We start from the raw sequence: 56,185 nt of genomic DNA on the forward strand, positions 1-56,185 counted from the left end.
GGCCGCCAACCTGACCGGCCAGGTCCGCAACATCGCCGACGTCGTGACCTCGGTCGCGCAAGGCAACCTCAAGCGCAAGCTGACCCTGGACGCCAAGGGCGAGATCGCCTCGCTGGCCGACACCATCAACGGCATGATCGAGACCCTGGCCACCTTCGCCGACCAGGTGACCAACGTGGCCCGCGAAGTGGGTTCGGAAGGCAAGCTGGGCGGCCAGGCCCGGGTCCCCGGGGCCGCCGGCCTGTGGCGCGACCTGACCGACAACGTCAACGAGCTGGCCGCCAACCTGACCACTCAGGTCCGCGCCATCGCCGAGGTGTCGACGGCCGTGACCAAGGGCGACCTGACGCGGTCGATCACCGTGGAAGCCTCGGGCGAAGTGGCCGCGCTGAAGGACAACATCAACGAGATGATCCGCAATCTGAAGGATCAGACTCTGAAGAACACCGAGCAGGACTGGCTGAAGACCAATCTGGCCCGGTTCAGCCGCATGCTGCAGGGCGAGCGCGACCTGTCGACCGTGTCGAACCTGGTCCTCTCCGAGCTGGCCCCGCTGATCAACGCCCAGCACGGGGTCTTCTACGTCTCCGACACCAGCGACACCGGCGAGGCGGTGCTGACCCTGGCCGCCAGCTATGCCGGCAATCGTCGCAAGCCCCCGGCGTCCCAACTGCACCTGCGCGAAGGCCTGATCGGCCAGTGCGCGGCCGAGAAGGAACGGATCCTGCTGACCAACGTCCCCAAGGACTACGTCAAGGTCAGCTCCGGGCTCGGCGAAAGCGCCCCGCGCAGCATCATCGTCCTGCCGGCCCTGTTCGAAGGCGAGCTGAAGGCGGTGATCGAACTGGCCAGCTTCGGCGAGTTCAACGAGACCCAGCAGGCGTTCCTGGACCAGCTGATGGAATCCATCGGCATCGTGCTGTCGACCATCGGCGCCAACATGCGGACCGAAGGCCTGCTGGAACAGTCGCAGCTGCTGACCGCCGAACTGCAGGCCCAGCAGGAAGAGCTGAAGAAGACCAACGACCGCCTGGAACAGCAGGCCGCCTCGCTCCGTCAGTCCGAGGAACTGCTGCGCTCCAAGCAGGACGAACTGCAGACCACCAATGCCGAACTGGAGGACAAGGCCATCCTGCTGTCGGCCCAGAACAAGCAGGTGGAAGCCAAGAACGCCGAGGTCGAGCAGGCCAAGGCGGCGCTGGAGGAGAAGGCCGAGCAACTGGCCCTGACCTCCAAGTACAAGTCCGAGTTCCTGGCCAATATGAGCCACGAACTGCGCACGCCGCTGAACAGCCTGCTGATCCTGTCGAAAATGCTCAGCGAGAACGCGCAAGGGAACTTGAGCGACAAGCAGGTGGAGTTCTCCAAGAACATCCACTCGGCTGGCGCCGACCTCCTGGGCCTGATCAACGACATCCTCGACCTGTCGAAGATCGAGAGCGGCACGGTCACGCTCGACATCGGCCAGATGCCGTTCGCGTCCCTGCGCGACCAGACCCAGCGCACCTTCGCCCAGCTGGCCCAGGACAAGCGGCTGGACTTCGGCATCGCCATCGACCCGGCCCTGCCGCCGGCCATGTACACCGACGACAAGCGCCTGCAGCAGGTGATCAAGAACCTGCTGTCCAACGCCTTCAAGTTCACCCAGGCCGGCTCGGTGAAGCTGTCGGTCCGTCGCGCCGAGTCCGGTTGGGCGCTGGGCAACGACCACCTGAACAAGGCCGGCCAGGTGCTGGCCTTCGAGGTCGCCGACACCGGCATCGGCATCCCGGAAGACAAGCAGCGGATCATCTTCGAGGCCTTCCAGCAGGCCGACGGCACCACCAGCCGCAAGTACGGCGGCACGGGCCTGGGCCTGTCGATCAGCCGCGAGATCACCCGCCTGCTGGGCGGCGAGCTGAAGGTCGTCTCGACCCCGGGCGAAGGCTCGACCTTCACCCTGTACCTGCCGCTGAACTTCAGCCCGACGGCCCAGCCCGCGCCGCTGCTGTCGGCGCGCGCGCCGACGCCCCCGTCCTCGACCTTCACCTTCTCGACCGCCGACGCCCCGTCGTACGAGCCGGTCGAGAGCGTCATCGACGACCGCGACACCGTCACCCCCGAGGACCCGACCGTGCTGATCGTCGAGGACGACCCGCGCTTCGCCTCGATCCTGCTGGCCCTGGCCCGCGACAACGGCTTCAAGGGCGTGGTCACCGCCGAGGGCTCCTCGGTGCCGTCGCTGGCCCGCCGCTTCGCCCCCGAAGCCATCCTGCTGGACGTGGGCCTGCCCGACATGGACGGCCTGGCCCTGCTCGACTTGCTCAAGCGCACCCCCGAGACCCGCCACATCCCGGTGCAGGTGATCTCGGCCGACGACCGCGGCGGTCTCTCGCTGTCGATGGGCGCCCTGGGCTTCACCAGCAAGCCGGTCGAGCAGGAGGCGGTGGTCTCCACCCTGGACCGCGTGCGCCGCTTGGCCGACCAGCCCGAGCGCACCCCGATCCTGGTCGACGGCGACAAGACCACGGCCGAACTGCTGAAGTCGGTGTTCGGCGCGGTTCGCCCCGAAACCGATCTGGCGACCCTGCCGCCCGAGGCCTTCACCGGCGAACAGGGCTGCCTGGTCGTCGCGGTCAGCGGTGGCTCGGTCGGCTCGGCCCTGGACCTGCTCAAGCAGCGCGGCGCGGTGTCGGGCTCGACGGTGCTCTACGCCACCAGCGACCTGGACGCCGAGGACGAGCGCCGTCTGCGCCTGTCGGTCTTCACCGGCGCGGCCCGTATCGCCCGCACGGCCGAGCAGCTGATCGACCACGTGGCCCTGATCCAGCACGCCCCGGTCGAGCGCCTGCCCGACACGGCCCGCGCCATGCTGACCAAGACCAAGCACGCCGACGCGGTCCTGACCGGACGGACGGCGGTGGTCATCGATGACGACATCCGCAACATCTTCTCCCTGGCCAGCGCCCTGGAGGAATACGGCATCGAGCTGCGCTACGCCGAGAGCGGCCGCGCGGGGCTGGAGCTGCTGGACAGCCTGCCGGCCGTCGACATGGTGCTGGTCGACATCATGATGCCCGACATGGACGGCTACGAGACCATGCGCGAGATCCGCGCCCGGTCGCGCTTCGCCGACCTGCCGGTGGTCGCCGTCACCGCCAAGGCCATGAAGGGCGATCGCCAGAAGTGCATGCAGGCCGGGGCCTCGGACTATGTGTCCAAGCCCGTCGACCTGGACCAGCTGATCTCGGTCCTGCGGGTCTCGGTGCAGCGCGCCGACGCCCGCAAGCTGGCCGGCGACAACATCATAAGCTTGGCCAGCGTCGTCCAGTGAACATGATGACCTCCACCCCCGCGGTCCAGTTCCCGCCAGAGCCTGTCCCGGTCGACCGACCGCGGGCCAAGGTGCTGATCGTCGACGACGACGAGCGCAACGCCTTCGCCGCCTCCCAGGCGCTGGAGGCCCTGGGCCAGGAGCTGGTCATCGCCCGCTCGGGCCCGGAAGCGCTGCGCAAGCTGCTGCATGACGACTTCGCCGTCATCCTGCTGGACCTGCACATGCCCGGCATGGACGGCTACGAGACCGCCGCCCTGATCCGCGAGCGGCGTCGGACACGCGATGTGCCGATCGTGTTCCTGACGGCGGTGTTCCGCGACGAAGGCCACATCTTCAAGGCCTACTCCGCCGGCGCCGTCGACGTGGTGTTCAAGCCGGTGGACCCGTTCATCCTGCGCTCCAAGGTGCAGGTGCTGGTCGACCTGCACCTGAAGCGCGTCGAGCTGGCCAACGAGGTCGAGATCCGCCAGCGCCTGCTGGAAGAGAACGCCCGCGTACAGGCCGAGAAGCTGGAGGCCGAGCGCTCGCTGCAGGCCAGCCTGCGCCGTCAACAGGCGATCCAGCGCGCCCTGCCGATCGTGTTCTATTCGCGGATGGCCGATCCTCCGTATGCGGCCATTTCGGTCAGCGACAGCATCAAGGGCCTGACCGGCTATGAGGCCGCCGACTTCACCGAGGACCCGGACTTCGGCTATGGCCAGGTCCATCCTGACGACCAGCACATTGTCGCCCGCGCCCAGGAAGAGGCCCGCCGGGCCGGCTCCTACACCTGCGAATACCGCTGGCTGTGCGCCGACGGGACCTACAAGTCCCTGATCGACCAGGGCATTCTCAGCGAAGACCCCGACACCGGCGCGGATGTGGTGTTCGGCACCCTGCTGGACAATACCGAGCGCCGCGCGCTGGAAGAGGCCCTGGGCCACGCTCGAAAGATGGAGACCGTCGGCCAGCTGACCGGCGGCGTCGCCCACGACTTCAACAACCTGCTGACCGTGATCCTGGGCAATGTCGACCTGATCCAGCGCCGCTGCGGCGAGGGCTTCGCCTTCGACCGCCAGGTGCGGGCCGTGCGCCAGGCCACCGAGCGCGGCGCGGCCCTGACCCGGCAGCTGCTGGCCTTCTCACGCCGCCAGCGGCTGGACCCAGCCGCCGTCGATCTGAACGACCTGGTCCGCGACTTCTCGCCCCTGATCAAGCAGGCGGTCGGCGAGGCGGTGTCGGTGCAGTGGGCCCCGGCCGACGCCCCGGCCTTCGTCCACATCGACCCGGCCCAGATGGAAAGCGCCCTGCTGAACCTGGCCGTCAACGCCCGCGACGCCATGGACGGGACCGGCGGCATCACCATCAGCATCCAGGCCGACCCGGCCGGCCATCACCGCCTGGTCGTGCGCGACACCGGCCCCGGCATGGCCACCGACGTCGCCTCGCGGATCTTCGAGCCGTTCTTCACCACCAAGGACGTCGGCAAGGGCTCGGGGCTAGGCCTGTCGCAGGTTTACGGCTTCGTCCAGCAGTCCGGCGGCGAGGTGACGGTCGTCACCGCTCCGGGCGAAGGCGCGGCCTTCCAGATCACCCTGCCCGCCATCACGCCGCCCGTCCGGGTCGAGGCCGCGCCCAGCGCGCCGTCGGAGGATGCGACGGGTTCGGAACATATCCTGGTGGTCGAGGACGATCCGGCCCTGCTGGCCCTGGCCGTCGATACGCTGGAGTCGCTGGGCTATCGCGTCACCACCGCCAACAACGCCGCCAGCGCCCTGCGCCGGCTGAAGGGCGGAACGGCCTTCGAGATGCTGTTCTCCGACGTCGTCATGCCCGGCGGCGTCAGCGGCCTGGACCTGGCCCGCAAGGCGCGGGTCGGCAATCCGGCGCTCAAGGTGCTGCTGACCTCCGGCTTCATCGGCGAGGAGGCCATCGACTGGGCGGACGAGTATCCGATGCTCGACAAGCCGTATGACTCGCCGTCCCTGGCGGCCAAGGTGCGGTCGGTGCTGGACGCCTAGGGCTACTCCGCCGCCACCGGCGTGCGCAGCGCCTCCAGATCCCGCGCCGGCGGCAGGCCGTACAGGCGGCGGTACTCTCGGCTGAACTGCGAGGGGCTCTGGTAGCCGACGTGGAAGCCGGCGGCCCCGACGTCCAGGCCTTCGACCAGCATCAGCCGGCGGGCCTCATAGAGCCGCAGCTGCTTCTGGTACTGCATCGGCGTCATGCCGGTGACGGCCTTGAAGTGGTGGTGCAGCGAGCTCTCGCTCATGCCCACATGGTCGGCCAGGACCTCGATGCGCAGGGTGGCGGCGAAGTGCTCGCGCAGCCAGGCGACGGCGCGGGTGACGCGGTGCCCATGACCCTCGGCCAGGGTGATGTGCAGCAGCCGCGCGCCGCACGGACCGCTCAGCAGGTGATAGAGGATCTCCTGCTCGATCAGCGGGGCCAGGGCCGCGACGTCCTGGGGACGGTCCAGCAACCGCAGCAGCCGCAGGGTGGCGTCCAGCAACGCCGGCGCGGCCTTGGTGACCGCCACGCCACGGATCCCGTCGATCGGGGCGGCGGTCTCGGGCGGCAGGCGGCCCATCAGCTCGGCCAGCCGGGCCGGATTGATCTCCACGCCCACGCACAGGTGCGGTTCTTCCTCGGTGGCGTGGGTGATGCGCGAGGTCATCGGCATGTCCAGCGCCACCAGCAGGCAGTCGCCGACGCCGTAGTGCAGCTCGTCCTCGCCCAGTTTCACGCACTTGCGGCCCTGGGCCACCAGCCAGAAGGAGGGCCTCTGATGGGCGTGCAGGGGCTGGGTGGGCGAGCTGCGCTTGACGATGAACAAGCCGTCGATCGGCGACTCGATCGCGTCCTCCCTGGCGTAACGGGCGACGATCTGGACGATCTCGGCATAGACGTCTGCGAGGGCGGGAGCGCTCAAGGGCTTGGTTTCCAAGGCTTTCGGACAGGTTCAGCTCTACGCCTCCGCAGGCCCGCCGAAAACCGCTCCGGCGGCCTTTTGCAGGATCGTGCATGAGCTTTGCAGGATCGGCATAACGGCGGCGCTCCGGTGCGTGGCACATCTCGCGGCGTTCGATCCCTCCCCGATCGAACCTCCCACGCTTTCCAAGGAACATCCCGAATGGCCACCGCTAAAGGCTATGCGGCTACCGCCGCCGGCGCGCCCCTGGCGCCGTTCAGCTTCGAACGCCGCGCGCCCAATCCCGACGACGTCGTCATCGCGATCAAGTACTGCGGCGTCTGCCACTCCGACATCCATATGGTCGACAACGGCTGGGGCCAGAGCGTCTATCCAATCGTCCCCGGCCACGAGGTCGCCGGCGTCGTCACCGCCGTCGGCGCGAACGTCACCCGGTTCAAGGAAGGCGATCCTGTCGGCGTCGGCTGCTTCGTCGACAGCTGCGTCACCTGCAAGGAAGCCCGCGACCTGGACCGCGAGCAGTACCAGCCGGGCCTCGTCCTGACCTACAGCGGCTTCGAGCCGGGCTCGGACACCCCGACCTATGGCGGCTATTCCGACCACATGGTCGTCAAGGAAGACTACGTCCTGGCGATCCCGGCCAACCTGCCCCTGGACGCCGCCGCGCCGCTGCTGTGCGCCGGCATCACGCTTTATTCGCCCCTGCGCCACTGGAATGCCGGTCCCGGCAAGAAGGTCGCCATCCTGGGCATGGGGGGTCTTGGCCACATGGGCGTCAAGCTGGCCCACGCCATGGGCGCGGAAGTCACGGTGCTGAGCCAGACGCTGTCCAAGCAGGCCGACGGCCTGGCGATGGGCGCGGACCACTACTACGCCACCAGCGACGCGGCGACCTTCGAGACCCTGGCCGGTGAGTTCGACCTGCTGATCTGCACCGTCTCGGCCGGCATCGACTGGGGCAGCTACCTGAACCTCTTGAAGATCGACGGGACCATGGTCCTGGTCGGCGCGCCGGAAGAGCCCGTGCCGCTGAACGCCTTCGCCCTGATCCCCGGCCGCCGCACCCTGGCCGGCTCGATGATCGGCTCGATCAAGGAGACCCAGGAGATGCTCGACTTCTGCGGCGAGCATAACATCGTCGCCGACATCGAGGTCATCGCCATCGACCAGATCAACGAGGCCTACAAGCGCATGGCCAAGAGCGACGTGCGCTACCGCTTCGTGATCGACATGGCGACGCTGTAAGCGCCTTCCCTACCCGTTGATCAAAAGGACCGCCGTGAGCTCACGCTCGCGGCGGTCTCTTGACGCTCAATATATGCATGTCTATGCATATGCATCATGGCGCAGATTGATCCGTTCGAGACCCTGGCCGACCCGACCCGCCGCCGCATCATCGAGGCGCTGCGCGACGGCGAGCGGCCGGTGAACGACATCGTCGAAGAGGCCGGCATCCACCAGTCCGGCGTCTCGCGCCACCTGCGGATCCTGCACGAGGCGGGGTTCGTCACGATGCGCCCCGACGGCCAGCGCCGCCTCTACGCCCTGAAGCCCGAGCCCTTCCAGGAGCTCGAAGCCTGGCTAGCCGACTACCGCAAGCTGTGGGAGGCCCGCCTCGACCGCTTCGGGGCCGCGCTCGAGAAACGCCAATCCAAGGAACCCAAGGCATGACCGACACCCAGGAACCCCAGGCCATCGTGGTCGTCGAACGCACCTACCGCGCCAATGTCGAGGACCTGTGGGCCCTGTGGGCCACCAAGGACGGTTTCGAGTCGTGGTGGGGCCCGGAGGGCTTCCGCGTCGAGGTCCACGCCCTGGAGCCCCGTGTCGACGGCAAGCTGGCCTACGACATGATCGCCGACTCGGCCGAAGCCATCGCGGCCATGAAGCAGATGGGCCAACCGCTGTCGCACAACACCCACGGCCGCTATTCGGAGTTCAAGCCGATGACGCGCCTGGTGCTGACCCACGCCATCGATTTCGTGCCGGGCATGGCGACCTATGAAAGTGTCATCGAGGTCGACTTCTACCCCAAGGGCGAAGAGGCCCGGATGGTTGTGACCATCCACCCGCACCCTGACCCGCACTGGACCAAGATGTCGGTCATGGGCTTCAACAGCCAGCTCACGAAGCTGGATCGCAAGTACGGGTGGGAAGAGCGGCTGTAGCCGCTACCGCGGCTTCCAGCCCTCGGCGATGACCGCGATCTGCCTGTCCATCACCGCCGACATCTCCGCCGCCGGTAGATTCCCGCCCGCCGCCGCCGCCATGCGGTAGTTCCAGGCATAGGCGGCCTTCAGCGTATCGACGATCAGGGGCAGGTCCGCGTCAGCCTTCACCTCACCCTTGCGCTGGCCCTCTTCGAGGACGTCCAGCAGCATCTGGGTCAGGCGCGGATTGCGGCCATAGGGCGTGACACCCGGGTCGTTGCTGGGATTGTACGAGGCCGCGACGTGGGCCAGGAACAGCTTCACCCGCCGCGTCTCGAACTCGTAGTGGATCGCGAAGATCGAGCACAGCCGATCGGCCGTGCTGCCCCGCAGGAACGGCACCACGCGGTCGAACTCGGCATAGAGCTCGGCCAAACGATGCGTCATGACATGGCTCAGCACCTCGGCCTTGGAGGCGAAGGTGGTGAACACGCTACCGACGGAAACCCCGGCCCGCTCCGCGATGGCGCGGATGGTGGTCTCCTCGTAGCCGACCTCGTTGAAGAGGTCTCTGGCCGCATCGAGAACTTTCTCTCGCGTCGCGGCCTTCTGGTCGTCTCTCACGCCCACGCACGTCCCCCTCGAACACGCTAGCGTCATTGTTCAATCGCAGGTCGCCCCGTTCCCCCGAACGGAGCGACCTCCGGGCTTGGTTAGGCGCGAGCACCCGCGAAGATGACTTTCAGTTGTTCCGAAAGCCGCGCCAGCAGAGCCTCAACCGACCAGCCGTCGTAGACGGCGCGGCGGTAGTTGGCGACATACACGTCCCAGGTGATCTCAGCCAGAAGCTTGGCGTCGATATCTTTCTTCAACTGACCTTCTTCGACGCTGCGCTGCAGGGCGTCGCCGATCAGGCGGAAGATGTGCTTGAGGTCGGTGCGGGCGCGACGCTCGGCGGCTTCCGAACGGGTCCACGACACCGCGATGCTGGCGCGCAGCAGCGGCAGTTGCTCGACGTGGAAGCCGTAGGCGATGCCGAACAGGCCCAGCAGGGCCTCGTCGATCGTCTTGGCGGTGCGCGAGGCCTGGGTCATCTGGGCGTAGATGACTTCGTAGTCGGCGGTCAGGATCTCTTCGAACAGCTCCGACTTGTCGGCGAAGCTGGCGAACACGGCGCCGGTCGACATGCCGGCGGCCTGAGCGATGTCACGGATCGTGGCGCCTTCGTAGCCGCGCTCGCTGAACAGGCGGCGGGCGGCAGCCAGGACGCGCTCACGGGTGCGCTGCTTGGCGAGGGCGCGACGGGTCAGCTTCACCGGCGAGTCGGTGGCGGATTCGATGTTTACGGACACAAAGCTCATGCGGCGGCCTCCAGACGGGCGAGAGCCGCTTCGGCGCGCTTCTCGAATTCAATGCAGTACTCGTCGACGACGTTCTGAAGGACGTCGGCGTAACGGCGGGCCAGCTGGCGACCGTCTTGCGCGGCGTCGCGCAGGTCGGTGATCAGTTGGCGGACTTCGGCCATGGCTTCTTCGCGATCGTTCGCGGAGAGCGCGGCGTTGGTCGAGAGCAGAGCGCTCTGGGCCATTGCGGTTAGCTCCTACCCCCGCTGGGGTGAGTGAAAAGCGTCGAACCGATCCGCGGTGGGGGGAGGTTGATCATGTTCAACGAACGCGCACTGAAAATAGGAAGGCGGCGCAATAACGCCAGGGGAAGCGCATTGCAACCGCGAAAACGAACTCAAATCGCCGAACTTCGGCGTGCGGCATAGATATGGGAGCGCTCTCAAAGCGTCACTGCGACAAATGGGCTCACCGAACAGGTTCGCCGAATTGACTCAACGGACAGTGGTCATCGAACTGAGTCGCTAACCTGAAGGCGCGAAACGCGTGACACTCCTTACGGCTCCGGGTCCTATGGCTAAGCCGAACGTCGCGGCCTATCTTCCGGCGCCATGAGCCAACTCTTCGACTTCCTCGTTCCCGCCGCCCTGTTGGCGGTCCTGATCGCCCTGGGCGTTGGCCTCTACGCCCTGTTTCGCGGCGGCGACTTCGGCCGGTCCTACTCGAACAGGCTGATGCGGCTGCGCGTGCTGCTGCAGTTCATCGCCATCATCGTCCTGGTCGCCGCCGCCTTCTGGTGGCGCAAGGGCGGCGCTTAAAGCGCTTCGCCGAACGGGAGTCTGCGACCCATGGTCACGCTGAACCGCATCTATACCCGCACGGGCGACGGCGGCTCGACGCGCCTGGCCACCGGCGCGCCGGTCAGCAAGGCCTCGCTGCGGGTCGAAGCCTATGGCGGGGTCGACGAGACCAACGCCGCGATCGGCATGGCGCGGCAGCATACCGGCCCTGATGCGGTGCTCGACGCGATCCTGGAGCGCATCCAGAACGACCTCTTCGACCTCGGCGCAGATCTCGCCACGCCGGAGCAGCACGGCAAGCCCGAGTGGGAGCCGCTGCGCATCCTCGACAGCCAGGTCGAGCGCCTGGAGCAGGAGATCGACCTGCTGAACGGCGAGATGAGTCCTCTTACTTCGTTCGTGCTCCCCGCTGGGTCGCCGGCCGCCGCCGCTTTGCACGTGGCGCGCACCGTCTGCCGCCGGGCCGAACGGACCTGCGTGGCGTTGGCGGGGATGGAGGGGGAGATCGTCGGGGCGCCGGCGATCAAGTATCTGAACCGGCTCTCGGACCTGCTGTTCGTCGCGGCGCGGTGGAGCAACGACAAGGGTAGCGCCGACGTGCTGTGGAAGCCGGGGGCGACGCGGTAGTCCCCACATTGCCTCCCTAGGCCTTGTGCCTAGGGTCCATCGTTCCGCTGCCCAGAATGCGAAAAGCGCGCCCCATCGCTGGCGGCGCGCTCTTGGAAATCCCGAACCCAGCTGAGCCACGGGTCCTAGGCACAAGGCCTAGGAAGGCAGATTTGGGTTGGGCGGGTTACTTCTTTTCCGGAGCGGGAGTCGCCGGAGCCGCTTTCGGCTCCGCCTTCTCCCCATTGATCGGCGGCGTGCCCGCCGGACGGCGCGTCATCGTCTCGATCGGGTAGACCGTCGCGCACTTCAGCCACTTGCCGGCCCAGGCGCCGCCACGGGCTTCACACTTCTCTTTCGGCCAGACCCACAGGCCGTGATAGGCCAGCACCCCGGCGCTGCCGAGCAGGAACAGGGCCAGGAAGATGTACTTCAGGCGGTTGATGGTCTTGTTCATGGGCGCCCCTTAGCGCCTTTCCGTCCTTAAGGGAATTGCCGCCGCCAACGCGGGATCACGGCGAAACCGCGAAAATCGTACAACCGTTTGAACGATCCCCTGATTTCCGCATTACGCTTACGCAAAGGGAAACTTGCATTGCGGCGCACAAGCGGTAAGTCGGATGCCAAGCACGGATAAAAACAGCCTGGAGGCGGTGGAAACCGATGAAGGTCCTAGTCCCGGTCAAACGGGTTATCGATTACAACGTCAAGGCCCGCGTGAAGGCGGACCAGACCGGTGTCGACCTTGCGAACGTCAAGATGTCGATGAACCCCTTCTGCGAGATCGCGGTCGAAGAAGCCGTGCGCCTCAAGGAAAAGGGCGTGGCGACCGAGGTCGTCATCGTCAGCATCGGTCCGGCGCAAGCTCAGGAAACGATCCGCACGGCGCTGGCCATGGGCGGCGACCGCGGCATCCTGATCACCTCGGACGCCGATCTCGAGCCGCTGGCCGTCGCCAAGCTGCTGGCGGCCGTCGTGGCCGAGGAAAATCCCAACCTGGTGGTCATGGGCAAGCAGGCGATCGACGGCGACAACAACGCCGTCGGCCAGATGCTGTCGGCCCTGCTGGGCTGGCCGCAAGCCACCTACGCCTCCGCCCTGGAAGTCTCGGGCTCGGCCGCCAAGGTCACCCGTGAAGTCGACGGCGGCCTCCAGACCCTGGATGTCGACCTACCGGCCATCATCACGGCCGACCTGCGCCTGAACGAGCCGCGCTACGCCTCGCTGCCCAACATCATGAAGGCCAAGAAGAAGGAGATCGCCCAGAAGGCGGTCGCCGACTACGGCGTCGATGTCGCGCCGCGCCTCAAGGTCGTGAAGGTCACCGAGCCCGCCAAGCGCTCGGCCGGCATCAAGGTCGAAACCGCCGCTGATCTGGTTTCCAAGCTCAACACCGCGGGGGTGCTGTAATGGCTGTTCTCGTCGTCGCCGATAACGACAACGCCCACCTGCGTGACGGCACCCACAAGACCGTCACCGCCGCCCTGAAGATCTCGGGCGACGTGGACGTGCTGGTCCTGGGCAAGGGCGCCAAGGCCGTGGCCGACACCGCCGCCAAGATCGCCGGCGTCCGCAAGGTGCTGCTGGCCGAAAGTGACTCGCTGGGTCATGGCGTTGCCGAAGCTCAAGCCGACGCGGTTCTCGCGCTCGCGGGCAACTACGATGCGATCCTGGTCCCGGCCACCGCCGGCGGCAAGAACTTCGCCCCGCGCGTCGCCGCCAAGCTGGACGTCGCCCCGATCTCGGAAATCATCGAGGTCGTCTCGGCCGACACCTTCACGCGCCCGATCTATGCCGGCAACGCGCTGGAGACCATCCAGACGTCGGACGCCAAGAAGGTGATCACCGTCCGTCCGACCGCCTTCGCGGCGGCGGGTGAAGGCGGCTCGGCCTCGGTCGAGACCGTCTCGGGCGCCGACGCCGGCAAGACCCGCTTCGTCAGCGAAGAGATGGTCAAGTCCGACCGTCCGGAACTGGCCGCGGCCAAGATCGTCGTCTCGGGCGGTCGCGCCATGGGTTCGGCCGAGGAGTTCCAGCGCGTGATCGAGCCGCTGGCCGACAAGCTGGGCGCCGCCGTCGGCGCCTCGCGCGCGGCCGTCGACGCCGGCTACGCCCCGAACGACTACCAGGTCGGTCAAACGGGCAAGGTCGTGGCGCCGTCACTGTACGTCGCCATCGGCATCTCGGGCGCCATCCAGCATCTGGCCGGCATGAAGGACTCCAAGGTGATCGTCGCGATCAACAAGGACGCCGACGCCCCGATCTTCCAGGTGGCCGACTTCGGCCTGGTCGCCGACTACAAGACGGCCGTCCCGGAACTGATGGACGCCCTGACCGCCGCCGGCAAATAAGCCCGGTCGCTACAGGCTTCTGAATAAGAGAAAGGCCCGGAGGAAACTCCGGGCCTTTCTTGTTGGGCTGGTCATGTGGCGCGCGCTCAGCGCGCCGTGTGGATGATCTTGGCCCATTGCGCATGGGGGTCGTCCAGGGTCGAGGGGGTGCGGACGGCGCCAGTGGCCAGGGCGAGCACCATCGCGCCCGCAAGCAGCAGGGTCTTCATCGTCGTCTTCCTTTGGGTTCGGTTGGGGCGGGGCAGCGCGTCCCCGTGATCAGGACAATGCCAAAGCGCCCGCCCCTTTACGAACGATGCTATCTGTAGGGACTTGTGAGCTGGGCTAACATCCCTAGATCTTGACCATGCGCCTGCCGCCCTTCTCGTCCCTGGTCGCCCTGGAGGCCGCCGCCCGCCACCGCTCCTACAGCCGGGCGGCCGATGAGCTGTTCGTGACCCATGGCGCGGTCAGCCAGCAGGTCCGCAAGCTGGAGGAGGAGCTGGGAGTCCAGCTGTTCACCCGGCGCGGCAACCAGATGGAGCCTACCTCCGTCGGCGCGGCCCTGGCGGCCCGGATCGGCGAGGCGATCGAGTCCCTGCGTCAAGGGGTCGACTCGGCCCGCCGCGCGGCCAGCGGCCCGATCGTCCTCTCCGCCGGCCCGGCCTTCGCCACCAGCTGGCTGTCGCCGCAACTGGCGCGCCTGTCGATCGAGACGGGCGAACTGGACCTGACCATCCGGGTCGAGGACCGGGTCTCAGACCTGGCCACCGACGGTGTGGACGTCGCGCTGCGCTACGGCATCGGCCCCTGGCCCGGCCTGGAGTCCGTCCGGCTGATGGACGAGCGCATCTTCCCGGTCTGCAGCCCGGCGCTGCTGGCCCGCCACCCGATCGAGAAGCCCGAGGACCTGCTGTCGGCCCCGCTGCTGCGGCACACCGACCTGCCGTGGTCGATGTGGTTCCGGGCCATGGGCATCGAGCCGCCGGAACTGCGGCCAGCGCTGGGCTTCGACGGCTCGGCCATGATGCTGGACGCCGCGGCCCAGAGCCTGGGCTTCGCCCTGGCCCGAGGCGGCTACGCCAAGCGCGACATCGACGAGGGCCGCCTGGTCCGTCCCCTGCCCGGCGAGATCGACGTCGAGACCGGCCACAACTTCGTCTGGCGGCAGAATAACCCCAAGCTGCCCAGGATCCTGAAACTGCGCGACTGGTTCCTGGCCAAGACGGAAGGCGAGCGGGCGTGACCAGCCGCCTCTTCCGGTTGCCCAGCGCCGCCCGCCGCGATCCCGAGGTCGAGGCCTGGCTCACCGCGCCCGATCCGTTGCGCCAGCTGACCCGGCCCTGGTTCGAGACGATCCGAGCTCTCGGCCCTGACGTCCGCGAACTGCTCCACGATGGCCATCCCACCGCCTGCGTCGACGACGCCGCCTTCGCCTATGTCGCCGCCTTCAAGGCCCACGTGAACGTCGGCTTCTTCCACGGGGCGGAGCTGGAGGATCCAGCGGGGCTGCTGGAGGGCTCGGGCAGGCTGATGCGGCATGTGAAGGTGGTCTGGGGCCAACCAACGGACGAGGCGGCGCTGACCGCGCTGATCGCGGCGGCGTACCAGGACATCCAGGAGCGCCTCGCCTAGGCTCGCGCTATGTCGCGTGAGGATTCGAAAATGGCGGGCAACGGTCGCGAGCGGTTCATCCCCCGGCGAACGGCGGAATCGGCGGCGATGACCGCCAACGTCAAGCGCGCGGCGGCCTTGGTTCCAGCCCTCAACCGCCTGACCTTCAACGACGCCGATGAGATCCGGCAGTTGTTCAGCGACCTGACCGGAAAGGCGATCGACGAGACCTTCCTGCTGCTGCCGCCGTTCTTCACGACCGGCGGGCCCGACATCCGCGTCGGCCGCAACGTCTTCATCAACCAGAACTGCACGATCTACGACCTGGGCGGGGTCGACATCGGCGACGACGTGATGATCGGGCCCAATGTCAGCCTGATCACCTCGGGCCATCCGATCGAGCCGTCCCGCCGGCGCGACGGCGTGACCGCCGCGCCCATCGTGATAGCGCGCAATGTCTGGATCGCGGCGAGCGTGACGATCATCGGCGGCGTGACCGTGGGCGAGAATTCCGTCGTCGCGGCGGGCTCGGTGGTCACCACGGACGTACCGCCGAACACGCTGGTCGGCGGCAATCCCGCCCGGGTCATCCGCTCGATCGCCGAGGCCCCTTAAGCCGCCCGCGCCAGCCGCAGGGTCGGCGCGCTTTCCGCCACCGGCACGTCCAGCCCGCGCAGGGTCGCCGTCACCGCGACGTCCAGCGGCGTGCGGGGCTCCTCGCCGAGGAAGGCGACCAGGCGGCGGTTCTCCAGCCGCACCGGGTGACGCCAGAACGGCTGCATCTCGGAGAGTTCGCGCAGGGTCTCGTTGAACAGGCCGGCGATCGGCAGCAGGCCCCAGGGCAGACGGCGAGCGTTCGGGCGTCTTTGGCCGGCGGCGCGGGCGATGGCGCGGATCAGGGCCGCACCGTCGGCGTCCCAGTGGCCGTCGAAGTGGAAGCGGGCGAAGGCCGGCAACTCGGCCTCGCGATCGGCCAGGCGGGCGAAGGTCTCGCCGACGTCGGGCAGGTAGGCCCAGGCGTGGCCGACGCCCTTGTCGCCGGGATAGAGGATGGTCTTCACCGGCTGGCCGGGCTTGACCAGGCCCGAGGCGAACCAGCTGTTGGCCGTCGAGCGCGGGCCGAAATAGTCGCCGGCGCGCAGGATCAGCGAGCGCACGCCGCTGGCGGACGCAGCCTCGAGCCGGACCTCCATCTCGATACGGATCTTGCCCTTGCGGGTGAAGGCGCGCTGGGGCGTGGTCTCGTCGATCACCGCGTGGGCGGCGGGGTCGTAGTTGTAGATCGTGCCCGGCAGCAGGATCCGCGCGCCGCTGCCGCGGGCGGCGGCGATGGTGCTCTCCAGCATCGGCACCACGCGCTTCTTCCAGCCCTGGTAGCCGGGCGGGTTGACGGCGTGAACGATGATCGCGGCGCCCTGCGCGGCGGCGACCACGGCGGCGCGGTCCATCACGTCGCCTTGCAGGTAGGTCACGCCCGCCAAGTGGGCGCTGAGGCGGGCCTTGCCGGGATCGCGCACCAGGGCGCGGACGGTCCAGCCGTGGCGGACCAGGGCGGCGGCGGTCTCGCCGCCCACGCCGCCATGGGCGCCGAGGACGAGAGCGATGCGGGGGTTGGCGATGGTCATGGCGGGCTCCTCAAGATCCGATGACCGGAAGATGCCGCGCGACCGCTTCGACAGAAATTGCCAGGAATGATCTATCAGCCTATCAAAAATGTATGAGCCAAGACTCCATCCCCGTGGACTGGGAACGCCAGCGCGCCTTCCTGGCCGTGATCGACACCGGCAGCCTGTCGGCGGCCGCCCGCCACCTGGGCGCGGCCCAGCCCACGGTGCGCCGGCGGATCGAGGACCTGGAGACCCAGCTGGGGGTGGCCCTGTTCACCCGCTCGCCCTCGGGCCTGACGCCGACGCCGCTGGCGCGCGAGCTGGCCCAGCACGCCCGGGCCATGGCCATCGCGGCCGCCTCCCTGGCCCGCGCGGCCTCGGCCGAGGCCGGGGCGGCCTCGGGCGTGGTGCGGATCACCGCCAGCGAAGTCGTCGGCATGGAGGTGCTGCCGGCGATCCTGGCCCAGCTGCGCGAGGCGCATCCGGGCCTCGTCCTGGAACTGGCCCTGACCAACCGCAGCGAAGACCTGCTGCGCCGCGAGGCCGACATCGCCGTGCGCATGGTCCGTCCCACCCAGGAGGCCCTGGTCGCCAAGCGGGTCGGAAACATCACGCTGGGCATGCACGCCCACAAGCGGGTGCTGGACGCCTGGGGCCGGCCGACCAATCTGGAGGAGGCGCGCCGCCTGCCGCTGATCGGCTATGAGAGCGAGACCATCGGGGTGCGAGCGGTGAAGGCCATGGGCCTGGATCTGCGCATCGACGAATTCGCCTTCCGCACCGACAACGACGTGGCCCAGCTGGCGGCGATCCGCGCGGGACTGGGCCTGGGCGTCTGCCAGGTCGGGCTGGCCGCGCGCGACCCGCTGCTGGAGCGCGTCCTGCCCGAGGTGTTCAACTTCGACCTGGAGACCTTCGTCGTCACGCACGAGGACCTGAAGGATGTTCGGCGCGTGCGGCTGGTGTTCGATGCCCTGGTGTCAGGCTTGACCATGTATGCCAAGATAGGAAATACAGTTTGAACTAAACATATTTCCACCTAGAGTGGAGACTGCAGAATCGCCGCCCGGAAGTTGGCGGCCCATTCGCCATGCGCCCTCGAAGGGGATCGCGCGGCGGCTTTCGAGTTCGGTGTGCGCATGGTGGCCATCAATTCCGATATGCCGGCCCTCTCCAGCCTGTCGGCCAGCAAGATCGCCACGCTGAGCGCGGCCGACATCGCCAATGCCCCGCCGTCGGAATTCGCCAAGCTGACCCGCGTCCAGGTGGCCGCCATCTCGGTCACCGCGATCGGCAGCCTGACGCCCGAGCAGTTCGCCAAGTTCAACCAGAACCAGCTGCCGGGCCTGACCGCCGCCCAGTTGCCGCGCCTGTCGACCTCGATCAGCTTCAGCCCCACCCAGCTGAGCCTGCTGAACCAGGGCCAGGTGCAGTCCCTGTCGACCACCCAGTTCCAGGGCCTGAGCATCGAGGCGCTGGACGCCATGGCCACTACCCAGCTGTCGGCGCTGAGCGCGACCAGCTTCTCGGCCCTGTCGCAGGACCAGGTGCGCAGCCTGAACCTGGCCCAGGTCCGCGCCCTGTCGCCGTCGCAGCTGCGCGCCCTGCCGCTCAGCGACCTGGCCGAGTTCACGCCAGAACAGGTCGGCGGCCTGACGCTCAACCAGATCAGCGCCCTGAGCATCACCCAGGTCCAGAACCTGTCGGACGACCAGCTGGGCGCGGTGACCGCGACGCAGTTTTCCGGCCTGAGCGTCCAGGTCCTGCGCAGCTTCACGGCCGAGGACATCGCCCGGACCACGCCGGATCAATGGTCGAAGATCACCAACCTGCAGCTGTCGGCGCTGAACGGCGACCAGCTGAAGGCCCTGGCCGGCAGCCGCTCGGCCGCCCTGCTGCCGACCCAGATCCGCGCCCTGTCGCCCACCGAGCTGGGCAAGGCCGGCTCGGTGTTCCTGGACGCCCTGACCCCGACCCAGATCTCGGGCCTGGCCAACAACCAGACCGCCGCCCTGTCGGTCACCGCGATCACGGGCCTTAGCGCCGAACAGATCGCCGCCCTGGCCCCCGGCGCGATCGGCGGCCTGCCGCCCACCGGCTTCGCGGCCCTGGACGCCACCCAGGTCGGAGCGCTCAGCGCCGCCCAGGTCGCCGGCCTGCGCGCCGAGCAGCTGAAGGCGCTGGACGGCGACGACCTCAACGAGTTCACCCGCGGCCAGCTGAGGGCCTTCAGCGCGGCCCAGCTCTCCTCGCTCGCGCCCGAGCGGCTGGCGGCCCTGTCCGACGAGCAGTTCGCGACGTTCAGCCCTACCCAGCTGCGCGGCCTGACGACGCTGCAGCTGAAAGCGCTGTCCAGCAGCGATATCGCGGCGATGACGCCCGAGCAGACCACCGCCTTCAACGCCGCCCAGATCGGCGCGCTAACGGGCACGCAGCTGTCGGCGCTGCGCGGGGTCGCCGAGTTGACCCGCACCCAGTGGACCGGCGTGACGGCGGCCCAGCTGAAGACCCTGTCGGCCACCGACGTCGCCAAGCTCAGCGTCACCGAGCTGAGCGGCATCAGCCCGGGCCAAATCAGCGGCCTGACGCCCGAGGCGCTGTCGGCCCTGGACGAGACACAGGTCGCGAAACTGACGACCCAGCAGGTCAAGGGCCTGTCCACGACCCAGCTGAAGGGCCTGTCGGACACCGACGTCGCCCAGCTCACCGTCGGCCAGATCGGCGCGCTGGACGGCGCCCAGGTCGGGGCGATGGTCTCGCACATGACGACCACCGCGATCGGCAAGCTGGGCGGGACGCAGATCGGCAAGCTGCCGCTGGCGGCCCTGGGGGCCCTGTCGGAGAGCCAGATCGCCGTCCTGAGCTCGCAGCAGCTGCGGTCGCTGTCGAACGAGCAGATCGCCAACCTGCCCTCGACCATGATCGACGCGCTGAGCGCCACGCAGATCGGCGCCCTCTACCCGACCCAGATCGCGGCCATGACCACCACCACCCTGGGCCGGCTGCCAACCGAGAGCTTCGAGCAGCTGAGCGCCGCCCAGGTCCGCGCCCTGACCATCACCCAGATCAAGAGCTTCTCGGCCACCACCTTCGGCCTGTTCGGCGCCACCCAGGTCGCGGCCATGAGCGCCGGCCAGATCGGCGCGCTGTCGGCGACGCTGATCGCTGATCTCAGCCCCACCCAGTGGGCGGGCCTGACCACCAGCCAGGTCCAAGGCCTGTCCACGACCCAGATCGCGGGCCTCGACTCCGACGACCTGGACAATCTCAGCACGTCGCAGTGGATCGCCCTGCGCTCGACCCAGATCGCCGGCCTGTCGCTGACCGCCGTGACCGCGCTGGAGCCCGAGCGCCTGGCCATGCTGTCGTCCACCCAGCTGGGCGGCCTGTCGCCGACCGCCTTCTCGGCCCTGGACGCCGAGCATGTGGGCGCGCTGTCGACCCAGCAGATCAAGGGCCTGACCACCACCCAGCTGCTGGGCCTCAGGCCCGAGGACATGGCCGACTTCACCGCGACCCAGATCGGCGCGATCGGAGCCTCGCAACTGGCCGCCCTGCCGGCGACCGACATCGCGGCCCTGAGCGCCGACCAGCTGGGCGCGCTGAGCACGACCCAGGTCAAGGCGCTGGCCGCGGCCCAGATCACCGCCCTGCGCCCCACGCAGATGCAAGGCCTGTCGCCCGCCCAGCTGGCGGCGCTGAGCTCAGCCCAGCTGAGCGTCCTGGCCGCCGACGTCCTGCCGGCGATGACCGAGACCCAGGTGGCCAGCCTGACCTCGGGCCAGCTGGCCGGCCTGTCGGCCACCCAGGCTGGGACCCTGACCGCCACCCAGCTGGCGGCCCTGGCCGAGACCCAGGTCGGCGGCCTGAACACCACCTTCCTGTCGTCGCTGTCGACCACCGCCCTGTCTGCTCTGACCACGACCCAGGTCGCGCGCCTGTCGGCCACCCAGGTCCAGGGCCTGTCGACCACCCAGGTCGGCAGCCTGTCGAGCACCGACTTCGCCGAGCTGTCGCCGACCCAGGTCGGCTATCTGACCGCCTCGCAGCTGGGCGCGCTGTCGGGGACCAACCTCGGCAGCCTGTCGACCACCGCCATCGCCAGCCTGACGGCGACGCAGTTCTCGGGCCTGTCCCCGACCCAGCTGAGCGGCCTGTCCGACAGCCTGATCCGCAGTCGCCTGGGCCAGCTCAGCGCCACCCAGATGGCCGGGCTCTCGACGTCCCTGATCGCCAGCCTGAACGACACCGAGGTCGCGAGCCTGGGCGCCAGCCAGATCGGCGCCCTGTCGGCCACGGCCTTCGCGGCCCTGGGGACCTCGCGCCTGACAGCCATGACCACCACCCAGGTCGGCGGCCTGTCGACGACCCAGGTGGCCAGCCTGGACGCCTCCAGCTTCGGCCTGCTGTCGTCCAGCCAGGTGCAGGTGCTGTCCTCGGCCCAGATCGGCGCGGTGCGCGGCGAGATCCTGTCGGCCCTGGACGCCACCCAGTTCGCCCGCCTGACCACCAGCCAGGTGCGCGGCCTGACGACGACCCAGATCGAGGCGTTCACCGCCGAGGACATCGGCGACTTCACCGCCTCACAGGTCGGCGCGCTGGGCGCGGCGCAGCTTGAGGGCTTCTCGGCGGCCGACATCTCGGCCCTGAGCGTGACCCAGGTCGGCGCCCTGTCGCCCGCCCAGATCCAGGCCCTGACGCCGATCCAGGTGCGCGGCCTGTCGGCGACCGACATGGGCGAGTTCAACAAGACCCAGCTCGGCGCCTTCTCCGCCGCCCAGATCAGCGGCCTGTCGATGACGGCGCTGAACGGCATGAGCGAGGATTATTTCAGCAGCCTGTCGGCGACCCAGGTGCGGGGCTTCTCGGGCGAGCAGCTGGCGGCGTTCGGGGCCGACGGCCTGGCGCGGCTGTCGGGCGCCCAGCTGGGGGCCCTGACCACCACCCAGGTCGGCCAGCTGCCGACCGTGGCGATCCAGAGCCTGACCTCCACCCAGATGGGCCAGATCATGCCCAGCCAGGTCTCCGGCTTCACCAGCACGCAGATCGCCGCCTTCTCCCCCGGCCAGCTCAGCGGCCTGTCGCGCGCCCAGGTCAACAAGCTGACCGCGTCGCAGCTGGACGCCATGACCCGCGCCCAGCTGGAGGCCATCGGCCTCTAGCCCCCCATCTGTCTTGGAAGACTGTGGCTTCGGCGCCACTGTAACGGGAGCGTCGTGTTTCTGTCGCGGGTCCGTCTTGGGCTCGACCTATCCCCGCCTTCGGGAATTCGCATTTGCGAAAAGGGATGGGTACGAGATGCAATTCGACAAGACGACCAGCCGGCAAGCCGCCCTGTGGTGCAGCGCCGCGCTGCTGGCCCTGATGGGCGCTGGCGCGCACGCCGCCGAGACCGCGGCGGCTGCGCCGGCCGCCGACGCCGATTCGACCAGCGTCGAGCAGGTCATCATCACCAGCCAGCGCGAGACCCGCTCGGCGGTGACCATGCAGGCCCAGCAGATCCAGAACGTGCTGCCGGGCGCCAGCCCGCTGAAGGCCATCCAGTTCCTGCCAGGCGTCGTCTATCGGACCGCCGACCCGTGGGGCAACAACGAGCAGAACCTGTCGCTGTTCGTCCACGGCTTCTCGACCCAGCAGCTGGGCTTCACCATGGACGGCGTGCCGCTGGGCGACCAGCAGTACGGCAACTACAACGGCCTGTCGGTGTCGCGCGCCGTCACCTCGGAAAACGTCTCGCGCGTCACCCTGTCGTCGGGCGCCGGCGCCCTGGGCGTGGCCTCGACCAGCAACCTGGGCGGCGCCATCGAGACCTTCAGCCGTGACCCGTCGGCCGAGCGCGGCCTGAACGTCCGCCAGACGGTCGGCAGCCACGAGACCAGCCGCACCTTCGTGCGCCTCGACAGCGGCGAGATGGCCGGCGGCTGGAAGGGCTACGTCTCGTACCTGCGCCAGGACGCCAAGGCCTGGGACTTCGAAGGCCACCAGCGCGGCCATCAGGTGAACCTGAAGCTGGTCCACGAAGGCGAGAAGGGCGTGCTGACCTTCTATGCCGACTGGCAGATGAAGGTGGAGCCGAACGAAGACGCCACCGCCATGGGCAACCAGCAGACCGCCGCGGCGGCCGGCTTCACGCCCTATACGCGTCCGTTCCTCTATCCGAACCTGGCGGCCTGCACGAGCAGCCTGACGGGCGGCCCTGGCACCCCGCCGCCGGCCCAGGGCAACAACTTCTCGAACTGCTTCAGCGCCGCCCAGCGCGAGGACATCCTGTCGTACCTGAAGTACGCCTGGACCCCGGTCGAAGGCCTGACTTGGACCAACCAGGTCTATTTCCACTACAACTACGGTCGCGGCATCGTCGCCGGCCCGGTCAACAACGCCGGCCTGCCCGCGCTGTTCGCCACCTACTATCCGGAGCTGATCGTCGGCGGCTCGCCCACCAGCGCCGGCAGCCTGGCGAACCTGGTCGCCCTGTTCGGCGGCACGGGCAACGAGGTGCGCACCACCGAGTACCACATCAACCGTCCGGGCGCGTTGTCGACGGTCGACTGGACCCTGGGCGATCACCAGATCAAGGCCGGCTTCTGGTTCGAGCACAACGAACCGACCCAGCAACGCGCCTGGTACCCCTTCTCGGCCGCCAACAACAACCTGACGCCCTACGACGTGCCGCGCGGCAAGAAGGCCCTGGTGCAGTACGCCGCCGAGTTCTTCACCAACGACGTCCAGCTGCACTTCCAGGACCAGTGGCGGATCATCCCGCAGCTGCTGGTGCAGGTCGGCTTCAAGTCCAGCCTGCAGGACGCCACCGGCAAGTTCCCGGTCAACCAGAAGAACCTGCCGACCGTCGCGGTGCCGGTGCAGTATCCGACCGGCAGCATCGTCTCGAACAAGTGGTTCCTGCCGCAGGCCGGCCTGCTGTGGGACATCAGCGACGAGGATCAGCTGTTCGTGAACGCGCAGCAGAACATGCGCCAGTTCATCCCGTACGGCGCGGGCAGCAACTTCTACGGCTTCTCGCCGTGGAGCCTGGGCACCCAGGCCGCGTTCGAGCTGTTCAAGACGACCGTGAAGCCGGAAACCGCCTGGACCTACGAGGCGGGCCTGCGCTCGCGTCGTGAGGTCGCCCTGGGCCCGATCACCGGCATCGAAGGCCAGGTCAACGTCTACAATGTGAAGTTCAAGAACCGCCTGCTGAACATCGCGCCCTACAACTTCATCAACCCGGCGCCGGCCATCCTGGCCAATGTCGGCGGCGTGACCACCAAGGGCGTCGACGTGGCCGGCACGCTGAAGTTCGGCGACCACTTCCAGCTCTACAACGCGCTGTCGTACAACGAGTCCAAGTACGACAACGACTACCAGTCGGGCACCACGCTCGTGGGCGGCGTCGCGACCCCGGTCACCGTGGCCACCGGCGGCAAGTACGTGCCGCTGACCCCGAAGTGGATGAACAAGACCATCGCCCGCGTGACCTTCGGCGCCTTCGACGCCCAGATCAGCGGCGACTATGTCGGCAAGCGCTTCGTGACCTACCTCAACGACCTGTCGGTCAAGTCGATGATGCTGGTCGACCTGAACGCCGGCTACACCTTCGACATGTCCGACAAGGGCTTCGTGAAGGGCCTGCGCGTGTCGGCCAACGTGACGAACCTGTTCGACAAGAAGGGCGTCTCGACGGCCGGCGTCACCAGCAACTCGGGCGGCTACACGGCCTTCCCGCAGGCTCCGCGCATGGGCTTCGTGACCCTGTCGGCGGACTTCTAGTCTGCCCACAGGCGCAAAGAAAAAGGCCCGGCGGATCGCTCCGCCGGGCCTTCGTCTTTCAGAACACTTCGGACCTTAGTCCTTGGCGCGTTCCTGATACGAGTTGTCTTCCGTCAGGATGATCACCCGGGTGCCGACGGCGATGTACGGCGGGACGGTGGTGCGCACGCCATTGCTGAGGATGGCCGGCTTGTACGACGACGAGGCGGTCTGGCCCTTCACCGACGGTTCGGTCTCGACGATCTCGAGGATCACGGTGCGGGGCAGTTCGATGGCGATCGGCACGTCGTTGTGCGTCGACAGCTGCACCGTCATGTTTTCCTGCAGGTACGGCGCGGCGTCGCCGATCACTTCTTCCGTCGCAACGAGCTGATCGAAGGTTTCCGGGTTCATGAAGTGGAAGCCGTCGCCGTCCTGGTACAGGAAGGTGTGGTTGCGCTGGTCGACGAAGGCGCGCTCGACCTGTTCGGTGGTGCGGTACCGCTCCGAAACCTTCACGCCGTCCGAGATGCGGCGCATGTTCAGCTGGGTCACCGGGGTGCCCTTGCCGGGGTGGATGTTGTCGACCGTCAGGACGACGTAGAGCTTGCCGTCCATGTCGACGACGGCGCCTTTGCGGAGCGAGCTGGCTGCGACCTTCACGTAGTTATCGTCCTTGGAAGAAAGCGCGCGCGAGGCCGCGGGCGCGATCATGCTATTGATCTGTGCCCGCCGTCCTATAGCGATCGGGGCGAAATCTCCAGCTTCTTCGGTTTCATCTTGTCCCAGACCTCCTCCACTTGGTGGCGCAGCGACGTCCACGCCGACCGCCGGCCGTTCCTGCTGGACCGCAACCGGATCACCAAGGCGTTCCGGGCCTGGTTCGAGGCCGAGGGGTTCGAGGAGGTCGAGGCCGCCGCCCTGCAGGTCTCGCCCGGCAACGAGGCGCACCTGCACGCCTTCGCCACGCAAGCCCTGACCATCTCGGGCGAGGCCAGCCCGCTTTACCTGCACACCTCGCCGGAGTTCGCCTGCAAGAAACTGCTGGCGGCGGGCGAGGAGAAGATCTTCAGCCTGGGCAAGGTGTGGCGCAATCGCGAGCGCGGGCCGCTGCACCATCCGGAATTCACGATGCTGGAGTGGTACCGGGCGGACGCGCCCTACCAGACCCTGATGGAGGACTGCGCGACCCTGCTGGCGCTGGCGGCCGAGACGGCGGGGTCGAAGCGCTTCGACTTCCGGGGCATGACCTGTGATCCCTTCGCTGAACCGGAGCGGTTGTCGGTGGCCGAGGCTTTCCAGCGCCACGCCGGCGTCGACCTGCTGGCCAGCGTCGCGCCGGACGGCTCCACCGACCGTGACGCCCTGGCCGCCACGGCGCGTGACGCCGGCATCCGCGTGGCCGAAGACGACGGCTGGGCCGACGTCTTCAGCCGCATCATCGTCGAGAAGGTCGAGCCCCGCCTGGGCGAAGGCCGCGCCACCGTGCTGTGCGAGTATCCGATCTCGGAGGCCGCCCTGGCTCGCCCCAAGGACGCCGATCCGCGTGTGGCCGAACGCTTCGAGCTCTATGCCTGCGGGGTCGAGCTGGCCAACGCCTTCGGCGAACTGACCGACCCCGCCGAGCAGCGCCGCCGCTTCATGATCGAGATGGACGAGAAGGCCCGCATCTACGGCGAGCGCTATCCGATCGACGAGGATTTCCTGGCCGCCCTGGAGCACATGCCCGAGGCCTCCGGCTCAGCTTTGGGCTTCGACCGGCTGGTGCTTTTGGCCACCGGCGCGCGGCGGATCGAGGACGTCGTCTGGACTCCGGTGGCGAGCTGAAAATTAGCCGGGAACGGAACGCCTACGGCAGCGTTTACGCGCCTTGGGGCGGCGCATCAGTGGGAAGCGCCACAGTTGGGCGTTTCTTCCATGTCCTTGGCGTGTTGCGCGACGATGCGGCCGAAGTCGGCTGCCCTACTATCTCTTTTCCCGAATCCTGAGTTCTATCGCGCCGCGCGGTCCTATGCCCGCCGAGGACCTGCTGCTCATGCCTAACCGACTGAAAGCCACACAAGTGGCCTCGCCGAACAAATCGGCATTCCTGGATCCGAAGACCTTTCTGGGTCTGGGCCTGGCGATCCTGTTCTTCGTCGGCAGCGGCCTGGTGGCCCATCGCAACACCAACATCCTGCGCGACGACGCCCGGATGATCTTCCATTCGCACGAGGTCATCGTGGCGATCGGCGAACTGCGCTCCAGCGTCCAGGACGCAGAGACGGGTCAGCGCGGTTTCCTCCTCACCGGCAACGACCGCTATCTCGAGCCCTATGAGGCGGCGGTGGCCAATGTCGAGCGCCAGGTCGAGAAGCTCGCGACCCTGACCAGCGACAACGCCAGTCAGCAGGATCGCATCAACGGCCTGCAACGCCACGTGACGGCCAAGATGGCCGAACTGAAGAACACCATCGACGTTCGCCGGAGCGAGGGGGCCGGGGCCGCCCTGGCCATCGTCAATTCCGACCGCGGCAAGACCGAGATGGACGCCATCCGGTCCCAGCTCAGCGTCATCCAGCAGGAAGAGGCGCGCCTGCGCCGCGAACGCCTGACCGAGATGGACGCGGCCTACCAGTCGGCCCTGCTCAGCGGCTTGATGTCCGGCCTGCTGGGCATCTTCCTGACCCTGGTGGTCGGCATTCTCATTCGCCGCGCCACCGTCGCCAACGAGCGCCGCCAATGGCTGGCCTCGGGCCAGGTGGGCCTGGCCTCGGCGATGCTGGGCGACCAGGGATCCGAGGAGCTGGGCGACAACATTCTGGGCTTCCTGGCGAAATTCGCGGGGGCCCAGGCGGGCGCGGTGTTCACCGCCGACGGCGAGCGCTACCAGCGTGTCGCCAGCTACGGCGTGCCGGGCGACGCCCAGATCGTCGAGCGCTTTGGCCTGCGCGAGGGTCTGCTGGGCCAGGTCGCCGCCAGCCGCGAGACCAAGGTCCTGGCCGACGTGCCCGAGGGCTACCTGACCATCGGCTCGGCCCTGGGCCGCGACAAGCCGCGCCACCTGATCCTGTTCCCCGCCGTCGCCGAGGACGGCGTCCATGGCGTGGTCGAGCTGGGCTTCCTCAACGCCATCGACGATCGCGTCCTGGAGTTCCTGAACGACGCCTCCGAGGCCGTCGGCATCGCCCTGCGCTCGGCCCGCTACCGCGCCGAGCTGCGCGAGCTGCTGGAAAAGACCCAGGCCCAGGCCGAGGAGCTGCAGGTCCAGAGCGAGGAGCTGCGCGTCTCCAACGAGGAGCTGGAGGAGCAGGGCCGCGCGCTGAAGGAATCCCAGGTTCGCCTGGAGCAGCAGCAGGCCGAGCTGGAACAGACCAACAGCCAGCTGGAGGAACAGGCCCAGCTGCTGGAAAGCCAGCGCGACGACCTGGAGCGCACCGGCGCGGCGGTCGAGCTGAAGGCCCGCGAGCTGGAACAGGCCAGCCAGTACAAGTCCGACTTCCTGGCCAATATGAGCCACGAGCTGCGCACGCCGCTCAACTCGCTGCTGATCCTGTCCAAGCTGCTTGGCGACAACCCGGTCGGCAACCTCTCCGAGGAGCAGGTTCAGCACGCCCGCACCATTCAGTCGTCGGGCAACGACCTGCTGACCCTGATCAACGACATTCTCGACCTGTCCAAGATCGAGGCCGGCCACCTGGAAATTCGTCCCGAGACGGTGTCGCTGCAGCGCCTGGCCACCGATCTGCGCCAGGTCTTCAAGCCGGTCGCCGACGACCGCAAGCTGGACTTCGAGATCACCATCGCCGACGACGTCCCGGCCTCGCTGTTCAGCGACCGCCTGCGCCTGGAGCAGGTGCTCAAGAACCTGCTGTCGAACGCCTTCAAGTTCACCGAGAAGGGCGGCGTCAAGCTGGAGATCACCCGCGAAGACGACCGCATCGCCCTATCGGTGACCGACACCGGCATCGGCATCGCCGAGGAGCAGCAGCACAGCATCTTCGAAGCCTTCCGCCAGGCCGACGGCACGATCAGCCGGCGCTATGGCGGCACAGGCCTGGGCCTGTCGATCAGCCGCGAACTGGCCCGCCTGCTGGGCGCGACCATCACCCTGGCCAGCGTCCACGGCAAGGGCAGCCGCTTCACCCTGTCCATGCCGCTCAGCTACGACCCGGCTCAGGTGCCGCAGCGCGTCGACGTCCCGGCCCCGCCGCCCGCCGCCCCGACCAAGAAGGCGGCCGAGGCGCCCCGCTACGTCCCGATCGGCCCGCGCGTCGAAGACGACCGCGAAATCCTGTCGGGCGGCCAGCGCATCCTGCTGGTGGTCGAGGACGACTCCAGCTTCGCCGGCATCCTGCGCGACGTCGCGCGGGAGTCGGGCTTCCAGTGCCTGGTCGCCGGCTCGGCCGAGGAGGCCCTGGTGCTGGCCCGCAAGCATCGCCCCAGCGCTATCGTCCTGGACGTCGGCCTGCCGGACCAGTCGGGCCTGGCGGTGCTGGAGCGCCTGAAGCGCGACGTCGACACCCGCCACATCCCGGTCCACGTGGTCTCGGCCGCCGACCACACCCAGACGGCCCTGTCGCTGGGCGCCATCGGCTATCTGGTGAAGCCCGTGAAGCGCGAGGAGCTGTCCAACGCGCTGGACGCCATCACCTCGCGCCTGTCGGCCTCGTCGCGTCGCGTGCTGATCGTCGAGGACGACAAGGTCCAGCGCGAAGCGGTCGGCAAGCTCCTGGCCTCGGGCGATGTCGAAACCGTCGGCGTGGCCACCGCGGCCGAGTGCCTGGAGCGGCTGAAGACCGAGACCTTCGACTGCATGGTCCTGGACCTGAACCTGCCTGACGCTTCCGGTTTCAGCCTGCTGGAGACCCTGAGCCACGAGGGCGGCTACGCCTTCCCGCCGGTCATCGTCTACACGGGCCATGACCTGTCCCAGGCCGACGAGCAGCGCCTTCGTCGCTACTCGGACTCGATCATCGTCAAGGGCGCCCGCTCGCCCGAGCGCCTGCTGGACGAGGTCTCGCTGTTCCTGCACCAGGTGGTCACCGAGCTGCCGGCCGAACAGCAGTCGATGATCAAGAAGGCCCACAACCGCGACGCTGCGCTGGAGGGTCGCCGGATTCTGGTGGTCGAGGACGATGTCCGCAACGTCTACTCCATCACGAATATCCTCGAGCCGCGCGGCGCGATCATCGAGATCGCCCGCAACGGCAAGGAGGCCATCGAGGCGCTGGAGAGATCGGCCAAGGAAGACGGCGGCGCCATCGACCTCGTCTTGATGGACGTGATGATGCCAGTCATGGACGGCCTCACCGCCACCGCCGAAATCCGCAAGGACGCCCGCTTCAAGAAGCTGCCGATCATCACCCTGACCGCCAAGGCCATGCCCGACGACCAGGCCCGGTGCATCGAGGCCGGGGCCAACGACTACATGGCCAAGCCGCTGGATGTGGATCAGCTGCTGTCGCTCGTCCGCGTCTGGATGCCCCGCTGACCGCCATGCGTGACCAGGTCGAGGACATCGAGATCAGGCTGCTGCTGGAGGCGCTGTACCAGCGCTACCACTACGACTTCCGGCGCTATGCCCAGGCGTCGGTCAAGCGTCGCCTGAAGCAGGCCCGCCAGCAGCTGGGCTATCCCAGCTACTCGGCCATGCAGGACGCGCTGCTTCACGATCCGGACATGCTGGAGAAGCTGCTGGGCTATCTGACCGTGCAGGTCAGCGAGATGTTCCGCGACCCCAGCTACTTCAAGGCCCTGCGCGAGACGGTGCTGCCGCACCTGAAGACCTATCCGTCGCTGAAGGTCTGGGTGGCCGGCTGCAGCGAGGGCGAGGAGCTGTACTCGCTGGCCATCCTGTTCCGCGAGGAGGGCCTCGAGGACCGCACCCTGTTCTACGCCACCGACATCAATCCGGACGCCCTGCAGGCGGCCGCGCGCGGCATCTATCCGATCGACCGCCTGAAGCTGTTCACCGAGAACCACCGCCGCTCGGGCGGCAAGTCCTCGCTGTCGAACTACTACACCACCGGCTATGGCGGGGCGGTGTTCGACAAGAGCCTGCGCGAGCGGGTGGTGTTCTCCGACCACAGTCTGGTCACCGACGCGGTGTTCGGCGAGATGCACCTGATCTCGTGCCGCAATGTGCTGATCTATTTCGATCGCGACCTGCAGGACCGCGCCATCGGCCTGTTCCGCGACAGCCTGACCCGCAAGGGGTTCCTCGGCCTCGGGGCCAAGGAGAGCCTGCGCTTCTCGGCCCACACCGGCGCCTTCGCGGAGTTCGACCGCGACGAGAAGATCTACCAGAAGCGCGAGTCATGAGCGGAGAAGCGATCCAAGCCGTCGTGATCGGGGCCTCGGCCGGAGCCGTGCAGGCGCTGTCGGCGCTGCTGCCGCCGCTGCCGGGCGACTATCCGCTGCCGGTGATGGTGGTCGTCCACGTGCCGCCGGACCGCCGCAACGCCCTGACCGAACTCTTCCAGAGCCGTTGCGCCATGATCGTGCGCGAGGCCGAGGACAAGGAGCCGATCGCCCCGGGCGTGATCTATTTCGCGCCGCCGGACTATCACCTGCTGGTCGAGACGCCGGAGTTCCTGTCGCTGTCGACCGACGAGCCGGTGCTGCACTCTCGGCCCTCGATCGACGTCCTGTTCGAGAGCGCCGCCGACGCCTTTGGCCCGGGGCTGGTCGGAGTGATACTGACAGGCGCCAACCAGGATGGGGCCGAGGGCCTGAAGGCCGTCGCCGAAGCCGGCGGCGTGGTCGTGGTCGAGGATCCCGTCAGCGCGGCCGCCTCGGCCATGCCGGAAGCGGCCCTGGCCGCCTGGCCGGCGGCGCGGACGATGTCGCTGGAAGATATCGGCGTCTATTTGCGGAGTTTGGGGAGTAAGCGATGAGCGGTTTGCGGCCTGTCCATTTTCTGCTGGTCGACGACCTGTCCGAGAACCTGGTCTCGCTGGAGGCGCTGCTGCGCCGCGAGGACCTCGTCCTGCTGAAGGCCCGGTCGGGCGAAGAGGCGCTGGAACTTCTGCTGCGCCACGACGTGGCGCTGGCCCTGCTGGACGTGCAGATGCCCGGCATGGACGGCTTCGAGCTGGCCGAGTTCATGCGCGGGGCCATGCGCACCCGCCACGTGCCGATCATCTTCCTGACCGCCGGCGCCGCCTCCGACGCCCAGCGCCGTTTCCGCGGCTATGAGGCCGGGGCCGTCGACTTCATCAACAAGCCGATCGAGCCGGACGTCCTGCGCAGCAAGGCCAACGTCTTCTTCGACCTCTATCGCCAGCGCCAGCAGCTGGAGCGCCAGCGCGACGAGCTGGAGGCCGCCGCCCAGGCCCTGCGCCGCGCCGATCGCCACAAGGACAGCTTCCTGGCCGTGCTGGCCCACGAACTGCGCAACCCGATCGCCGCCCTGGCCGGCGGCCTGCACCTCCTGGGCAAGGACATCCCGGCCGAGCGCTCGACCGACATCCGCGCCCGCATGGACCGGATGCTGTCGCACCTCTCGCACCTGGTCGACGACCTGCTGGACGTCTCGCGGGTCAACGAGGGCAAGATCACGCTGAAGAAGGACCGGATCCAGCTCAGCGAGATCCTGGGCTCGGCGATCGAGGCCAGTCAGCACCATCTCGACCAGGCGAACCACACGCTGGTCACCGACATCGACACCGGCCCGATCTGGCTGGACGCCGACCACACCCGCCTGGCCCAGGTGGTCGGCAACCTGTTGAACAACGCCGCCAAATACACCCCGCCCGGCGGCACGGTGACCCTGTCGGCCCACCGCCACGGCGGCGTGGCCGAGATCCGGGTTTCCGACACCGGCGTCGGCATCCCGCCCGAGCTGCAGACCGGCATCTTCGAGATCTTCGCCCAGGTCGAGGACCACCTGTCGAAGTCGCAAGGGGGCCTGGGCATCGGCCTGGCGCTGTGCAAGCAGCTGGTCGCGCTGCACGGCGGCTCGATCGACGTCGCCAGCGCCGGCCTGAACAAGGGCAGCACCTTCACCGTGACCATCCCGCTGGCGCGCGACCCAGGGTGATTGGGGGCGGGTGATTTGATTCCGGGGCGGAAATCCCGCATATCCCCGCCCCTCATGCCCCCCGTCACCAAGACCCTCCGCAACGCCCGGTCCCTGACCGAGGCCGGGCTGGTCCCGCCCGAGCGCCTGGAGGCGCTGGAGGCGGTGGCGGCGCGCTATGCGGTGGCGATCACCCCGGCCATGGCCGAGCTGATCGATCCGGCCAACGCCAACGACCCGATCGCCCGTCAGTTCATCCCCTCGTCGGAAGAGCTGGTCGCCAGCCCCGGCGAGGACGGCGATCCGATCGGCGACGTTATCCACAGCCCTGTGGAAGGAATCGTCCATCGCTACCCCGACCGGGTGCTGCTGAAGCCGACCCACACCTGCGCGGTCTATTGCCGGTTCTGCTTCCGCCGCGAGATGGTCGGGCCCGAGGGCCTGTCGAACCTGTCCCCCGCCCAACTGGACGCCGCCTTCGCCTATATCGCCGGCCGGCCGGAGATCTGGGAGGTCATCGTCACCGGCGGCGACCCGCTGGTGCTGTCGCCTCGTCGCCTGGCCGACCTGATGGACCGGCTGGACGCCATCGACCACGTCAAGATCGTCCGCTTCCACACCCGCGTGCCGGCGGTGGACCCGGCGGCGGTGACCGACGCGTTGGTGGCGGCCCTCAAGCGCACCACCAAGACCGTCTATGTCGCCCTGCACGCCAACCACGCCCGCGAACTGACCCCGGCCGCCCGCGCCGCCTGCGCCAAGATCGTCGACGCGGGGATCCCGATGCTCTCCCAGACCGTGCTGCTGCGCGGGGTCAATGACGACGCCGCGACGCTGGCGCAGCTGATGCGGACCTTCGTCGAGATGCGGATCCGGCCGTACTACCTGCACCATCACGACCACGCGCCGGGCACCGCCCACCTGCGCACCACGATCGCCGAGGGTCAGGCGATCATGAAGGCCCTGCGCGGCACGGTCTCGGGCCTGGCCCAGCCGACCTACGTGCTCGACATCCCCGGCGGCCACGGCAAGGTTCCGGTCGGTCCGACCTATGTCGATGACGGATCTGTCGAGGACCCGAATGGGACCGCTCACCCCTATCCGCCCCAGGACTGACGGTCCCGAAGCCCAACCCTGACAAGGCTTTGCGGCCACGCTCACGCTGCATCGCAGCAAAGCCTTGGCGAGTGCGGGGTTTCTCGTGCTAGAAAAGTCGGCATATCCGAGGGTCCGGGCGCCGAAGTCTGGCGCGATTTCAAGCGAAGGCTTGGCTTTTATGAGTGAAATCAAGACGGTCGGCATTATCGGCGCCGGCCAGATGGGGTCGGGCATCGCGCATGTCGTCGCCCTGGGCGGCTACGACGTACGGCTGCACGACGTCTCGCGCGAGCGGATCGACGCCGGTCTGGTCCTGATCGAGAAGAACATGGCCCGCCAAGTCGGCCGTGGGATCATCGACGAGGCCGCGATGACGGCCGCCCTGGCCCGCATCCAGCCCGCCGAGGGCCTGGAGGCCATCGGCGCCACGGATCTGGCCATCGAGGCGGCCACCGAGAACGAGGAGATCAAGAAGTCGATCTTCCGCAGCCTGCAGCCGCACCTCACGCCCACCACGATCCTGGCCTCGAACACCTCGTCGATCTCGATCACGCGCCTGGCCTCGGCCACGGACCGCCCCGAGCGCTTCATCGGCCTGCACTTCATGAACCCTGTGCCGTTGATGAAGCTGGTGGAGATCATCCGCGGCATCGCCACCGACGTCCCGACCTACGAGCGCGCCGTGTCCTTCGCCCAGTCGCTGGGCAAGATCACGAGCAACGCCGAAGACTTCCCCGCCTTCATCGTCAACCGCGTGCTGGTGCCGATGATCAACGAGGCGATCTACACCCTGTACGAAGGGGTCGGCACCGTCGACGCCATCGACACAGCCATGAAGCTGGGCGCCAACCACCCGATGGGCCCGCTGGAGCTGGGCGACTTCATCGGCCTGGACACCGTGCTGAGCATCATGAACGTGCTCTACGAAGGCCTGGCCGACAGCAAGTACCGCCCCTGCCCGCTGCTGGTGAAATATGTCGAGGCCGGCTGGCTTGGCAAAAAGACCGGTCGCGGCTTCTATGACTACCGGGGCGAGACGCCGGTTCCGACGCGCTAGCGGACACGGCGTCTTCGTAGAGCGGGGACGCCGATGACCGATACTTTGCGGCCGGTCGCCTTGACGCCAGTTGCCAGGGGCGATCGGCATCTCAGCCTCGACGTGCTGCGCGGCCTGGGCGTGATGGGCATCCTGACCGTCAACGCCATCGGCTTCGCCCAACCGCTGCCGGTCTATATCGAGCCGGCGCTGTCGCCCTTCCCCTTGGTGGGACACGAAGCGACCGCCTGGTGGGTGGTCCAGACCTTCTTCCACTACAAGTTCGTCACCCTGTTCTCGATGCTGTTCGGCGTGTCGATCCTGCTGGTCGGCGGCGAGGGCGGCGAGCCGGCGCGGACCGCCCTGCTGCGCCGCCGGCTGGGCTGGCTGGCGCTCTTCGGCCTGCTGCACGGCCTGCTGCTGTGGTTCGGCGACATCCTGCTGCTGTACGCCTGCGTCGGCTTCGTGGTGATGCGCTGGCGCGACTGGCCGGCACGCAAGCTGTTCGGCGTCAGCCTGGCCGTCATCCTGCTGGGCTCGGCCCTGGCCGTCGCGCCCTATATCGCCCTCGAGAGCGCCCCGCCCGAGATGCAGCGCAAGGTGATCGAGCAGATGGGCCCGCCCTCGACGCCCGCCGACATCCCCCTGGCCATCGCCGAAATGCGACAGGGCCTGGTCCCGGCCATGATCCATAACGCCAAGGACTGGGCCATGCTGCAGGCCGGCAGCCTGGTCGTGTTCAGTTGGCGCACCGGCGCCTTGATGCTGCTGGGCATGGCGCTGTTCAAGTCGGGCTTCGTGACCGGCCGCGCCCCGACCGCCGTCTATGCCGCGCTCATTCTCCTTGGCGCGGCGGCCCTGGCCTGGGCCGGCTGGGAAGCCTGCGCCAAGCTTACGACCCACTTCGCCGAGCCCCAGAACGCCGGCCGCTATCAGTTGGCCTACGAATTTGCGAGCCTGCCCATCACCCTGGGCTACGCCTCGGCGGCGATCCTGCTGATCCGTTCGGCGATCGTGCGAAAGCTCCTGACGCCGCTGGCGCGCCTTGGCCAGATGGCCTTCACCAACTACCTGACCCAGTCGCTGATCATGACCACCATCCTGTGGAGCGGCCGCGGCCTTGGCCTCTACGGCCAACTGGACCGCGTGCAGCTGTGGGGCTGCGTCGTGGCGATCTGGGTGTTGCAGCTAGTCTGGTCGCCGCTATGGCTCGCGCGGTTCCGGATGGGCCCGCTGGAGTGGGTGTGGCGGCGACTGACCTATGGCAAGCGTCTGGAGCGGGCGGGGTAACCTCGGACCGCTACCAGAAGGTCTCCACCCGCCAGTCGATGCAGGCCCTCGTCAGAACACCATCGGCGGTAATCAAGTTGAGCCGTCGGCGATGGGCCTGGGCGGCAATGATCCGATCCCAGGGATCGCGATGATGATCGCTCAGACGCGCCGCATCGAAGACGTCGTCCGGATCGATGCTTAGCCATTCGAAGCCGAGCATCGGCACGACGCGCGTCATGTCTCGCGGCAAGCGGTAGAGAAGGCGATCTCGCTCGCGCTTATATTCGATCTCGTAAAGGCTCGCGGCGCTGATGAAGAGTCGTGCGCTCCTATCCTTGATGTGGCCGTTGACCAGTCTGGATAGGCGCTCCGGAGCGACCAGCCACCAGACCAGCGCATGGGTATCGAGCAGGAAGCTCACGTCTCCGGCGTCTGGGGCCGATAGAATTCGTCCTCATCATGGGACTCGGCAAGCTCGATGAACTCAGGGTCCGGGCGGAAGAAAATATCCGGATCGTCCATCGGCCCCAGGTGAGCGAAAAGTCCCGGCACGCGCTCGATAGGCTCCCGAGCTTTCGGTAGGGCGACGTTTATCGTCGCGACAGCCTGCCCATCGCGCGTGAGCACAATGTCCTCGCCAGCGTCGATCTGGGCGATAAGCGCCTCAAGATCGGCCAACTCCGCGATGTCCACCCGGATCGTCATGTCCCGAGCATAGCACGGAACATAAGAAGAACAACCCTGAGGTTAGCGGCTCACCCCGCCCCGAGCGCCACCGCGATGTGATAGGTCGCGAACGAGGCCAGGTACGCCAGGCCCGTCATGTACAGGAACATCACGGTCGGCCAGGTCCAGCCGTTGGTCTCCCGCTTGACCACGCCCAGGGTCGCCGCGCACTGCGGGGCGAAGATGTACCAGGACAGGAACGACAGGGCCGTGGCCAGCGACCACTTGCCGGCCAGCAGCACGCCCAGCTTGGTGCCCGCGTCGTCGTCGCCGCCGACCGCGTAGACCGTGCCGAGCGCCGCCACTGCGACCTCGCGAGCCGCGAAGCCCGGGATCAGGGCGATGGTCATCTGCCAGTTGAAGCCGATCGGGGCCATGACCGGGGCGATCAGGTGGCCGATGCGGCCGGCGAAGCTGTAGTCGATGGCCGGGCCCGTCGCGCCTTCCGGCGGATAGGGGAAGGTCGACAGCACCCAGACCAGCACCATCAGCGGCAGGATGATGCGGCCAGCGCGGTTCAGGAAGATCTGCGCGCGGGTCCACAGGTTCAGCAGGACGTTGCGCGGCTCGGGCCAGCGATAGGTCGGCAGCTCCATCATGAAGGGCTCGACCGCGCCACGCCAGAAGACGCTGCGGATCACGAACGACACGACCAGGGCGCTGACGATGCCGCCGGCATAGAGGCCGAACATCACCAGGCCCTGCAGGGACAGGACGCCCCAGACGGTCTGGTTCGGGATGAAGGCGCCGATGATCAGGGTGTAGACCGGAATCCGCGCCGAGCAGGTCATCAGCGGGGCGACCAGGATGGTGGTCAGGCGGTCATGCTTGTTGTCGATCACCCGCGTCGACATGATCCCGGGAATGGCGCAGGCGAAGCTGGATAGCAGCGGGATGAAGGCCCGCCCGTGTAGGCCGGCGCCGCCCATGATCTTGTCCATCAGGAAGGCCGCGCGGGCCATGTAGCCGCTGTCTTCCAGCAGCAGGATGAAGAAGAACAGGATCAGGATCTGCGGCAGGAACACCAGCACGCTGCCGACGCCAGCGATCAGGCCGTCGGCGATGAAGCTGGCCAGCAGCCCGTGCGGCAGGGTCTCGTTGACCCAGCCGGCCAGGCCGGCGAAGGCGCCGTCGATGGCGTCGGCCGGGATCGTGGCCCAGGTGAACACCGCCTGGAACATCACGAACAGCAGGGTGAACAGGATGGCCAGGCCCGCGATCGGATGCAGCAGCACGCTATCGATCTTGCCCGTCACCGTGTCGGGATGCTCGGGCGGTTTCACGCAGGCCTTGAAGATGCGCTGGGCCTCGGCGTGCGCGGCGCGGATCTCGCCGGCGGTCGGCTCGTGCCAGACGTTCTCGGCCTCGACGCCGCGGGTCGCGACGATGGCCTCGACCTTTTCCAGCAGCTCGGGCAGGCCGCGCTTGCGGGTCGCCACCGTAGTGACGATCGGCGCGCCGATTTCCTTGCTGAGCTGCTCCAGGTCGATGCGCAGGCCCTGGCGCTGGGCGATGTCGAACATGTTGAGGGCCAGCACGAACGGGCGGCCCACCTGCTTCAGCTCCAGCACCAGGCGCAGCACCATGCGCAGGTTGGTGGCGTCGGCCACGCAGATCAGGCACTCGGGCGCGGCCTCGCCGGCCAGCTTGCCCAGCACCGCGTCGCGGGTGACGACCTCGTCCGGGCTGCGGGCCCGCAGGGAGTAAGTGCCCGGCAGGTCCAGCACGCGCATCTGACGGCCGGCGGCCGTGGTCAGCACGCCTTCCTTCCGCTCGACGGTGACGCCGGCGTAGTTGGCGACCTTCTGGCGGCTACCGGTCAGGGCGTTGAACAGCGCGGTCTTGCCCGAGTTGGGATTGCCCACCAGGGCGATCCGGGTCGAGTCCGTGAATTTCGAAGGGGTGTCGGAAACGTCGACAGCGGTATCCAGAGCCAAGGTCTTATCGTCCGTCGAACTTCACACTGACAGCGCCAGCCTCGCGGCGGCGAAGAGCCACGCGGGTGTCGTCCACCCGCACGGCGATCGGATCGCGGCCGAACAGGCCCTCGTGCAGCACCTCGATCGTCGCGCCCTCCACGAAGCCCATCTCCAGCAGGCGGCGCTCCAGCTCCTCGGCGACGACGGCCTCGGCCGCGCCCGAGACGCCGGTTACGCGAGCGATCACGCCACGGTCGCCGCGCCGGGCCGAGGCCAGGGGACGCAGACCGCCGGGATCGCTCTCGGCCGGGTTGAATTCGGGGGACAACGCAAACGCTTCGGACATAATGGCTCCGATTAGATTGCGAACGATTATCAGTCGAAGAGACCAATGTCGATTCAGCGATCCTGGCGTTTTGAGGTATGCTGACGCCTTAAGGGCTGTTGGGACCGAATGGCGCAGGGTCGTTAATAGATTCGACTCTTCGAACGCCGCTCGGTCTGATTACGTGTTCCGATTCGTATGGGCGAATTATGCGTAGGCTGATGCTGGGGCTCCTGACGGGGGCCTATCTTTGTCTGGCTCTGATCGTCTCGCTCTTCCTGTGGAGGATGGGCGCGACACCGGCTGTCGGCGTCTCGGCCTTCATCGGCACGCTGGGCCTGTGCTTCGCCTTCCACGGCCTGCTGGGCCAGACCTTCCTGGCCGCCGCCCTGCGCGGCGACATCGACACCGTGCGGGAAGCCCACGCCATCCTCCTGGACCAGATCGAGAAGGTCGACGCCCGCGTGTCGGATCTCGTGGAGACGGTCGCCGCCGACGCCCAGCGCCGCACCGAGGAGCTGTCGACCGAGGTCCACCAGCTGGAAGACATGATCTCCCAGATGAGCGACCGGATGGAGCAGCAGCTCAGCCATCAGGTCGCCGCCGCCTCGGCTCGCAGCAGCCACACCCTCGGCCGCGAGCGCGCGCCGCAAGCCAGCCACATGCTGGAAGTGGTGCAGGACGCCCTGGCCGAGAACCGCGTCGACCTCTATCTGCAGCCGATCGTCAGCCTGCCCCAGCGCCGGACCGTCTTCTACGAAAGCTTCTCGCGCCTGCGCGACGAGACCGGCCGCGTGATGATGCCGGCCGAGTACCTGGCCGTGGCCGAGCCCGAAGGCCTGATGACGGCCATCGACAACCTGCTGCTGTTCCGCTGCGTGCAGATCGTCCGCCGGCTGGCCAAGCAGGACCGCAAGGTCGGCATCTTCTGCAACATCTCGCTGGCCAGCCTGGGCGACGAGAGCTTCTTCCCGCAGTTCCTGGAGTTCATGCAGGGCAACAAGGACCTGGCCGGCGCGGTGATCTTCGAGCTGGGCCAGGCGGCGTTCGAGCGCCGCGGTCCGGTCGAGGCCCGCCACATGGCTCGCCTGGCCAGCCTGGGCTTCAGCTTCAGCCTCGACAAGGTCAACGACCTGGACCTGGACTTCCAGGACCTGGCCCGCGCCGACGTCCGCTATCTGAAGGTCGGCGCCCAGATGATGCTGGACCAGCTGGAAGAGCAGGACGGCAAGCTGGTCATCGCCTCGCTGCCCGACCTGAACGCCACCGACTTCGCCGCCCTGACCCGCCGCTACGGCATCGAGGTCATCGTCGAGAAGGTCGAGGCCGAGAAGCAGATCGTCGATATCCTGGATCTCGACATCGGCTACGGCCAAGGCCACCTGTTCGGCGAACCGCGCGCCATCCGCGACGCGGTCCTGGCCGAGGCCGAACCGCCGCAGGACTTCATGCGCGGGGCGCTGCGTCGCCGCGCCGTGGGTTGGTAGTCAGCGCCATTTGGTGACCGTCCAGGCCTTCGGGGCCGGCGGCAGCTTGCGGCACGGCAGGGTCGCGACGACCTGGCCTTGATAGGCCAGCGGAACCTCGCCAGAGCCTGAAGCGCATAGGACGGCCACCGTATCGAACGCGGCCGAGGCGTCCTTGACGATGGCGTGGCCGGCGACCTGGTCGACCTTCGGATTGCCGTTCGCCGCAGAGCAACGGTCGCCGGTGTCCAAAGTGATGAAGTCGCCGTTGCCGCCGAAGAAGCCGTAGCTGTCCTTACAGATCGGTCCCAGCAGGGCGAACATCAGCGCGGCGCGGTCGGCGTCCGCAGAGCGGGTCGGCGTCACCGTCGCGCCCAGTCCCGTCAAGGCGGCCGTGAGACGGTTCCAGCGGTCGGCCTGGCCCGTCCGCATCAGCAAGCGCAGCGGATCGTCCTCAGCCTCGCTCATTCCGACCGAGGCCATGAATTCCTTGACGCCATAATGCTGATCAGCGGTCTGGGCCTGAACGAAGATCTCGCGCCAGGCGTCCAGCACGTCCCGCCGGCCGCCCGAGGCGGCGCGCAGTTTCAGGTCCGCCGCCCACTGCACCACAACGCCGCAGTCATAGACCGCCTTGCCCCGGCGCGGCCCGTGCTCGGCCAGGTCCTTGTCGCCCAGTGACGCGGCGCAGGCCGCCAGGCGTCCGGCCAAAACCTCGCCCACCGCCGCCTCGCTGCGTGCGCCCAGCTCACGGGTGGTCAGCAGGGACGCATATTCGGCCGCGCCCTCGTGCAGCCACGGCGCGTTCTCGGCGTCGCCCGAGGCCAGGAACCGGCTGTTCCAGAAGTGGAAGCTCTCGTGCGCGACGAAGCCCGATACCTGCCCCGCTTCGTCCGCACCGGCGACGGCGGGACCGAAGAAGCGCAGCGACATCATCGGCCCGTCGACCGTGTCGCCCTGCCAGCCGCTGTTGAACTCCGGCACGCGCGCGGCGATCAGCACGGGCTTGGCGGGCAGGCCCACGCCCAGGCGGCGCTGGTAATAGGCCGCCGAGCCCTGGCCGGCCTTGGCGATCTGGACGCGCAGGTCCGGGCTGACGTTCGGCGCCGCGACCAGCGTGGCCGCGCCGGCGCTGACCAGGTTCGACGGCCCGACATAGACATAACCCGCCAGCGAGACTTGGCCGGCCTTGGCCTTGGGCAGAGCCGACCAGCCCTTCTTCGAGACCACCGTCGCGGCGGGTGCGGGCGTCGTCTTGCCGGCGAAATAGGGGCCGTAGACCTGCCAGCCCTCGCCCACTCGGGTCAGGGCCGGATAGCGCCGGTCCCGAGGCGCCGTGTCGGGCGTCAGCTGGATCGTGAAGCTGGAGAAGGCCTTGCCGTCGACGCGCTGGAGGATCCCGTCCTTCAGCGTCATGTCCGCCGGCGGCCGCCAGGTGTCCTGTCGGACGTCGTCGGCGTTCTCCTCGAAGGCGAAGCGGGTGACGGCCTCGGGCAGGATGACGCTGGCGACAACGCCCTTGGCGTCCGGCGTCAGGGTCACCCGGGCGCCCGGCCCGGCCAAGGCGCTCGAGGCCATCAGGGCCAAGGCCAAACCACACACACCTGAACGCATGCCTTCCCCCCGAAGCGCTACCTCTGGTTAGGGCGCCGCGTCGGGGGACCGCAAGCCGCGATCGATTGCTGACAGGTTTGGGTCCTAAGCCGCAAGCATCGGAATGATCGCCGGCGCGGCTTGGCGCATGGTCTCTCCACGAAAGGAGACTTCCCATGACGACCTACCTGAACGACGACGCCCGCTGGGACGCCATGCGCGCCAAGGACCGCGCCGCCGAAGGCGCCTTCTACATCGGCGTGCGCACCACAGGCGTCTATTGCGTCGCCAGCTGCGGCGGCCGTCCGCTGCGCAAGAACGTCGCTTTCTACGCCACGCGCGAGGACGCCCGCGCCGACGGCCTGCGCGCCTGCCTGCGCTGCAAGCCCGACATCAACCGCGAGACACTGCGCTGGGCGGTCGGTCAGACCAGCCTGGGCCTGGCGCTCGTCGCCCGCTCCGAGGCCGGCCTGCGCCTAGTCACCCTGGGCGACGACGCTGCAACGCTGCAGGCCGACCTGGAGAAGCGCTTCAAGCACGCTCGCATCGTGCCGGATGCCGAGGGCCTGACCGCCGACCTGAAGGCGGTGGCCGCGCTGGTCGAGCATCCCGACCACGCGCCGGACCTGCCCCTGGACGACCAGGGGACCGAGCTGCAGAAGGCCGTCTGGGCCGCCCTACGCGAGATCCCAGCCGGCGAGACGGCGTCCTATGCCGACATCGCCCGCGCCATCGGCCGCCCCAGCGCCTTCCGCGCCGTGGCCCAGGCCTGCGGGGCCAATCCGCTGGCGGTGATCACGCCCTGCCACCGCGTGGTCCGCGCCGATGGCGGCCTGTCCGGCTACCGCTGGGGCGTCGAGCGCAAGGCGGCTCTGTTGGCGCGCGAGGCGGCGTGACCCCAAATCCTGTTCCTAAAATGGACTGGATCCGTATCGCCGCCGAGCTCGACGCACGCGGCTGGGCCCTGACCGGCCCGATCCTCAAACCCGAGACCTGCGCGGCCATCGCCAACCTCTATCCCCAGGACGCGGGCTTCCGCAGCCGGGTGGTGATGGCCCGCCACGGCTTCGGACGCGGCGAGTACAAGTACTTCAGCTATCCCCTGCCGGACGTCGTGCAACGGCTCCGGCAGGGGCTGTATGGGCCGCTGTCGGAGATCGCCAATGCCTGGGCCGAACGGCTGGGCGAGGAGCGGCGGTTTCCCGAGGCTCTGGACGACATGCTGGCGCGGTGCCGCGAGGCGGGCCAGGTGCGGCCCACGCCGTTGCTGCTGACCTATGGGCCGGGCGACTACAACTGCCTGCACCAGGATCTTTACGGCGAGCACGTGTTTCCGCTGCAGGCGGCGTTCCTGCTGGACGAGCCGGGGCAGGACTTCGACGGCGGCGAGTTCGTGATCGTCGAGCAGCGCCCGAGGCAGCAGAGCGCGCCGCAGGTGGTGCCGTTGAGGCAGGGCGAGGGGGTGATCTTCGCGGTCCGCGAACGGCCAGCCGAGGGCGTGCGGGGCGTGCACCGAAGGGTGCTGCGGCACGGGGTGAGTGAGATACGCTCAGGCCGCAGACGGACGCTGGGCGTGATCTTCCACGACGCGACGTAAGCGCCCCCTCCGTCACGTCGCCTATCGGCGCCGCGCCACCTCCCCCGTTTCACGGGGCAGGAAAAAGCAGCTTCCTCCTCCCTTGCGAAGCGGGGGAGGTGGATCGCTGCGGATACGCAGCGAGACGGAGGGGGCGCTCAGCGCCTCACCCCAACGGCGAGACCCCGAACAGCACCCGGTGCAGGAAGAACACGAACACCGCCCACAGCACCGTGCCGGCTGCCACCGCGATCACATCCGCCCGCGGCTTCACCACCACCGGCGCCGGCTCCCCGCGCCGAAGCGCCGAGATCAGGTCCAGGATCGCCCACACCAGAAAAGCCCCGAACAGGCTCACCGACGCCTGGTCCCCGTTCGCCAGCAGGTGCCCGGCCGACCAGAAGATCACCCCCAGCAGCATCGGATGGCGCACCGTCGCCTTGATCCGGCCCGTCGGCGCATTGGCGGTCGGCAGCAGCACGAAGGCGATCCAGACCAGGGCCAGGGTCGCGTGGCGGCCCCAGGTCGGCGGGTCGTAGAGCTGCGGGGCCATCGGCCGGGCCAGGATCCAGCCCCAGATGATCAGCCCCAGCCCCACGAACGAGACCAGGGTGTAGAGCCCCTTCCAGCGTTTGGGACTGGCGGCGATCTGCGCGTCGCGGAACGGTCCGGCCAGGATCCGCACCGAGTGGATGCCCAAGAACAGCACAAGACCCAGGATCAGAATTGTCATCGGCCCCTCCCCTTATGCGCGGAGGATAGTCACGGAACGCCGGTCTTCGAAAGCTTGAGCTTGCGACCCTTGAATCCCCGGCGTCAGGGAGCAGCTAAGGCTGGCGGCGAGATTGACGCCCCGCCCCTGGACCGTTACCGCCCACGCCATGATGGACTTTCCCGCCGGCCTTTCCGCTCTTTCCGACCGCTACGACGTGGTGCTGTGCGACGTCTGGGGCGTGATCCACAACGGCGTGGAGAGCTTCCCGCAGGCTTGCGACGCCCTGACGAAGTGGGGCGAGACCAAGGGTCCGGTGGTGCTGATCTCCAACTCGCCGCGCCCGTCCTATGACGTGGTCGCGCAGCTGGACGGCCTGGGCGTGCCGCGTTCGGCCTGGCAGGGTTTCGTCACCTCGGGCGACGCGACCCGGGCGCTGCTGACCCCGCACACCGGGACCAAGGTCTGGAAGGTCGGCCCCGAGCGCGACGGTCCGCTGTGGGCCGGGTTCGACCTGACCCTGGCCGGCCCCGAGGACGCCGACTTCATCCTGTGCTCCGGCCTCTATGAAGACGAGAAGGAAGTCCCCGAGGACTATCGAGCGCGCCTGCAGGTCGCCGCCGACCGGGGCCTGCTGTTCATCTGCGCCAATCCCGATCGCGTCGTGCAGCGCGGCGACAGGCTGATCTTCTGCGCCGGCGCGCTGGCCGACCTCTATGAGACCCTGGGCGGCAAGGTCGTCATGGCCGGCAAGCCCTATGCCGCGATCTACGACCTGGCCGTGGCCGAGGCCGCGCAGCTGCTGGGCCGTCCCGTCGACCGCGACCGGGTGCTGTGCATCGGCGACGGCGTCATCACCGACGTGAAGGGCGCCCACGACCAGAAGCTGGCCTGCATGTTCATCGCCAAGGGCATCCACGGCGAGAAGGCAGTCGGTCCGGACGGCCAGCTGGTCCCGGACGCCGTCCACGCCTTGCTGGACGCCGAACAGGTGGGCGCGACCCACGCCATTGGCGATCTGGTCTGGTAAGAGGTTGGCCATGCAAGGCAAGTTTCTCGAAGACCTGAGCGTCGGCCAATCGGCCGAACTGGTCCGCACCGTCGGCGAGGCCGACATCGTCGCTTTCGCCGAAGTGACCGGCGACACCAACCCGGTGCACCTGGACGCCGACTACGCGGCGACCACCAGCTTTGGCCAGCGCATCGCCCACGGCATGCTGTCGGCCGGCTACATCTCGGCGGTGCTGGGCACCCAGCTGCCGGGTCCGGGCGCGGTCTATCTGACGCAGGGCCTGCGCTTTCGCCGTCCGGTGAAGATCGGCGACGCGGTCACCGCGATCGTCACCGTCACCGAGATCAACGAGGCCAAGGCCCAGGTCACGCTGTCGACCGTCTGCAAGGTCAATGGCAAGGCCGTCGTCGACGGCGAGGCCACCGTCATGGTTCCGCGCAAGGCCGCCTGATGACCCTGAAGACCGTCCAAGCCTGGAAGAACCTGTCCGCCGAAGAGCGCGGCGCGTCCGTCGCGCTCGGCAATTTCGACGGCGTGCATCGCGGCCACCAGCAGGTGATCGCCCAGGCCGCGAAAGCCGCCCTGGCCGGCAAGACGCCGTTGGGCGTGGTCACCTTCGACCCGCACCCGCGCCGCCTGTTCCGCCCGACCGAGCCGGCCTTCAAGCTGATGACCCATCCGCAGCAGGCCCGCGCCCTGGGCGGACTGGGCGTTGATTTGCTGTATCTGCTGCCGTTCGACTTCGAGATGGCCAGCTTCGGCGACCGCGAGTTCGTCGAGAAGGTCTTGGTCGAAGGCCTGGGCGTGAAGCACGTCGCCGTCGGCTTCGACATCTCGTTCGGCCGTGGCCGCTCGGGCAGCGCCGAGTTGATGAAGGCCTATGGCGCGGAATACGGCTTCACCGTTTCGGTGGCCGAGCCCGTGGCCGATTGCTCGGCCGAGGGGGACGGCGACAAGTTCTCGTCGACGGGCGTGCGCGACGCCCTGCGCGACGGTCATCCCGACCAGGCCGCCCTGATCCTGGGCCGGCCCTTCGCCATCGAGGGCGTGGTGCGCCGGGGCCAGCAGCTGGGCCGCCAGCTGGGCTTCCCGACCGCCAATGTCGAGGTCGAGGACTATGTGGTGCCGAAACTCGGCGTATACGCCACCCGCACCCGCCTGCCCGACGGCCGCGAGGTTCCGGGCGTCGCCAACCTCGGCAACAACCCGACCACGGGCATCGTCGAGACGCGGCTGGAGACCTGGCTGTTCGACTTCGACGAGGATCTCTACGGCCAGATCATCGAGACCGACCTGATCGCCTTCCTGCGCCCCGAACTGAAGTTCGACAGCCTGGAGCTGATGATCGCGCAGATCCACAAGGACGAGCAGGCGGCCCGGGCGATCGTGGCGCCCACCTTCTGATCGCTCGCGGTTCACGCGAAACCCTTTCCGATCCGCCCCGGCCCCGTTAACCTTGTTTAACGGCAGGGTGGGGACCGATGCTCAAGGGGCGCAAGTACCAGCAGTTCGCGCGGGCGAAACACGGGGTGACCAGGCGTCGCCACGAGATCCTCGCCTATCCCGAGGGCGCCCAGTTCGTGTTCGACACCGGCAAGGCCGTCGAGGTCGAGGGCGGCTATTGCGCCCTGCCCGACGGTGATCTGCTGGACGCCTATTCCAACGCCGTGGTCCGCGCCGTCGAGCGGATCGGGCCCAGCGTCGTGCGCATCCATCCGATGCTGGAAGATCCCCGAATGTCCGGCGTCGGCTCGGGCTTCGTCATCGGGTCCGACGGCTTGATCCTGACCAACAGCCACGTGATCCAGGGCGCCAGCCGCTACATCGTCATCAATGCCGAGGGCCGCAGCTTCACCGCCCGCTGCGTGGGCGACGATCCCGACACCGATCTGGCCGTCATCAAGATCGACCAGGCCGTCAACCTGCCGGTCGCCAAGCTGGGCGACTCCAAGAAGCTGCGGCGCGGCCAGCTGGTCATCGCCGTCGGCGCGCCGCTGGGCTTCGAGGCCACGGTGACCACCGGCGTGGTCTCGGCGATGGGCCGCAGCCTGCGCGGCGAGCGCGGCCGGCTGATCGAGGACCTGATCCAGACCGACGCGGCGCTCAATCCCGGCAACAGCGGCGGGCCGCTGGTCAATTCCACCGGCGAGGTCATCGGCATCGCCACGGCGATCATCGCCGGCTACCAGGGCCTGTGTTTCGCGGTGGCGGCCAACACCGCCCGGTTCGTGATCGCCGAGCTGCTGGAGCACGGCCACGTGCGGCGCGGCTCGATCGGCCTGATCGCCCAGCAGGCCCCGATCCCGCCGGCCCTGGCCAAGGCCACCGGCCTGCATCAGCCGTATGCAGCCTATGTCGCCCATGTCGACGCCGGCGGCCCGGCCGCCAAGGCGGGGATCAAGGAGGGCGACCTGCTGGCCGCGGCGGGCAGTCAGGTCCTGACCGGCCTGGACGACCTGCTGCGGGCGCTGGATCACCACAGCATCGGCCGGCCGACGGACTTCCTGGTGATCCGCAACGCGCGGCTGATGAGCGTGACGGTGACGCCGAAGCTGCGGAAGCCGGGGGCGTAAGATCCTCCCCGCTAGGGGAAGGATCTCGAGCGCCGAAGCCTTTGCGCCTCGCCGCCCTGTCTGCTATCCCCGCTCCCCATGAGTTCCGTTCGGAATACAGCGCGAATTATCCGCCCGGCGTGACGCCGCCGGTCAGGCTTGCGCGCGCGCCGGGTTTTTAAGTCCGCGCCCCTCCCGAACTTCCAGCTTGGATAATCATTCCATGGCCGACGACGCCACGACCGCCCGCGACTATCGCGAAACCGTCTTCCTGCCCGACACCCCGTTCCCGATGCGCGGGGGCCTGCCCAAGAAGGAGCCCGAGATCCTGGAGGGCTGGGCCGCCCTCTCCGACAAGGGTCTCTACGGCGCCGTGCGCGCCAAGCGCCAGGCCGACGGCGCGCCGCTGTTCGTGCTGCACGACGGCCCGCCCTACGCCAACGGGGCCATCCACATCGGCCACGCCCTGAACAAGACGCTGAAGGACTTCGTTGTCCGCTCGCGCTTCGCCCTGGGCTTCGACGTCGACTACGTGCCGGGCTGGGACTGCCACGGCCTGCCGATCGAGTGGAAGATCGAGGAGCAGTTCCGCGCCAAGGGCCGCCGCAAGGACGAGGTCCCGGCCGAGGAGTTCCGCCGCGAGTGCCGCGCCTATGCCGGCGGCTGGATCGAGGCCCAGAAGACCGAGTTCCAGCGCCTGGGCGTGCTGGGCGACTGGTGGAACCGCTACGCCACCATGGACTTCACCTCGGAAGCCACGATCGTGGCCGAGTTCCACAAGTTCCTGTCGACCGGCCAGCTCTATCGCGGCTCCAAGCCGGTGATGTGGAGCCCGGTCGAGCGCACCGCCCTGGCCGACGCCGAGATCGAGTACCACGACCACGTCTCGCCCACGATCTGGGTGAAGTTCCCGGTCGTCGAAGGCTCGGACGCGGCCCTGGGCGCCAAGCTGGTGATCTGGACCACCACGCCGTGGACCATCCCGGCCAACCGCGCGGTCTCGTACAACCCCGACATCCCGTACGCCGTCTATGAGGTCACGGCCCTGGAGGAGAACCTCGAGTTCGCTCCCTGGTCGGCCGTCGGCGATCGCCTGATCATCGCTGAAAAGCTGGTCGACGACGTGATGAAGGCGGCCAAGGTCGCGGCCTTCAAGAAGGTCGAGAGCGTCGACTGCGAAGGCATGGTCCTGGCCCACCCGCTGGCCGACCTGGACACCCACTTCGGCTACGCCGTGCCGATGCTGGCCGGCGACCACGTGACCGACGACGCGGGTACGGGCTTCGTCCACACCGCGCCTGGCCACGGCGCCGACGACTACAATGTCTGGCTGGCCCACGGTCATCGCGAGATCCCCGACACCGTCGATCCGGACGGCGCCTACTACGCGCACGTGCCGATGTTCGGCGGCCTGAAGGTCATCGAGACCGAGGGCAAGAAGACCGGCAAGTTCGGCCCCGCCAACGGCGCGGTGATGGATCGCCTCATCGAGGCTGGCGCCCTGCTGGCGCGGGGCCGCGTCGAACACAGCTATCCGCACAGCTGGCGCTCGAAGGCTCCGGTGATCTTCCGCAACACCCCGCAGTGGTTCATCCGCATGGACCACGCGGTGGACTCGCTGGGCGGCAAGACCCTGCGCGAGACGGCCGTGCAGGCCATCGCCGACACCGCCTTCCACCCCGACGCCGGCCGCAACCGCATCGGCTCGATGGTCGAGACGCGTCCCGACTGGCTGGTCAGCCGCCAGCGCAACTGGGGCACGCCCCTGGCCATGTTCGTGGACAAGCACACCGGCCATCCGCTGAACGACCCGGCCGTCAACGCCCGTATCCTGGACGCCATCCGCGAAGGCGGCGCCGACGCCTGGTTCACGCGTCCCGACGCCGACTTCCTGGGCGTGCACGACCCGACCCAGTACGAGAAGATCACCGACATCCTCGATGTCTGGTTCGACTCGGGCTGCACCCACGCCTTCACGATCGAAGGCCGTGACGACAGCCACTGGCCGGCGGACCTGTATCTGGAAGGCTCCGACCAGCATCGCGGCTGGTTCCAGTCGTCCCTGCTCGAAGGCTGCGGCTCGCGCGGCCGCGCGCCGTACAAGGCGGTTCTCACCCACGGGTTCACCCAGGACGAGAACGGCGAGAAGATGTCCAAGTCCAAGGGCAACACCGTCGAGCCGCAGTCGGTCACCAAGGAGAGCGGCGCCGAGATCCTGCGCCTGTGGGCGGCGATGGTCGACTATTCGGAGGACCAGCGGATCGGCAAGACGATCCTGGCCACCACCACCGACGCCTATCGCAAGCTGCGCAACACCACGCGCTACCTGCTGGGCGCCCTGGCCGGCTTCGACGAGGCCGAGCGGGTCACCGACTACGCCGACTTCCCGCCGCTGGAGAAGTACATCCTGCACCGCCTGTGGGAGCTGGATCGCGACGTCCGCGCCGCCTACGAGACCTATCGGTTCTCGGACGTGGTCCGGCCGCTGATCGAGTTCTGCCAGGGCGATCTCTCCACCCTGTTCTTCGACATCCGCAAGGACAGCCTCTATTGCGACCGTCCCGACGCCATCCGTCGCCGGGCCTATCGCACGGTGCTGGACTATGTGTTCGAGCGCCTGACCATCTGGCTGTCGCCGCTGACCAGCTTCACCATGGAAGAGGCGTGGCAGACGCGCTTCCCCGAGGCGGGCTCCAACAGCCTGCGAGTGATCCCAGTGACGCCGGCGGAATGGAAGAACGACGCCGAGGCCGCCCGCTGGGCCAAGGTCGAGACCGTGATGTCGGTGGTGACCGGCGCCCTGGAAGTCGAACGCCGTGAAAAGCGGATCGGATCGGCGCTGGAGGCCGCGCCGGTCGTTCACGTCGCCGACGCCGAGCTGCTGGCCGCCTTCGCGGGTCTGGACGCCGCCGAGGTGTTCCGCACGTCGGCCGCGACCCTGGTCGCCGGTGAAGGCGGCGCGTTCTCGACCGACGAGGTCAAGGGCGTGTCGGTGGATCCGAAACTGGCCGAGGGCAACAAGTGCGCCCGCTCGTGGCGCATCCTGCCGGAGGTGGGAACCGATGCCCGCTATCCGGAGCTTAGCCTTCGCGACGCTGAAGCTGTGGCCTACTGGGACGCGCGGCAAGCTTAAGCAGGTGACCAAAGGGCGTAGGACGGTTTAGCTAAGCAGATGAAGTCGATCACTCGCCTGGGCTGGACCGCCTACGCCATCGCCGCCGCCACCGTGGTCCTGGACCAGATCAGCAAGCTGAGGGTCCTGGGCCTGCTGGGCCGCGAGCCGGGCGCGTCCCTGCCGCTGCTGGGCCCGCTGCACCTGACCATGGTCCATAACTACGGCATGAGCTTTGGCCTGCTGCGCGGCAACGACTGGGGCCGCTGGCTGCTGATCGGCTTCTCGATCATCGTGGTGATCGGCCTGGCCTGGTGGGCGCGCAAGGCGACCAAGCTGCTGCCGACCATCGGCATTGGCATGATCATCGGCGGCGCCATCGGCAACAACCTGATCGACCGGGTGATGTACGGCTATGTCGTCGACTTCATCGACGTCTCGCGGCTGTACTTCCCGTGGGTGTTCAACGTCGCCGACTCGGGGATCTCGATCGGCGTGGCCCTGCTGCTGCTGGACAGTTTCCTGTACGGCGAGAAGAAGCTGGCTGAAACCGAGTGATTTAGGGACCGATTGACGCCGCATTCGCGTGGGAGATTGGCGCCCGCGCGATGATGTCGTATCGAGAGCGTCCGAAAATTTGGCCGGGGGTCGGCCGCTGGAGCATGGTTAGATGAGTTTCAATCGGGTCGCGACCGTGAGCGCCCTGACCGCCGTGGCCGCGATCGGCATGGCTGGCTGCACCTCGACCCAGAAGGCTCTGGGCATGAGCAAGGTGGTTCCCGACGAATTCCGCGTCGTCAGCAAGGCCCCGCTGGCCGTGCCGCCGGACTACGCCCTGCGCCCGCCAGCGCCCGGCGAGCCGCGTCCGCAAGAGCTGCAGCCGGAAAGCGCCGCGCGCGCCGCCCTGATCGGCCAGAGCAACGCCTCGAACCGTTCGGAAGGCGAGAAGCTGCTCGTTTCCCGCGCCGGCTCGGAAAAGGCCGATCCGCTGATCCGCTTCGTCGTCGATGACGAGAACGGCGACCTGGCCCACAAGGACGAGAGCTTCGCCAGCAAGGTGATGTTCTGGAAAAAGGGCCAGGCCAAGACCACCAACGTGGCCACCGCCGCCGAAGCCGGCGCCAACGCCCCGGTGGAAGTCGACGCCGCCGCCGAGGAAGCCCGCCTGAAGAAGCTGGTGGGCGCCGGCGGCGTGGTCATCAGCCGCGAAAAGAAGTCGGGCATCAAGCTGCCGGGCCTCTAAGCCCTGATCTCACCGAGATTCGAAACGGCCCGGGACCTCGCGGTTCCGGGCCGTTTTTCGTTTACGGGCCTCAGACCAGGCTGCCGCCGCCATCGACCCGCACGACCTGGCCGGTCACGTAGGTCGCGCGCATCAGGTAGAGATAGGCCTCGGCGGCCTCTTCGACCGTGCCGCCGCGCGGCAGGGGCAGGTTGGCGGTGAACGCCTTGACCACCGCCTCGCCCATGGCCTGGGCCTGTTCGCTCATGATCAGACCCAGGCAGACGGCGTTGACCCGGATCGGCGCCAGGTCGCGCGCCAAACCCATGGCCAGGCCTTCGGTGGTGTTGGCCGAGGCCGTGACCAGCGGCGCGCCCGGCATGGGGCGATGCGCCAGCATGCCGCCGGTCAGCGTGATCGAACCGTCCTTGGCGATCTGCCGGATAGCGTACTTGGCGGCGCGGGCCGCGCCCCAGAACCGCACTTCCATCCGGGCCTTGCTGGCCTCGATGTCGAGATCGGCGGTCGCGCCGAACATGTGGCCCCAGTCGCCGGCCGTGAACACCAGGTGGTCGAACGCGCCGACCGCCTCGAAGAAGGCCGCGACCGAAGCCTCGTCCTTCACGTCGACGACATGGCCCTCGACGCCCTGGCCCAGCCTGGCGGCCGCCGCTTCGACCCGGACGGCCTGGCTGGAGCCGATGACGACCCGCGCCCCGGCCTCCAGCGCCGCATTAGCCACTGCATGGCCGACGCCTGACGCGCCGCCGATCACCACGACCTTGCGGCCTTCCAGTTTCGCCATCGCCGAGCTCCCTATGCTGTCGGCGACAGACTAGTCCCGGCGGCGAGCCCGAAAAGGTTGAAGTCTATACCGGTAGGGCGATTACCCCCTTCAGGGTCCTACCCGTCCCCCGGCGTGCGCACCGTGATCCCGCGCGCCCGCAGCTTGTCCAGCACGCCCTTCTCGGCCACCAGGCCCCGGATCGGATAGAGCGCCACGGCGTGACCGGGGGTCTTGAGCAGCTCGGCCAGGGCGTCGGCCTCGTCGTCGACCGACTGGCGCATCAGCTCGGGCACGCCGGGCAGCAGCAGCTGGCAGCGCTCGGCGCTGCGGGGGGCGGCCAGGGCGGCCTTCACCTCGCCCCGCGCCCAGGCCTCGGCGGCCGCGCGGCGGCTCGCCGTCCCGGCCTCGATCGTGTCCAGGGTCTCGGCCAGGCAGACCAGGCCCGCCTCGTCGGTATTGGCGCGGGCCAGGGACTTCAGCATCGGCATGGCCTTGCCGACCTTGGCCGAGCGCCCTTTGACCCGCCGCTTCTTGGCCAGGGCGTCGATGGTCCGGTCAGGCTCGGACATCAGGAGGCCGGTGGCGCGGTCGGCCTTGCCGCCCAGCTGCATGGCGATGAAGAGGGGCTTCCAGTCTTTCCAGCCATCCGGCTTCTTGGGATCGGCGGCGGCCCAGGCGCGCTGCGTGCGGGCCGCCAGCTGCGGCTCACGCGCCGCCCAGCCGCCGTCGTCCTTCAGGGTCTTGCGCAGCTTCAGCAGGGCCGGAATGTCGGTCAGGCCGGCGCGCCATTCCGGCGGGGTCAGCACCGCGAAGGCGCCGTCCAGGCGGCGCTCGACCACCGACTTGTCCCAGGCCAGGCCCTTGGGCACCGCAGCCGGCATGCCCAGGACGTAGATCGTGGTGTCGGCGTCCGACACGCGCCACCAGGCCGGCCCCGGCAGCTTGGCGCTGACCACCAGGGCCTCGACGACATTGGCCTGCGGGTCGTCGATCGCCTCCTGGGCGGATGCGCCGGTCGCAACGGATAAGGCCAAGGCGGCCAGGGTCAGGCGCATGTCGTCTCCCACGTGATGCGGCGCAACCCTCGCGGGACGGCGTGGCGGAAGCTTGACCTTATTCGGGCGCTGTCACGGTGAAGCCCTTGGCGCGCAGGCGATCCAGCACGCCGCCCTCGGTCAGCAGGGAGCGCAGTTCGATCACGGCCACGGCCTTGCCGGGCTTCTTCAGGGCCGTGGTGATGGCGCCGACGGCGTCGTCCTGGCCGTCCTTGAACTGGCGGGCGATCCAGGGCGTGGAGGCCAGGCACAGCTGATATCCGCGCTCAGCCGAGACCACCTCGCGCACCTGGCCCTCGGCCCACTGCTCGGCGGTCTCACGGACGCTGGCCAGGCCATTCTCGGCCTCCTTGAGGCCGGCGTCCAGGCACAGCGCCTGCAGCGGCTCGGGCGCCTCGGCCAGCGACTTGACCATGCCGATCAGGTCGTAGTCGTCGAGCTTCTTGACGCGCGGCTGGACGGCGACCGTCTTGCCCTTGGCCAGGTCGCGGATGCGGTCGCTCAGGCTTCCCAGGGTGATCGAGACGCCGCTACCCCGGTCGTTGGCGACGACGAAGCCGGCCAGCGCCGGCTTGAGATCGTCGTATTCGGTCAGAGGCTTGCCCCGCGCCGCCAGCTGCTTTTCGAGGCGCGCACGCAGGTCGGGCGGCAGGGTCTCGCGCATCGGCTTGTCCATCTTGAACTGCCGCCCCTTGCCGGGGATCAGGCCCAGCAGGCTCAAGATCCGCACCTCGGGCTCCTGGCCAAGGATCAGCACATTGGCGCCGTCCAGCCGGCGACGCAGGACCGAGTCGTCGAAGTCCAGCTTGTTCGGCGCGAAGGCCGGCATGCCCATCACATACACCGTGGTGTCGCCGTCGGTGACCTTCCACCAGGCCGGTCCAGGCAGGCGGGCGTTGACGATCAGCTCCTCGACCAGATTGGCCTGGCTGTCGACCGGCGTCAGGTCGACGGGCTTGGTCTGGTGGATCGAGACCTCGTTCTTACCCTGGGCTTGAGCCAGGGCGGAACCGCCGGACAGAAGACAAAGCATCAGGCCGGCGGCGGCGAAACGGGTCAGCGTCACTATCTGTGTTCCTCGAATGGCGGCGGAATCGCGCTAAACTCGTCCCTCTTCATTCGTTGGCCGAACTGGGTTCGCCTGGTCAACTTAAGGAGTTGCAATGTACGGCCCCGCTTCGCGGCGGCTTGTCATGCTTCGTTGAAAGTCGCTTCGAATGCCTATCCGCCGCCTGCCGCCCGAGACCGTCAACCGCATCGCCGCCGGCGAGGTGGTCGAACGGCCTGCGAGCGCCATCAAGGAGCTGGTCGACAACGCCATCGACGCCGGCGCTACGCGCATCGAGGTCGAAGCCCACGGCGGCGGCCTGACCCGGATCCTGGTGGCAGACGACGGCTGCGGTTTGTCGGCCGAGGAGCTGCCCGTCGCCATCGAGCGCCACGCGACCTCCAAGCTGGCCCCGGACGAAGACGGTCTGTGGGACCTGCTGCGCATCCACACCATGGGTTTCCGGGGCGAGGCCCTGCCGTCGATCGGCTCGGTGGCGCGGCTGCAGATTAGCTCGCGCGCCAAGGGCGGCAACGACGCCTTCTCGATCCTGGTCGAGGGCGGCAGCGTCGGCGATGTCGCGCCCGCCGCCTTCCCCGGCCCGCACGGCGCGCGGATCGAGGTGCGCGACCTGTTCTACGCCACCCCCGCGCGCCTGAAGTTCATGAAGTCCGAGCGCGCCGAGGCCCTGGCGATCACGGAGGAGATCAAGCGCTTGGCCATGGCCAATGAGAGCATCGGCTTCTCGCTGGACATCGACGGCCGCCGCATCCTGCGCCTGCCGGCCGAGCACCCGGGTCCGCAAGGACGCCTGGCCCGCCTGGCCAACGTGCTGGGCCGCGACTTCCAGGACAACGCCATCGAGATCGACCAGGTCCGCGACGGCGTGCGGCTGTCGGGTTTCGCCGGCCTGCCGACCTACAACCGCGGCAACGCCGCCCACCAGTACCTGTTCGTCAATGGCCGCCCGGTGCGCGACCGCCTGCTGACCGGCGCCTTGCGCGCGGCCTATGCCGATTTCCTGGCGCGCGACCGCCACCCGACGGCGGCGCTGTACGTGACGCTGGATCCGACCGAGGTCGACGTCAACGTCCACCCCGCCAAGGCCGAGGTGCGCTTCCGCGATCCAGCCCTGGTGCGCGGCCTGATCGTCGGGGCCCTGCGCCACGCCCTGGCCGGAGCCGGCCACCGCGCCTCGACCACCGTCGCCAACCAGGCGCTGGACAGCATCCGCGCCCAACAGAGCCCG

Annotated in this window: 50 protein-coding genes and 1 pseudogene (2 of these 51 cut by a window edge); 34 read left to right on the forward strand and 17 right to left on the reverse strand. The window is 68.3% G+C overall.

Annotated features, from left to right (window positions below):
- Both AC1RR5_RS10635 and AC1RR5_RS10640 read left to right on the forward strand, forming a co-directional pair.
- Positions 1-3,313, forward strand: partial view of a HAMP domain-containing protein gene (locus tag AC1RR5_RS10635; RefSeq protein ID WP_492921432.1) — the 3' portion only. Its footprint begins 2,528 nt before the window's first position; the window shows 3,313 of its 5,841 coding nt (coding positions 2,529-5,841); its start codon lies off the left edge, out of view; it ends in the stop codon at positions 3,311-3,313.
- A gap of 5 nt (positions 3,314-3,318) precedes the next feature.
- Positions 3,319-5,316, forward strand: coding sequence for a response regulator (locus tag AC1RR5_RS10640; RefSeq protein ID WP_492921434.1), 1,998 nt, complete (start codon positions 3,319-3,321; stop codon positions 5,314-5,316).
- Between the two features lie 2 nt (positions 5,317-5,318).
- Here AC1RR5_RS10640 and AC1RR5_RS10645 read toward each other — a convergent pair whose 3' ends face one another.
- On the reverse strand, positions 5,319-6,227 hold the full coding sequence (locus AC1RR5_RS10645; RefSeq protein ID WP_492921436.1) for an AraC family transcriptional regulator: 909 nt from the start codon (positions 6,225-6,227) through the stop codon (positions 5,319-5,321).
- Positions 6,228-6,428: 201 nt separating this feature from the next.
- Here AC1RR5_RS10645 and AC1RR5_RS10650 point away from each other — a divergent pair, with 201 nt between their 5' ends.
- The 3 genes from AC1RR5_RS10650 to AC1RR5_RS10660 all read left to right on the forward strand — a co-directional run bounded on the left by AC1RR5_RS10650 (position 6,429) and on the right by AC1RR5_RS10660 (position 8,395).
- The gene (locus AC1RR5_RS10650) at positions 6,429-7,472 is read left to right on the forward strand and encodes an NAD(P)-dependent alcohol dehydrogenase (protein WP_492921437.1); all 1,044 of its coding nucleotides are present in this window, start codon (positions 6,429-6,431) and stop codon (positions 7,470-7,472) included.
- Positions 7,473-7,568: 96 nt separating this feature from the next.
- Complete coding sequence (locus AC1RR5_RS10655; protein ID WP_492921439.1) at positions 7,569-7,898, forward strand: ArsR/SmtB family transcription factor; 330 nt, start codon at positions 7,569-7,571, stop codon at positions 7,896-7,898.
- A complete protein-coding gene (locus AC1RR5_RS10660) occupies positions 7,895-8,395 on the forward strand; it encodes an SRPBCC family protein (protein ID WP_492921441.1) in 501 nt (166 codons plus the stop codon). The genes AC1RR5_RS10655 and AC1RR5_RS10660 overlap by 4 nt, the downstream gene beginning before the upstream one ends.
- 3 nt (positions 8,396-8,398) lie before the next feature.
- Here the strand turns inward: AC1RR5_RS10660 and AC1RR5_RS10665 are convergent, their stop codons facing one another.
- From AC1RR5_RS10665 to AC1RR5_RS10675, 3 genes are all read right to left on the reverse strand, one after another.
- Entirely contained in the window at positions 8,399-9,007 is a 609-nt protein-coding gene (locus AC1RR5_RS10665) for a TetR/AcrR family transcriptional regulator (RefSeq protein ID WP_492921443.1), read from the reverse strand.
- A gap of 83 nt (positions 9,008-9,090) precedes the next feature.
- Positions 9,091-9,738 (reverse strand): TetR family transcriptional regulator, encoded by a 648-nt coding sequence (locus AC1RR5_RS10670; RefSeq protein ID WP_492921445.1) that lies wholly within the window; start codon positions 9,736-9,738, stop codon positions 9,091-9,093.
- Positions 9,735-9,965 (reverse strand): CC0731 family SpdR-regulated protein, encoded by a 231-nt coding sequence (locus tag AC1RR5_RS10675; protein ID WP_492921447.1) that lies wholly within the window; start codon positions 9,963-9,965, stop codon positions 9,735-9,737. The genes AC1RR5_RS10670 and AC1RR5_RS10675 overlap by 4 nt, the downstream gene beginning before the upstream one ends.
- A gap of 366 nt (positions 9,966-10,331) precedes the next feature.
- On the opposite strand from AC1RR5_RS10675, the gene AC1RR5_RS10680 reads away from it, so the two are divergent.
- Together AC1RR5_RS10680 and AC1RR5_RS10685 are read left to right on the forward strand one after the other, a co-directional pair.
- Positions 10,332-10,538, forward strand: a complete 207-nt coding sequence (locus AC1RR5_RS10680) for a twin transmembrane helix small protein (protein ID WP_492921449.1) — start codon at positions 10,332-10,334, stop codon at positions 10,536-10,538.
- 30 nt (positions 10,539-10,568) lie between these two features.
- Complete coding sequence (locus AC1RR5_RS10685) at positions 10,569-11,147, forward strand: cob(I)yrinic acid a,c-diamide adenosyltransferase (protein ID WP_492921451.1); 579 nt, start codon at positions 10,569-10,571, stop codon at positions 11,145-11,147.
- Positions 11,148-11,313: 166 nt separating this feature from the next.
- Here AC1RR5_RS10685 and AC1RR5_RS10690 read toward each other — a convergent pair whose 3' ends face one another.
- Positions 11,314-11,583 carry a hypothetical protein gene (locus AC1RR5_RS10690; protein ID WP_492921452.1) on the reverse strand — a complete coding sequence of 90 codons (270 nt, stop codon included), beginning with the start codon at positions 11,581-11,583 and terminating at the stop codon, positions 11,314-11,316.
- Positions 11,584-11,789: 206 nt separating this feature from the next.
- On the opposite strand from AC1RR5_RS10690, the gene AC1RR5_RS10695 reads away from it, so the two are divergent.
- Together AC1RR5_RS10695 and AC1RR5_RS10700 are read left to right on the forward strand one after the other, a co-directional pair.
- On the forward strand, positions 11,790-12,536 hold the full coding sequence (locus AC1RR5_RS10695) for an electron transfer flavoprotein subunit beta/FixA family protein (RefSeq protein ID WP_492921454.1): 747 nt from the start codon (positions 11,790-11,792) through the stop codon (positions 12,534-12,536).
- Positions 12,536-13,477: an electron transfer flavoprotein subunit alpha/FixB family protein gene (locus AC1RR5_RS10700; protein ID WP_492921456.1), complete on the forward strand. Its 942-nt coding sequence runs from the start codon at positions 12,536-12,538 to the stop codon at positions 13,475-13,477. The genes AC1RR5_RS10695 and AC1RR5_RS10700 overlap by 1 nt, the downstream gene beginning before the upstream one ends.
- An 86-nt stretch (positions 13,478-13,563) precedes the next feature.
- On the opposite strand, the gene AC1RR5_RS10705 is transcribed toward AC1RR5_RS10700, so the two are convergent.
- Positions 13,564-13,686 (reverse strand): hypothetical protein, encoded by a 123-nt coding sequence (locus AC1RR5_RS10705; protein ID WP_492814294.1) that lies wholly within the window; start codon positions 13,684-13,686, stop codon positions 13,564-13,566.
- A gap of 137 nt (positions 13,687-13,823) precedes the next feature.
- On the opposite strand from AC1RR5_RS10705, the gene AC1RR5_RS10710 reads away from it, so the two are divergent.
- The 3 genes from AC1RR5_RS10710 (at position 13,824) to AC1RR5_RS10720 (ending at position 15,685) form a co-directional block, all read left to right on the forward strand.
- Positions 13,824-14,702 (forward strand): LysR substrate-binding domain-containing protein, encoded by an 879-nt coding sequence (locus tag AC1RR5_RS10710; RefSeq protein ID WP_492921458.1) that lies wholly within the window; start codon positions 13,824-13,826, stop codon positions 14,700-14,702.
- Entirely contained in the window at positions 14,699-15,091 is a 393-nt protein-coding gene (locus AC1RR5_RS10715) for a DUF1801 domain-containing protein (RefSeq protein WP_492921460.1), read from the forward strand. The genes AC1RR5_RS10710 and AC1RR5_RS10715 overlap by 4 nt, the downstream gene beginning before the upstream one ends.
- Before the next feature lie 87 nt (positions 15,092-15,178).
- Positions 15,179-15,685 (forward strand): sugar O-acetyltransferase, encoded by a 507-nt coding sequence (locus tag AC1RR5_RS10720; protein WP_492921461.1) that lies wholly within the window; start codon positions 15,179-15,181, stop codon positions 15,683-15,685.
- Here AC1RR5_RS10720 and AC1RR5_RS10725 read toward each other — a convergent pair.
- On the reverse strand, positions 15,682-16,695 hold the full coding sequence (locus AC1RR5_RS10725) for an NAD(P)H-binding protein (RefSeq protein WP_492921463.1): 1,014 nt from the start codon (positions 16,693-16,695) through the stop codon (positions 15,682-15,684). The two genes, AC1RR5_RS10720 and AC1RR5_RS10725, sit on opposite strands and share 4 nt — an antisense overlap.
- 92 nt (positions 16,696-16,787) lie before the next feature.
- Between AC1RR5_RS10725 and AC1RR5_RS10730 the strand changes: the two genes are divergently transcribed.
- From AC1RR5_RS10730 to AC1RR5_RS10740, 3 genes are all read left to right on the forward strand, one after another.
- Positions 16,788-17,699 (forward strand): LysR family transcriptional regulator, encoded by a 912-nt coding sequence (locus tag AC1RR5_RS10730; protein WP_492921465.1) that lies wholly within the window; start codon positions 16,788-16,790, stop codon positions 17,697-17,699.
- Positions 17,700-17,816: 117 nt separating this feature from the next.
- Positions 17,817-21,839 (forward strand): ice nucleation protein, encoded by a 4,023-nt coding sequence (locus tag AC1RR5_RS10735; protein WP_492922086.1) that lies wholly within the window; start codon positions 17,817-17,819, stop codon positions 21,837-21,839.
- A gap of 136 nt (positions 21,840-21,975) precedes the next feature.
- Positions 21,976-24,444, forward strand: a complete 2,469-nt coding sequence (locus AC1RR5_RS10740) for a TonB-dependent receptor (RefSeq protein WP_492921466.1) — start codon at positions 21,976-21,978, stop codon at positions 24,442-24,444.
- A gap of 75 nt (positions 24,445-24,519) precedes the next feature.
- Here the strand turns inward: AC1RR5_RS10740 and efp are convergent, their stop codons facing one another.
- On the reverse strand, positions 24,520-25,086 hold the full coding sequence (gene efp, locus AC1RR5_RS10745) for an elongation factor P (protein WP_492921468.1): 567 nt from the start codon (positions 25,084-25,086) through the stop codon (positions 24,520-24,522).
- Positions 25,087-25,200: 114 nt separating this feature from the next.
- Here efp and epmA point away from each other — a divergent pair, with 114 nt between their 5' ends.
- The 8 genes from epmA to AC1RR5_RS10785 all read left to right on the forward strand — a co-directional run bounded on the left by epmA (position 25,201) and on the right by AC1RR5_RS10785 (position 35,849).
- The gene (gene epmA, locus AC1RR5_RS10750) at positions 25,201-26,250 is read left to right on the forward strand and encodes an EF-P lysine aminoacylase EpmA (protein ID WP_492922087.1); all 1,050 of its coding nucleotides are present in this window, start codon (positions 25,201-25,203) and stop codon (positions 26,248-26,250) included.
- 235 nt (positions 26,251-26,485) lie between these two features.
- Positions 26,486-29,896, forward strand: a complete 3,411-nt coding sequence (locus AC1RR5_RS10755; protein ID WP_492921469.1) for a response regulator — start codon at positions 26,486-26,488, stop codon at positions 29,894-29,896.
- Between the two features lie 5 nt (positions 29,897-29,901).
- A complete protein-coding gene (locus AC1RR5_RS10760) occupies positions 29,902-30,726 on the forward strand; it encodes a CheR family methyltransferase (protein ID WP_492921471.1) in 825 nt (274 codons plus the stop codon).
- Entirely contained in the window at positions 30,723-31,301 is a 579-nt protein-coding gene (locus AC1RR5_RS10765) for a chemotaxis protein CheB (RefSeq protein ID WP_492921472.1), read from the forward strand. The genes AC1RR5_RS10760 and AC1RR5_RS10765 overlap by 4 nt, the downstream gene beginning before the upstream one ends.
- Positions 31,298-32,446: a hybrid sensor histidine kinase/response regulator gene (locus tag AC1RR5_RS10770; protein WP_492921473.1), complete on the forward strand. Its 1,149-nt coding sequence runs from the start codon at positions 31,298-31,300 to the stop codon at positions 32,444-32,446. Before AC1RR5_RS10765 ends, AC1RR5_RS10770 begins: the two co-directional genes overlap by 4 nt.
- A 54-nt stretch (positions 32,447-32,500) precedes the next feature.
- Complete coding sequence (locus AC1RR5_RS10775) at positions 32,501-33,541, forward strand: lysine-2,3-aminomutase-like protein (protein ID WP_492921475.1); 1,041 nt, start codon at positions 32,501-32,503, stop codon at positions 33,539-33,541.
- 160 nt (positions 33,542-33,701) lie between these two features.
- The gene (locus AC1RR5_RS10780) at positions 33,702-34,580 is read left to right on the forward strand and encodes a 3-hydroxybutyryl-CoA dehydrogenase (RefSeq protein ID WP_492921477.1); all 879 of its coding nucleotides are present in this window, start codon (positions 33,702-33,704) and stop codon (positions 34,578-34,580) included.
- 33 nt (positions 34,581-34,613) lie between these two features.
- A complete protein-coding gene (locus tag AC1RR5_RS10785) occupies positions 34,614-35,849 on the forward strand; it encodes a DUF418 domain-containing protein (protein WP_492921478.1) in 1,236 nt (411 codons plus the stop codon).
- Between the two features lie 10 nt (positions 35,850-35,859).
- On the opposite strand, the gene AC1RR5_RS10790 is transcribed toward AC1RR5_RS10785, so the two are convergent.
- Genes AC1RR5_RS10790 through AC1RR5_RS10805 form a run of 4 tightly spaced genes read right to left on the reverse strand, consistent with a single transcriptional unit; the run spans position 35,860 to position 38,822 of the window.
- Positions 35,860-36,252, reverse strand: a complete 393-nt coding sequence (locus tag AC1RR5_RS10790) for a type II toxin-antitoxin system VapC family toxin (protein ID WP_492921480.1) — start codon at positions 36,250-36,252, stop codon at positions 35,860-35,862.
- Complete coding sequence (locus AC1RR5_RS10795) at positions 36,249-36,536, reverse strand: type II toxin-antitoxin system Phd/YefM family antitoxin (protein ID WP_492921482.1); 288 nt, start codon at positions 36,534-36,536, stop codon at positions 36,249-36,251. The genes AC1RR5_RS10790 and AC1RR5_RS10795 overlap by 4 nt, the downstream gene beginning before the upstream one ends.
- 50 nt (positions 36,537-36,586) lie before the next feature.
- Entirely contained in the window at positions 36,587-38,488 is a 1,902-nt protein-coding gene (feoB, locus tag AC1RR5_RS10800; RefSeq protein ID WP_492922088.1) for a ferrous iron transport protein B, read from the reverse strand.
- 10 nt (positions 38,489-38,498) lie between these two features.
- Positions 38,499-38,822, reverse strand: coding sequence for a FeoA family protein (locus AC1RR5_RS10805; RefSeq protein ID WP_492921484.1), 324 nt, complete (start codon positions 38,820-38,822; stop codon positions 38,499-38,501).
- Positions 38,823-39,010: 188 nt separating this feature from the next.
- Here AC1RR5_RS10805 and tipF point away from each other — a divergent pair, with 188 nt between their 5' ends.
- Positions 39,011-40,288, forward strand: coding sequence for a flagella assembly cyclic-di-GMP phosphodiesterase TipF (gene tipF / locus AC1RR5_RS10810; RefSeq protein WP_492921486.1), 1,278 nt, complete (start codon positions 39,011-39,013; stop codon positions 40,286-40,288).
- On the opposite strand, the gene AC1RR5_RS10815 is transcribed toward tipF, so the two are convergent.
- Entirely contained in the window at positions 40,289-41,881 is a 1,593-nt protein-coding gene (locus AC1RR5_RS10815; RefSeq protein WP_492921487.1) for a hypothetical protein, read from the reverse strand.
- A gap of 155 nt (positions 41,882-42,036) precedes the next feature.
- Here AC1RR5_RS10815 and AC1RR5_RS10820 point away from each other — a divergent pair, with 155 nt between their 5' ends.
- Together AC1RR5_RS10820 and AC1RR5_RS10825 are read left to right on the forward strand one after the other, a co-directional pair.
- On the forward strand, positions 42,037-42,756 hold the full coding sequence (locus AC1RR5_RS10820; protein ID WP_492921489.1) for a methylated-DNA--[protein]-cysteine S-methyltransferase: 720 nt from the start codon (positions 42,037-42,039) through the stop codon (positions 42,754-42,756).
- Positions 42,753-43,457, forward strand: coding sequence for a 2OG-Fe(II) oxygenase (locus AC1RR5_RS10825; protein WP_492921490.1), 705 nt, complete (start codon positions 42,753-42,755; stop codon positions 43,455-43,457). The genes AC1RR5_RS10820 and AC1RR5_RS10825 overlap by 4 nt, the downstream gene beginning before the upstream one ends.
- Before the next feature lie 145 nt (positions 43,458-43,602).
- On the opposite strand, the gene AC1RR5_RS10830 is transcribed toward AC1RR5_RS10825, so the two are convergent.
- Positions 43,603-44,169: an NnrU family protein gene (locus tag AC1RR5_RS10830; protein WP_492921491.1), complete on the reverse strand. Its 567-nt coding sequence runs from the start codon at positions 44,167-44,169 to the stop codon at positions 43,603-43,605.
- A 148-nt stretch (positions 44,170-44,317) separates the two neighbouring features.
- Here AC1RR5_RS10830 and AC1RR5_RS10835 point away from each other — a divergent pair, with 148 nt between their 5' ends.
- The 7 genes from AC1RR5_RS10835 (at position 44,318) to AC1RR5_RS10865 (ending at position 52,067) form a co-directional block, all read left to right on the forward strand.
- A complete protein-coding gene (locus AC1RR5_RS10835; RefSeq protein WP_492922089.1) occupies positions 44,318-45,178 on the forward strand; it encodes a TIGR01459 family HAD-type hydrolase in 861 nt (286 codons plus the stop codon).
- Between the two features lie 10 nt (positions 45,179-45,188).
- Complete coding sequence (locus tag AC1RR5_RS10840) at positions 45,189-45,611, forward strand: MaoC family dehydratase (RefSeq protein WP_492921492.1); 423 nt, start codon at positions 45,189-45,191, stop codon at positions 45,609-45,611.
- Positions 45,611-46,564 carry a bifunctional riboflavin kinase/FAD synthetase gene (locus tag AC1RR5_RS10845; protein WP_492921494.1) on the forward strand — a complete coding sequence of 318 codons (954 nt, stop codon included), beginning with the start codon at positions 45,611-45,613 and terminating at the stop codon, positions 46,562-46,564. The genes AC1RR5_RS10840 and AC1RR5_RS10845 overlap by 1 nt, the downstream gene beginning before the upstream one ends.
- A 77-nt stretch (positions 46,565-46,641) precedes the next feature.
- A complete protein-coding gene (locus tag AC1RR5_RS10850) occupies positions 46,642-47,733 on the forward strand; it encodes a S1C family serine protease (protein ID WP_492921496.1) in 1,092 nt (363 codons plus the stop codon).
- A 202-nt stretch (positions 47,734-47,935) separates the two neighbouring features.
- Positions 47,936-50,845, forward strand: coding sequence for an isoleucine--tRNA ligase (gene ileS, locus AC1RR5_RS10855; RefSeq protein ID WP_492921498.1), 2,910 nt, complete (start codon positions 47,936-47,938; stop codon positions 50,843-50,845).
- 39 nt (positions 50,846-50,884) lie between these two features.
- On the forward strand, positions 50,885-51,382 hold the full coding sequence (gene lspA, locus AC1RR5_RS10860; RefSeq protein WP_492921500.1) for a signal peptidase II: 498 nt from the start codon (positions 50,885-50,887) through the stop codon (positions 51,380-51,382).
- 112 nt (positions 51,383-51,494) lie between these two features.
- Positions 51,495-52,067, forward strand: coding sequence for a DUF3035 domain-containing protein (locus AC1RR5_RS10865; protein WP_492921502.1), 573 nt, complete (start codon positions 51,495-51,497; stop codon positions 52,065-52,067).
- 70 nt (positions 52,068-52,137) lie between these two features.
- On the opposite strand, the gene AC1RR5_RS10870 is transcribed toward AC1RR5_RS10865, so the two are convergent.
- From AC1RR5_RS10870 to AC1RR5_RS10880, 3 genes and pseudogenes are all read right to left on the reverse strand, one after another.
- On the reverse strand, positions 52,138-52,851 hold the full coding sequence (locus AC1RR5_RS10870) for an SDR family oxidoreductase (protein ID WP_492921504.1): 714 nt from the start codon (positions 52,849-52,851) through the stop codon (positions 52,138-52,140).
- Positions 52,852-52,949: 98 nt separating this feature from the next.
- The gene (locus tag AC1RR5_RS10875) at positions 52,950-53,888 is read right to left on the reverse strand and encodes a TraB/GumN family protein (protein WP_492921506.1); all 939 of its coding nucleotides are present in this window, start codon (positions 53,886-53,888) and stop codon (positions 52,950-52,952) included.
- A 58-nt stretch (positions 53,889-53,946) separates the two neighbouring features.
- A pseudogene (locus AC1RR5_RS10880) lies at positions 53,947-54,994 on the reverse strand (TraB/GumN family protein); the annotation flags it as partial.
- Between the two features lie 111 nt (positions 54,995-55,105).
- Between AC1RR5_RS10880 and mutL the strand changes: the two are divergent.
- Positions 55,106-56,185, forward strand: the 5' portion of a protein-coding gene (gene mutL, locus AC1RR5_RS10885) for a DNA mismatch repair endonuclease MutL (RefSeq protein WP_492921508.1). 831 nt of this gene lie beyond the right edge of the window; 1,080 of the gene's 1,911 nt are visible here — the first part of the coding sequence; its start codon is at positions 55,106-55,108; its stop codon lies off the right edge, out of view.

Source organism: Caulobacter sp. GW821-FHT11E11 (assembly GCF_058808315.1).

Excerpts from the sequence above, each read along its gene's own strand:
- AC1RR5_RS10870 (WP_492921504.1), bottom strand. The coding sequence starts at position 52,851 with ATGGCGAAACTGGAAGGCCGCAAGGTCGTGGTGATCGGCGGCGCGTCA.
- AC1RR5_RS10725 (WP_492921463.1), bottom strand. The coding sequence starts at position 16,695 with ATGACCATCGCCAACCCCCGCATCGCTCTCGTCCTCGGCGCCCATGGC.
- AC1RR5_RS10875 (WP_492921506.1), bottom strand. The coding sequence starts at position 53,888 with ATGCGCCTGACCCTGGCCGCCTTGGCCTTATCCGTTGCGACCGGCGCA.
- AC1RR5_RS10710 (WP_492921458.1), top strand. The coding sequence starts at position 13,824 with ATGCGCCTGCCGCCCTTCTCGTCCCTGGTCGCCCTGGAGGCCGCCGCC.
- AC1RR5_RS10650 (WP_492921437.1), top strand. The coding sequence starts at position 6,429 with ATGGCCACCGCTAAAGGCTATGCGGCTACCGCCGCCGGCGCGCCCCTG.
- AC1RR5_RS10780 (WP_492921477.1), top strand. The coding sequence starts at position 33,702 with ATGAGTGAAATCAAGACGGTCGGCATTATCGGCGCCGGCCAGATGGGG.
- AC1RR5_RS10685 (WP_492921451.1), top strand. The coding sequence starts at position 10,569 with ATGGTCACGCTGAACCGCATCTATACCCGCACGGGCGACGGCGGCTCG.
- AC1RR5_RS10770 (WP_492921473.1), top strand. The coding sequence starts at position 31,298 with ATGAGCGGTTTGCGGCCTGTCCATTTTCTGCTGGTCGACGACCTGTCC.
- AC1RR5_RS10820 (WP_492921489.1), top strand. The coding sequence starts at position 42,037 with ATGACGACCTACCTGAACGACGACGCCCGCTGGGACGCCATGCGCGCC.
- AC1RR5_RS10835 (WP_492922089.1), top strand. The coding sequence starts at position 44,318 with ATGATGGACTTTCCCGCCGGCCTTTCCGCTCTTTCCGACCGCTACGAC.
- AC1RR5_RS10640 (WP_492921434.1), top strand. The coding sequence starts at position 3,319 with ATGACCTCCACCCCCGCGGTCCAGTTCCCGCCAGAGCCTGTCCCGGTC.
- AC1RR5_RS10695 (WP_492921454.1), top strand. The coding sequence starts at position 11,790 with ATGAAGGTCCTAGTCCCGGTCAAACGGGTTATCGATTACAACGTCAAG.
- lspA (WP_492921500.1), top strand. The coding sequence starts at position 50,885 with ATGAAGTCGATCACTCGCCTGGGCTGGACCGCCTACGCCATCGCCGCC.
- AC1RR5_RS10805 (WP_492921484.1), bottom strand. The coding sequence starts at position 38,822 with ATGTCCGAAGCGTTTGCGTTGTCCCCCGAATTCAACCCGGCCGAGAGC.
- AC1RR5_RS10670 (WP_492921445.1), bottom strand. The coding sequence starts at position 9,738 with ATGAGCTTTGTGTCCGTAAACATCGAATCCGCCACCGACTCGCCGGTG.
- AC1RR5_RS10830 (WP_492921491.1), bottom strand. The coding sequence starts at position 44,169 with ATGACAATTCTGATCCTGGGTCTTGTGCTGTTCTTGGGCATCCACTCG.
- AC1RR5_RS10775 (WP_492921475.1), top strand. The coding sequence starts at position 32,501 with ATGCCCCCCGTCACCAAGACCCTCCGCAACGCCCGGTCCCTGACCGAG.
- AC1RR5_RS10675 (WP_492921447.1), bottom strand. The coding sequence starts at position 9,965 with ATGGCCCAGAGCGCTCTGCTCTCGACCAACGCCGCGCTCTCCGCGAAC.
- AC1RR5_RS10680 (WP_492921449.1), top strand. The coding sequence starts at position 10,332 with ATGAGCCAACTCTTCGACTTCCTCGTTCCCGCCGCCCTGTTGGCGGTC.
- AC1RR5_RS10845 (WP_492921494.1), top strand. The coding sequence starts at position 45,611 with ATGACCCTGAAGACCGTCCAAGCCTGGAAGAACCTGTCCGCCGAAGAG.
- AC1RR5_RS10735 (WP_492922086.1), top strand. The coding sequence starts at position 17,817 with ATGGTGGCCATCAATTCCGATATGCCGGCCCTCTCCAGCCTGTCGGCC.
- AC1RR5_RS10720 (WP_492921461.1), top strand. The coding sequence starts at position 15,179 with ATGACCGCCAACGTCAAGCGCGCGGCGGCCTTGGTTCCAGCCCTCAAC.
- AC1RR5_RS10760 (WP_492921471.1), top strand. The coding sequence starts at position 29,902 with ATGCGTGACCAGGTCGAGGACATCGAGATCAGGCTGCTGCTGGAGGCG.
- AC1RR5_RS10815 (WP_492921487.1), bottom strand. The coding sequence starts at position 41,881 with ATGCGTTCAGGTGTGTGTGGTTTGGCCTTGGCCCTGATGGCCTCGAGC.
- AC1RR5_RS10795 (WP_492921482.1), bottom strand. The coding sequence starts at position 36,536 with ATGACGATCCGGGTGGACATCGCGGAGTTGGCCGATCTTGAGGCGCTT.
- AC1RR5_RS10765 (WP_492921472.1), top strand. The coding sequence starts at position 30,723 with ATGAGCGGAGAAGCGATCCAAGCCGTCGTGATCGGGGCCTCGGCCGGA.
- AC1RR5_RS10690 (WP_492921452.1), bottom strand. The coding sequence starts at position 11,583 with ATGAACAAGACCATCAACCGCCTGAAGTACATCTTCCTGGCCCTGTTC.
- AC1RR5_RS10740 (WP_492921466.1), top strand. The coding sequence starts at position 21,976 with ATGCAATTCGACAAGACGACCAGCCGGCAAGCCGCCCTGTGGTGCAGC.
- AC1RR5_RS10660 (WP_492921441.1), top strand. The coding sequence starts at position 7,895 with ATGACCGACACCCAGGAACCCCAGGCCATCGTGGTCGTCGAACGCACC.
- AC1RR5_RS10785 (WP_492921478.1), top strand. The coding sequence starts at position 34,614 with ATGACCGATACTTTGCGGCCGGTCGCCTTGACGCCAGTTGCCAGGGGC.
- AC1RR5_RS10655 (WP_492921439.1), top strand. The coding sequence starts at position 7,569 with ATGGCGCAGATTGATCCGTTCGAGACCCTGGCCGACCCGACCCGCCGC.
- AC1RR5_RS10850 (WP_492921496.1), top strand. The coding sequence starts at position 46,642 with ATGCTCAAGGGGCGCAAGTACCAGCAGTTCGCGCGGGCGAAACACGGG.
- AC1RR5_RS10730 (WP_492921465.1), top strand. The coding sequence starts at position 16,788 with ATGAGCCAAGACTCCATCCCCGTGGACTGGGAACGCCAGCGCGCCTTC.
- AC1RR5_RS10705 (WP_492814294.1), bottom strand. The coding sequence starts at position 13,686 with ATGAAGACCCTGCTGCTTGCGGGCGCGATGGTGCTCGCCCTGGCCACT.
- AC1RR5_RS10840 (WP_492921492.1), top strand. The coding sequence starts at position 45,189 with ATGCAAGGCAAGTTTCTCGAAGACCTGAGCGTCGGCCAATCGGCCGAA.
- tipF (WP_492921486.1), top strand. The coding sequence starts at position 39,011 with ATGCGTAGGCTGATGCTGGGGCTCCTGACGGGGGCCTATCTTTGTCTG.
- ileS (WP_492921498.1), top strand. The coding sequence starts at position 47,936 with ATGGCCGACGACGCCACGACCGCCCGCGACTATCGCGAAACCGTCTTC.
- AC1RR5_RS10865 (WP_492921502.1), top strand. The coding sequence starts at position 51,495 with ATGAGTTTCAATCGGGTCGCGACCGTGAGCGCCCTGACCGCCGTGGCC.
- AC1RR5_RS10700 (WP_492921456.1), top strand. The coding sequence starts at position 12,536 with ATGGCTGTTCTCGTCGTCGCCGATAACGACAACGCCCACCTGCGTGAC.